This window comes from Glycomyces sp. L485 (assembly GCF_022548875.1).
Taxonomy (GTDB): Bacteria; Actinomycetota; Actinomycetes; order Mycobacteriales; family Micromonosporaceae; genus Glycomyces.
Map to the genome: position 1 here is coordinate 58,256 of NZ_JAKZEW010000007.1, position 56,357 is coordinate 114,612.

The window sequence follows — 56,357 nt, forward strand, 5'->3', positions numbered from 1 at the left end:
GCGTCGTCGAATTGGGCGATGGTGGCGCCGTTGTCGGCGTTCCACTCCCACACGTCCAGCACCATGTTCGAGTGCCGCGCCTGGATGCGGTAGTAGCCGCCGCCCGCGTCGATGAACCGGAACTGCTGGTTCGTCCCGCCGGTGTTGTTCCATTGGATGATCTCGGCGCCCGGCTCGGTCGAGCGGTCGAGGACGTCGAGGACGAGGCCGGAGTGCCGGGATTCGATGAAGTACCACGTTCCGGTCTCGACCGCTCGCGCCGAGCGGGTGGCGAGGAACCCCGTGCTCGCCGCCACGGGAACGGCCGCCGTCAGGCCGGCGACCTTCCAGAAGCGGCGCCTGGAGTACTTGCCGTTGAAGATGTTCTCCATATCGTAGCGATCCTTTCGGAGGAGGGGGAGACGTCAACACATTTAGACATCTCGATAGAAGGATGCTAGCGGTTGCATGAGAGTGCCTACAAGTCCCCGCCCTCAATCGTCTCAAGTAGGTGGGAAAGGGGCCGGCCATCGCTTGTCGGTCCCGATATGCGGTTGTGACTGGAGTGACTGGGCCGCGCCGGCGAACGGACGCGGACCGTGCCGCTGCCGCCGATGGCACCGGAGGCGGTGACCGAGGTCGGCGGACTCTGCGCCGCCCCGCCGGTCGCTGTCGCGCCGCTGCGGCGAGGAGGCGCCCGGCCGGAACCCCGGCCGGGCGCGCTGTCGTGGGGGAGTCGAAATCAAGTCACCTGGCTCCGGCTCCGCCGCTCACGATGGAGGCGACCTGCGAGGGCGTGTCGAGCCTGAATGAGTACGGCACTCCCGGGACCGACCCGCTGCTGACGGGCGCGGGGGAGTTGACCAGGTGGTTGTTCCGCGACACCACCCGGCCGGGTCCGGAGCTGCCCTGTCCGAGGTCGACGGTGCGGTTGCAGTTCTCGAAGTAGTTCCCTTCGACGAGGACCCCTGCGTCCATGGTCGTCGCCACGCAGTACGACCGGACGTTGCGGTAGTAGTTGTTGTAGACGTGGACGGGGTTGCCGAAGCGGACCCGCGGTGTTCGCTGGGTGGTGCCGTTGAAGTAGTTGTGGTGGTAGGAGACCCGCAGGTGTCCCCGGTCCTGGCCGCCGTTGTTGTCGGAGTGCCCGAGCAGCATGGTCTTGTTGGTGCCGTTGAACCGGTTCCAGGAGACGGTGATGAAGTCCGATCCCCGCTTGATGTCGCAGGCGCCGTCGTTGCCGGCCCCGAAGGTGTTGTGGTCGATCCAGATGTTGGTCGACTGCCGCTGGACGTTGATCGCGTCGTCGGAGTAGTCGCGGAAGGTCAGGTTCTGGACGATGACATTGCGCGTCTGGTCCAAGTTGAGCCCGCCTCTGGTGATGGTGGCGCCGGAGTTGCCGATGATCGTGGTGTTAGGCCCGACTTTGACCATGCCCGACAGGTTGATGGTGCCGCTGACCCGCACGATCTTGCGCGAGCTGCCGCTGACGGCCGAGGCGAAGGCCGAAGCCGACGAGACGGTCGTGGTGCCGCCGCCGGCGCCGCCGGTCGTGCCGCCGTTCTGAGTGGCCCAGCCGACGGGGCTGCCTTGCTGGGCATGGGCCTCCCGGGCGTCCCAGGCGAGACTCGAGGCGGCGAACGGTACGGCGGCCGCGAGGCCGGCGATGGCCCAGAATCGGCGCCTGGAGTGGTTGCCGTCGAAGACATGCTCCATGTCAAGGTCCTTTCATAAAGAGGACATTATAGTTAAATGTCTGGATATGTCTGGCAATATTAGCGGTTGCTTGATAACGCTTGCGGTTGCGAGTTCTCGGTAACATTTCGCCGAAAATTCCCACAAAACCACCAAAAATATGCAAACTTGCCGTCAATGTTGAGGGGTGTGTGACACTGTGGCTTTTCCCGTGCGCCTGTGCTAAGAATTCGCCATGGCACTTTTCGACCTACCGCTCGACGAACTCCGCGAGTACCGGCCCGACGTCCCTGAACCGGCCGGCTTCGACGAGTTCTGGAAGCAGACCCTCACCGAAACCGGCGCCCACGACCTCGACGTCCGGCTCGAAGCCGTCGAGACCGGCCTCACCACCGTCGACGTCTTCGACCTCGCCTTCGCCGGCTGGGGCGGCCACGCGATCAAGGGCTGGCTCCTGCTGCCCAAAGGCATCGAAGGCCCCCTGCCGTGCGTCGTGGAGTACATCGGATACTCCGGCGGCCGCTCATTCCCCTGGGCGCACACCACCTACCCCGCCGCCGGCTGGGCCCACCTGGTGATGGACACCCGCGGCCAGGGCTACGGCAACTGGCAGCCTGGCGACACCGGCGACCCTTACGGCACCACCGGCCCCACCAACCGCGGCTGGATGACACAGGGCCTCGAGTCCCCCGAGCACTACTACTACCGGCGCGTCTTCACCGACGCCTACCGCGCTGTCGACGTCGCCAAGGGCCACGAGGCCATCGACGCCGACAGGATCGTCATCGCCGGCGGCAGCCAGGGCGGCGGCATCACCCAGGCTGTCGGCGGTCTACGAGACGATGTGGCGGGCGCGATGATCGACGTGCCGTTCCTGACGCACTTCCGCCGCGCCGTCACCATCACCGACTCCTTCCCGTACCAGGAGATCGTCGAGTTCCTGTCCGGACAGCGCCTGCGTGAGGACCGCGTCTTCGAGACGCTCTCCTACTTCGACGGCGTCCACTTCGCCGCCCGGGGCACCGCTCCGGCTCTGTACTCGGTCGGCCTGATGGACGACATCTGCCCGCCGTCGACGGTCTTCGCCGCGTACAACCGCTGGCAGGGCGAGAAGCGGATCACCGTGTGGCCGTGGAACAAGCACGAAGGCGGCGGCATCCACCAGCGCGGCGAGCACCTCAAGTTCCTCGCCGAGCGCTGAGCGGTCAGGGCCGGACGTCAGCGGATCCCCAGGCGCTCCAACGCATGCTCATGCAGCAGGCCGTTGGTCGCGACCGCGGAGCCGCCGTCCGGCCCCGGCCGTCCCCTCAGATCGGTGAAGGTCCCCCCGGCCTCCTCGACGAGCAAGGCCAGCGGCGCCAGATCCCACAGCGCCACTTCGGGTTCGGCTGCGATGTCGACGCAGCCTTCGGCGAGCAGGCAGTACGAGTAGAAGTCGCCGAAGCCGCGCTCACGCCAGGCCTCGTGCAGCATCGCCAGCATGGCGCCCTCGCGGCCCGCCTTCGTCCACCCGGTGATCGAGGAGATGCTCACCGACGCGTCGGACAGCTTCGCGACCTTCGAGACGTGGATCCGCTTGCCCGCGCGCTGGCTGCGCCCGGCGTAGGCGCCCGCGCCCTTCATGGCCCACCAGCGCCGGTCGAGCGCCGGGGCGCTGACGACGCCGACGACGGGCTCGCCTCGGTCGAACAGCGCGATGAGCGTAGCCCAGATCGGCACGCCGCGAACGTAGTTGCGAGTGGCGTCGATCGGGTCGACGACCCATTTGCGGCCGGATGCGCCGGGGTTGTCGCCGAACTCCTCGCCGTAGACGCCGTCGCGGGGCCTGGCCCTGGCGAGAGTGGAGCGGATGACCTCCTCGATGGTGGTGTCCGCGTCGGAGACCTCGGTCATGTCCGGTTTGGTGGAAATCTGCAGGTCCGAGGCGCGGAACCGTTCTGAGCCGATCCGGGAGGCGCTGTCGGCGAGCATGTGCGCGAGGCCGAGATCGTCGTTATAGCTCGAGGTGGGCATGCGCCTCATATTACTCAGGTCTTACCGTCGGACTCCGCCAGCGAGGTGAGCATGCGGCGGAACGAGTCCAGTCGGCCGGCCATCGGATCGTCGGCGCCGATCGCGGCGTCGAGCGCGCAGTCGCCGATCTCGGGGGTGTGGGTGCAGCCCCTCGGGCAGTCGGCGGCGATCTCGGCGAGTTCGGGGAAGGCCTTGAGTATCGAGTCGGGCGTGACGTGGGCGAGGCCGAAGGAGCGCACGCCCGGTGTGTCGATGACCCAGCCTCCGCCGGGCAGTTCGAGGGCGACGGTGCTGGTCGAGGTATGGCTGCCCTTGCCGATCGACCGGACCTCGCCGACGGCCCGCCCGGCTCCCGGCACCAGGCGGTTGATCAGCGTGGACTTCCCGACCCCGGAGTGTCCGAAGAAGACGTTCTCCTGGTCGGCCAGGAGCTCCACGAGATGGTCGAGCGGCTCGTCCGGGCGCGTGGTGACCGTCGTCAGCTCCAGCTGCGAGTAGTAGTTCTCGACCTCCGCGACGAGTTCGGGGGCCAGGTCGGTCTTGGTCAGGCACAGCACGGGGGCGACGGCGGCGTCGTAGGCGGCCACGAGGCATCGGTCGACGAAGCCGTAGCGCAGCGGCGGGTCGACGAGGCTCGCGACGATGACCAGCCGGTCGACGTTGGCTACGACGACGCGCTCGGTGGCGCTGTCGTCGTCGGCGGAGCGGCGCAGCTGACCGTGCCTGGGTTCGATCCGCACGATCCTGGCGAGGGTGCCCTCGCGTCCCGACAAGTCGCCGACGAGCGCGGCTCGGTCGCCGACGACTATCGACTGCTTGCCCAGCTCACGGGCCTTCATCGCGGTGACGGCGTCGCCGTCGACCAGGCAGGTGTAGCGGCCGCGGTCGACGGCGGTGACGAAGCCGGAGCGGGCGTTCTCGTGCTTGGGGCGGATCTTGGTCCGGGGTCGGGAACGACGCGCGGGGCGGACACGCACGTCGTCTTCGTCGTACTCCCGGGCCGGCACTAGGCGCCCGCTCCCCCGGCGTTGCCGTGTCCGAGGATCGCCTGCTCCCAGACGCTCGCGAAGTCGGGCCAGGTCTTGGAGGTGCAGGCGACGTCGGAGACACTGAAATCGGGGGTGACCAGGCCGGTGATGGCACCCGCGTGGGCCATGCGGTGGTCGGCGTAGGTCTCCCAGGTCATCGGCCGGGTCGCCCGGGCGGTGACCTTGAGCCCGTCGTCGTATTCGACGACCTCGGCGCCGAGTTTGGTGAGCTCCCTGACGAGCGCGGCGATGCGGTCGGTCTCGTGGCCCCTGATGTGGGCGACGCCCCGGATCGAGGAGGTGCCCCTGGAGACGCCGAACAGCGCGGCCAGGGACGGGGTGAGCTCGGAGGCGTCCGCGAGGTCGAGGTCGACGCTCAACGTCGAGGGTGAGCCGACGACGGTGAGGCCGCCGCGGGTCCATTCGACGCGCGAGCCCATCTCGACGAGGATGTCGCGGATCTTGTCTCCGGCCTGGGTGGTCTCGGTCGGCCAGTCCTCGACGGTGAGGTGCCCGCCGACGACGACCGCCGCGCACAGGAACGGGGCGGCGTTCTGGAGGTCGGGCTCGATGACCCATTCGCGGCCGGACAGCTCGCCGGGGGCGACCTTCCAGCGGTTCCCCTCGGAGTCGTCGACTTCGGCGCCGGCCTGGCGGAGCATCTGGACGACCATGTCGAGGTAGGGGCGGCTCGGCACGGGGCGGTCGCCGATGTGGCGCAGGTCGAGGCCGTTCTCGAAGCGAGGAGCGGCCATGAGCAGGGCGCTTACCAGCTGGGAGGTCTTGGAGGCGTCGACGGCGAGCTCACCGCCCTTGACGCCGCCGGTGGCGCGGACGGTGAACGGCAGGGCCGCGCGGCCGCCGTCGTCGACCTCGACGCCGAGGTCCCGCAGGGCCTTGATGACGCCGTCGTTGGGCCGCTTGCGGGCGTGCGGGTCGCCGTCGAAGGCCACCGGGCCCGAGGCGAGCGCGGCGACGGGGGGCAGGAAGCGCATGACGGTGCCGGCGAGACCGCAGTCGACGTCGGTGCCGCCGTGCAGTGGAGCGGGATTGACCGTCCACAGGTCGTCGTCACTGGTGTCGATCTCGGCGCCCAGTGAGCGCAGGCCGTCGACCATGAGGAGCGTGTCGCGCGAATAGAGCGGTCGCCGGATGGTCGAGGGGGTGGTCGCGAGGCTCGCCAGGACGAGCGCGCGGGCGGTCATCGACTTCGAGCCGGGGACGCGGACGACGGCGTCGAGCTCGCGCTCGGCGTACGGCGGCGTCCAACGGCGTTGCTTCGGTGCGGCTGTTCCTGTCACGGGCCCATTCTAGTGTGCGGACGATGCGGGCCCCGATTGTCGGTGCCCGGCGATAGCGTGGGGTCATGTGTGGGAGGTACGCCAACAGCAAGTCCGGCGGCGACATGGCCGCCCTGTTCGAGGCCGACGATCTCATCGCCGGCGCGAAGCAAGGTCCTGGCTCGCGATCTTCGCCAGGATGGGCACCCAGCTACAACATCGCGCCCACGGTGTCGGCGCCGGTGGTGCGGCGATCGAAGAGCCGGGACGAGCGCGTGGTGGAGCTGGCGCGGTGGGGCCTGGTGCCGCCGTGGTCGCCCGATCCGTCGATCGGTACGCGGATGTTCAACGCCCGCATCGAGACCGTTGCCACCTCGAAGGCCTACAAGCGGCCTTTCTCCTCGCGGCGGGCGCTGATCCCGGCCGACGGCTGGTACGAGTGGCGCAAGCTCCCTGATGGCGGGAAGCAGCCGTACTATTTCACCCTTCCGGGCGGCGTCGTGTTCGCCGGACTGTGGGAGACCTGGAGTCGAGACGATACGAGCCTGCTGAGCTTCACGGTGCTCACCTGCCCGGCGGTGGGCGAGGCGATCGAGACGGTCCACGACCGGATGCCGTATGTCCTTCCGCCAGAGCGGTTCGCGGCCTGGCTGGGCGAGGAGGAGGCCGACGAGGGCGAGCTCCTCGCGGGACCGGTTCCCCAGCTGCCGCGGAACCTGGAGATCAGGAAGGTCGGACGCGCGGTGGGCCGCGCGGGCAACGACGGTCCCGAGTTGATTCGCCCGGTTGATGCCGAGGAGGGGCCTTCTACCCTCCCAGGAATGTGATGTCTATCATATTTGATCAACGGTATCTGTACCCTTGCGCGTCGCTCTTTCGTGTACAAGCCGCCGTCGACGGTGTCCATCAGTTCCCCCCGAGGGCTTCGAGGCCCCCGGAGGCGTCGGCGGCGGAAGGCAAAGGGAGGCAGATATGCGGCGGATCCGCCCCGACGAAGTAGCGCGAGCCCGGAGGGACCCCCGGCTGCTCGACGCCTACGAATACCGCAATGAGATCAAAGGCCACTACCGCATGAGCGGGGACGACTGGCTGCGCCGGGGCAACTGCGCCGACGCCGACCCCGAGGTCATGTTCCCCGAGCCCCGCGAGCCCGTCGACGACGCGCTCAGGCTCTGTGCCTCGTGTCCCGTGAGGACCCCGTGCCTGGTCCGGGCGCTCGAAGCGCGTGACCGGCACGGCATCTGGGGGGCCACGGCCCCGCGGGAGCGCCGAGCGATGATCGAGGCTTGGAAGGACATCAACCCCCTCGCGGTGGGAGCCTGACCGGAAGAAGAGGAACCGAGGAGACCGCCGCGGCGCACGCCCAGGAGTGCCGCGGCCTTCTCGTCGGCGTGATGCGGGAGGGTGAGCCTCCCCGGGCCGACGGCGGTGTCTGGTCCGCCGACCCGGGGCAGGCACTGGGAGTTCACGCGCCGATTTCTCGCCGCGATCAGGGCCCTGGCGGGCCCACTCACGATAACGATCGAGATCACCCAAAGTTATGTATTCAATACATTTTTGAGCAATCAGGCTATTTCCGAACGGTCACCGACTGTGGCGATCGCGACTGCCCAGTTCTCGCCCCGGCGGAATGAACCGCGGCCGCAGGGCGTTGTGCGATTCGAGTCTCCACCGATGGCGGAGCCCGCGGGCCATGAGTACGCACAGCGAGGAGAGCGCCGCATGATGATGACTGTTCGGCAAGCACGCGACGACGAGCGCGTGGCCGCTCTGCTTCGCGGGCCCGAGTGGAACCCCGACCTGGAGGGTGACCAGGCTCCAGATCGTGCCGCCGGCGTCACTGCCGACCCTCTTTCCTCCGACTCTTCTCAGATCGCTGCCGTAGGCTCGAAAGCGATGCTCGACGAGAGGGAGACGGTGACCGAGTCGGCGAACGAGACCGCGGCGGAACGGCGCACGCGCTTCGAACGGGACGCGATGCCACTGCTCGACCAGCTCTACGGCGCCGCGCTGCGCATGACGCGCAACCCCGCCGACGCCGAGGACCTGGTCCAGGAGACCTACCTCAAGGCCTACTCCAAGTTCCACCAGTTCCGCGAAGGCACGAACCTCAAGGCGTGGCTGTACCGGATCCTCACCAACACGTACATCAACTCCTACCGGAAGAAGAAGCGCCAGCCGCAGACCTCGCCCACCGACGAGATCACCGACTGGCAGCTCGCCGACGCCGAGTCGCACAGCCCCACCGGCCTGCGCTCCGCCGAGACCGAAGCCCTTGACCGGCTGCCCGACTCCGACGTCAAGGAGGCGCTCCAGAGCCTCGGCGAGGACTTCCGGCTGACGGTCTACCTGGCGGACGTCGAAGGCTTCTCCTACAAGGAGATCGCCGACATCATGGGCACCCCGATCGGAACGGTCATGTCGCGGCTCCACCGGGGCCGCCGGCAATTGCGTCAGAAACTGAGCGCATACGCCGCGGATCGCGGTCTGTCGACCGCACGGGAGGGACAACGGTGACGAGCCCAGAATCGGACAAGCCCGAACTCGATTGTCGCGAGGTGCTCGAAGAGGTCTACCTCTACATCGACGACGAGTGCTCCGAAGTCCGCCGCTCGGTGATCAGGGCGCACCTCGACGAGTGCTCGCCCTGCCTCGCCGAGTACGGCATCGAGCAGGAAGTCCGCGCTATGGTGCACCGGTGCTGCAGCCAGGAGAAGGCGCCCGACGAGGTGAAGGACCGCCTGCGCCGGAAGCTGAGCGCCATCGAGCAGGTCGGCGAGGTCTTCACCGAGATGGCCGAGCGCGAGCGCTGAGCCGCTCGGCCGGGACGGGCCCGGGCGAGCTCGACCCTCAGCCGCCGGCCTTCTCGGTTCGCTCCCGCTCGTTCGCCTCCAGTAGGCGGATCGAGATCGTCAGCGACGCCTCCCGCAGCTCCTGATCCGAATCGACGGTCCTCGGGAAGGTGATCCAGTTGCTGTACAGCGTCGTGATCGCGTCCCAGGCGCGCATGCGGTGGATCAGCTCATCGTTCTCATCTGCCAGCAGCGCGTGCAGTCTGAGCACGCGCTGGCGGAAGATAGAGCCCCGGTCCAGGCGAGTCAGTGCGGCCTGGTTGTACTGCTGGAACCTCAGGACCGGGACGTGGGCGCGGATGACCTCGGCGTAGCGGCGCAGCAGCTCCCGCCTGGTCTCGATGGTCTTGGGCTGGTCTTCGCCCCATTCGCAGATGCGGTCGACGTCGTCGGCGTACGAGTCGAAGAAGCTCGCCGCGATGTCTTCCTTGGTCTTGAAGTGGTAGTAGAGGGCGGCCTTCGTCACGCCGAGATGCTCGGCTATCTCCCGTAGTGAAGTGCGCTCGTAGCCGTGCTCGCTGAAGAGGGCGATCGCGGTCCGCTGAATGCGCTCACGCGTGCTCGGCTGATTGCTGTCGCGCGTCTCGCGCGGCGATTGCGTCATATGGGCAAGTCTCGTTCTTGTCCGGTTTCCACCACTGCGGTCGCGGGGCAGCTCGCAATCATGGCGCACTTTCGTCCTTGAATCGGCACTGCCCCGCAATTCGCTAGCTGTTCGGACGCTTTCCGTGGTTCGCGGCCTTCTTCTTGCGCGACTTGCGCTTGCGTGCGGCTTTTGCCATCGCTCCTCCTCGGTCGGTCGGGATGCAGGGATCCACCATACCGGCACGATCTCTGTCACTCCGAAGGCGTTGAGGGTAAACAGGGAGCTAGACACGGTCTTGGGCCGAGTGGGGGACGCCCGTGGACAGGCGTCGACCGGGGCTCATCATGAAAGTGCATTCAGATTTGTTCGGCAACCGCGCACAAGGAGCGTCACGTGAACGAGCCCCGGATCGGCGAAGCCGACGCCACCTCAGCCGACCAGCCCGGCAGGGGCATGGCCGCCGACATCGTCGAGCAGCCCGAAGTCATGTCAGGCCTGCTCGACCACGGCCGCGGCGACATCGCGGCCGTCGCCGCCCGCATCGCCGAATGTCGCCCTCGCTCCATCGTCTTCACCGCGCGCGGCACCTCCGACCACGCCGCTCTCTACGCCGCCTACCTCACCGAGATCCGGCTCGGTCTTCCCGCGAGTCTCGCCAGCCCCTCCGTGGTCACCGTCTACGACTCGCGCCCCGACTGGTCCGACTGCCTCGTCATCGCCGTCAGCCAGTCCGGCGGCTCGCCCGACCTCGCCCAGGTCATAGCCGCCGCCCGCGCCACCGGCGCGCTCACCCTGGCCGTCACCAACAATCCCTCCTCGCCCCTGGCCGACGAGGCCGAACTCCATCTCGACGTCCGCGCCGGGCAGGAGCGGGCCGTCGCCGCCACCAAGACCTACACCGCCGAGCTCCTCACGCTCCTGATGCTCATCGAGGGCATCCGCACCGGCACCGGCCGCATCGACACCACCGAGGCAGCCGCGCTCGCCGAGCTCCCCGAACTCGCCCGCGACGTCCTCGACGACTCGTTCGCCGGCGAGCTCGCCGGCCGCTACCGCTTCGCCGAGCGGTTCGTCACCACCGGCCGCGGCTACGCTTACCCGACCGCCCGCGAGACCGCGCTCAAACTCATGGAGACCTCTTATCTGCCCGCGCTCGCCTTCTCCGGCGCCGACCTCCTCCACGGCCCCCTCGCGATGACCGACCCCGGCGTTCCGGTGCTCGCCGTCGTCGGCTCCGGCCCCGGCGGCCATGCGATGTGGAACGTCCTTGCTCAACTCGGCCGTCAGCGGGCCGACGTCGTCGTGGTCGGAGCCGCGGACCTGCCCGGCCAGACCGCCCGGCTCAGGACCCCCGCGGTCGACGAGCGACTGGCGGCTATTCTGGACATTCTTCCCCTGCAGCAACTCGCGCTCCACCTGGCGCTCGAGCGGGGCGAGAACCCGGACGCGCCACGAGGTCTCAAGAAGATCACCGAGACCATGTGAGCGCGTCTCGTGCTGTCCGGAAGTTCTTGTTCATGTTCGGTTCACCCAGATGTTCCTCACTCTCGGTAGGCTTCGCACCATGCAGGCCCCGGCATCCTCGACCTCTACCACTGAGATCGTCTGGCATGACAGGCGCTACACGGCGCGACCGATCGCCGGTGGGGCCGCCTTCGAGCTCTACTCGGATTCCCACGAGAACGGGTTCCAGCCCAGCGGCCGGACCTTCCACCGCTATGTTCACGCCTCCGAAGTGTCCAGTGCCGGAGGCGAACTGCTGCGGGCGGGCGTGGCACCGGTCTCGGTCCCCATGATGCCGGGAGCCGACTTCCGGACCGTCCACCAGTACAGCCAGAACCCGCGCATCGAGGGCGCCGAGCGCGCCCTGGTGTCCGCGGTGCGCGCGACCGCGTTCGTCGCGGTCGGCACCCGCATGATCAAGCCGCTGAGCCGCAATCAGGTAGCGCGGCAGTTGACGACGCCGCCAATGGTGAGCGGCGTGTGCTTCCGCGAGTTCGACGTCGCGCACCTGCGCACGCCCTTGGACCGGGTGACACTGGCCGGCGACCCCGACAACCTCAACGACGTCGCGTTCGCGCTGCGCTGGCGGGTGATCTGCTCGTGCGACTACGTCAGTACCGAGGCCGCGAACTTCCCGGGCCTGGTGAGCATGCCCGGCCGCGAGCGGCGCGGCTCGATGATCCTCGGCACCGGCTTCCTGCCGAGCGGCAACCACCTCATCCCCGAGTTCACCACGGCGAACCTCGCCGACCTGCCGCTGACCGCCCGGGCCGAGATCCTCGCCTACACCCCGGGCGGCACCGAGATCTCGCTGTTCCAGTACCAGCCGCAGACGAACGTGTGGGACCGCGTGGCCGGGGCCCGGCACCGGGACCTGATCAGTCGCATCCCGGGCCTGGAGAAGGGCCGCGCCCTGTTCAGGGTCGACCCAGCGGCACACGCGGGCCTGGTCGGCGAGCACGAGGGGGAGCGGGTGCGCGTCACCGCCGACCCGGGGCACGGCTTCAGCGCATATGTGCGCGGCGCGGCCAGTCGCAGCCCGGTATCGAGGCCGAAGCGGTATTTCACGAAGGCCCGCTGGCGCGACATCGACGTGCTGGTGCTGGGCCGCAACGAGGACTTCGTCCGGCTGCGGCTGGAACGCCCGGACGTGGAGTCCGCGATGAGCGCCGGCGCGTCCTGCGTGGAGCGCGCGGTCTACGAGTGCTGGGCCCCGAGGTCCGAACTCGAAGAGCCGCACACGGTCACTGTGGACTACCCGCTCTCCGGCAGCGGCTCCTGCTGAACCCGACCGCCTCAGCCGCTGGTTCCTCTGGCCAGTCGCCACCTCCCTTCCATCAGTTCGACCCAGCCGGCCTCCCGGAGCCGTCTGAGCGTCTCGGTGGCCGCCTCGACCGGGACCCCGGCCGCGGCTGCGAGCCGGGCCTCCTCGACCACGTAGCCCCTCGGCAGGGCTTCGACGAGGCGCGCCTCGATCTCGGTGAGGCGGTCGAAGGGCCTGCGAGGCGAGGGCGGGGCCGACGCCATCGGACCGCCGATGCCGGTGATGTCCTCGATGACCTCCTCCGCTCGCGTCACGAGCCGCGCTTCACACGGCTCCCGCGCCAGCTGGTGCACGCCGACCGAATGGGACGAGGTCACCGGCCCGGGGGTGAACATGAGCACCCGCCCCAGCTCGGCCGCGTGGCGGGCGGTGTTCCTCGCCCCGGACCTGACTCCGGCCTCGATGACGACCGTCCCCGCCGACAGTGCCGCGATGACCCGGTTGCGGGTCAGGAACCGATGCCGCATAGGAGTGGCGCCGGGCGGCCACTCGCTCACGAGCAGGCCCTTTTGGACAACCAGGTCGAACATGGAGCGGTTCGCCTGCGGATACGGCTGTTCGACGCCTGAGGCGAGCACCGCGACGGTGGGTCCGCCGCGCGCCAGCGCGCCCAGATGGGCCGCCCGGTCGATCCCGAACGCGCCACCGGAGACGACCGTCCACCCGGCCTCGGTCAGGTCGGCGGCGAGGTCGTCGGCGACGTGTTGCCCGTATTCGCTGGCGGCCCGCGCGCCCACGATGGCCACCGACCGGCGGCACAGCGCCGCGAGATCGCCCCGGCCGCGGACCCACAGGCACCGGGGCGGGCGCAGGTGCGGATCGGTGGCGTCGCAGACCATGAGCAGGTCGCGCAGCTGTTCGGGCCAGTCGGGGTCGCCGGGCACCACGACCCGTGAGCCGCAGGACTCGGTGGCCGCGGCGATCGCTTCGCAGCGTTCACGCGCATCGGGCGTGCAGGCGACCGAGGCGCTGGTGATGCGCTCAAGCCGCTCGGGGACCTTGCCCGCCCAGATGCGTTCGACCGCCTCGAGCGGCCCGACGTCGTCGAGCAGGTCGTCGAGTTCGGCGTCCCCAGGTTCGACCATCGAGGACAGCAGCATGAGCGCATGCCGCGGATCGTCGGGAAGACTGTTCACAACTCCTCCTAAGTGATCGTGTACCCGAGCCGCAGCTCCGCGGCCGAGTCGATGTCGTCGGCGGTGGGGCGGGCGTGCTCACGCAGGTCGGCGATGGTCCAGGCGAGCTTGAGGATCCGGTCGTATCCTCGGGCGGTGATCCGCTCGCGCCTCAGCAGGCCGTCGGCGGCGCCGGTGGCAGTGGGAGGCAGCCGCCATCTGGGAGACCGCAGGGCCGGGCCGGGGACCTCGCAGTTGAGCTTCCAGGTCTCGCCGGCCTCGGCCCAGCGGTCGGCGGCTACCTGCCGGGCCGCCGCCACCCGCTTGGCCGCCGGTTCGGACGGTTCGGACTCGACCTGGTCGGACAAGATGGCGGACGCCGAGGGCGCCTCGACGTCGATCCGCAGGTCGATGCGGTCGCGAAGCGGCCTGGAGATCCTTCCGAAGTAGCGTTTGCGATCGCCGGGCGGACAGTGGCACTCGATCGGCCGGTTCGGCGCGCACGGGCAGGGGTTCGCCGCGAGGACCAGCAGCACCCGGGCCGGGTAGGCGACCGTGCTCTCCGCGCGGCGCACGAGGACCTGGCCGCTCTCGAGCGGCTGGCGCAGCGAGTCGAGCACCTCCCTTCGCCACTCCGGGGCCTCGTCTATGAACAGGACTCCTCGGTGGGCCAGGGCCAGCGATCCCGGGCCGGCATGCCGTCCGCCGCCGATGAGCGACTGAATCGTCATCGAGTGGTGCGGCGCTTCGAAGGGGGCGTGCCGGATCAGTTCGGCGCGGCCGCCCGCGAACCTGCCTCGAAGGGAATGGAGGGAGGTGACCTCGACGGCTTCGGCGTCGGTGAGCGGGGGCAGGATCGACGGGAGCCGTTCGGCCAGCATCGTCTTTCCGGACCCGGGCGGGCCGACCATGAACATGTGGTGGCCGCCGGCCGCGGCGATCTCCAGCGCTCTGCGGGCCCTCGGTTGACCGCGCAGGTCGGCCAGGTCCGGAAGGTGCGGCGAAGCCGCCGTTCCCGCCGTCTCGGTCGGCTTCGACGGCTCCAGCTCCGTCTGGCCGTGCAGCCAGGCCACCAGTTCGGACAGGTTGCGCGGCGCCAGGATCGTCATGTCTCCGACCAGCGCCGCCTCGCCGGCGTTCTCCGGTGAGACGATCGCGGTCTTCAGGCCCGCCCGGTGGGCGGCCAGCAGGGCCGGCAGGGCGCCCGGTACCGAGCGCAGGCTGCCGTCAAGCCCCAACTCGGCCAGGAGGACGGTGTCCGCCAGCCGCTGGTCGGGGAGCATCTCATCGGCGCACATGATCGTCACCGCCAGCGCCAGGTCGGCGGCGGACCCGGTGGTCGGCAGCGACGCCGGTCCGAAATTCACGGATACCGACTTCTCGGGGAAGAGCAGTGCCGAGTTGGCCATCGCCGAGCGGACGCGGGTCTGCGCCTGGTTCACGACGCTGTCGGGCAGGCCCGACATCCTCACGGCCTCATCGCCCTTCGACGTCGACTTGAAGACCGAGGCCTCAACGGTCACGACCACCCCGGTCGTCCCGATCATGCAGACCGTGCTGGTCCGGCTGTAACCCATGGCGAATCCCCCAACGGTGTTCGAGAACGATGCGGCTTCCATCGGCGACGGTCAGGCCCATCCGGTCGACCCGCCACGGCTGGCTCGACCGGCAGTGCTCCTTCAGCCAGGCCCGAGCCAGGCGATCCACGCGGCGGAGCTTCTCGCCGTCGACCGCCGCCAGCGGGCCGCCGTACCGCTCCGAGCGGCGGGTCTTCACCTCGCAGAACACGACGACGTCCCTTTGGCGGGCGATCAGGTCGATCTCGCCGAGCCGGTGCTTCCAGTTGCGCTCCAGCAGTTGCATCCGGTCCCGTCTCAGGTGCGCGGCGGCGAAGCGCTCGCCCAGGCGCCCCAGCTCGTGCGGGCCGGCCTCTTCGATACTCATGGCCCTCCCTCTGCCGGGCGGGGGAGTAGCCGCACCTGGCCCGCGCCGAAGAGCAGGAGCGGGTCCAGGTACATCGCGCCCCGCTTCAGCCCCAAATGGAGGCAGGGCTCGTTCGGGCAGGACGGGTGGCCCGTCGAGAGGTGGCCGATCACCTGGCCTGCCGCGACGGTCGCGCCTGGTTCGACGAGCGGGTCGAGCGGCTCGTAGGTGGTGCGCAAACCGTTCGCGTGGTCGATGCTGACGACGCCACGCCCCGCGAGGCCACCCGCGAACACGACCGTGCCGGCCGCGGCCGCGACCACCGGGTGGCCGGCCGAGGAGCCGAGGTCCACGCCCCGGTGGCCCGGCAGCCACGGCAGCGGAGGCGGGTCGAACTCCTTCGCCACGTCGACGGGCCCTGCGGGAGGGCGCCACTCGCCGTTCTCCCGGGCTTCGGCGAGCGTGGGCCACAGGATCGTCCCGGCCGCCATGACGGCGCCGATGATAACGGTCGTCACCATTGCTGCATGTAGTCGTCGCATAACGCAATGGTGGGCTGGATGTCCGGTCTCGGCAAGAAAAAGTTCCAAGCCTGTGGATAACCCGGTTCATCGCCATGTGGACAACTTGAGAGCTCGCATACTGAATGGGGCTTTCATCCGCTGTTCGGCTGATGGCACGGGAGCGGCGCATTGCACCAGTCACGGTGGTCCACCGGCCTCGCACCCGTGCTCAGCGCGCGCGTACACTGATCGGAGCGGTACAGCGCCGGTTCCATCGCGCGCAGTGCCGACTTCGCGCGCTCGCCGCGGTCGACCACACCAAGCCATTCGCTACGGGTGAGGTCTGGCCACCGCGATCTCCCAGGTCCGGGTCATTCCGGTTGCAAGATCGCCGAGGGTGAGCGCCAGGCGCGGGGCACTCGGACTTCGAGCACCGCCTCGCATGTAACCAGGGAGAGAAAGGAATACAACCGTGTCGGTTGTCACCATGAGGCAGCTGCTGGAAAGCGGCGTGCACTTCGGGCACCAGACCCGTCGCTGGAACCCGAAGATGAAGCGGTACATCCTCACCGACCGCAACGGCATCTACGTCATCGACCTGCGCCAGACGGTCGACTACGCCGAGAAGGCACACGACTTCGTCAAGAACGTCGTCGCCGAAGGCGGCGCGGTCCTCTTCGTCGGCACCAAGAAGCAGGCTCAGGAAGCCGTGGCCGAGCAGGCCGCGCGCGTCGGCATGCCCTTCGTCAACCACCGTTGGCTCGGCGGCATGCTCACCAACTTCCAGACCATCCAGAAGCGCCTGATGCGCCTCAAGGAACTCGAGATCATCGAGGCCAACGGTGCGGCCAACCGCACCAAGAAGGAAATGCTCCAGCTGATGCGGGAGAAGGACAAGCTCGACCGCACCCTCGGCGGCCTCCGCGACATGGAGAAGGTCCCGCAGGCGATCTGGATCGTCGACACCAAGAAAGAGCACATCGCCGTCGACGAGGCCCGCAAGCTCGGCGTCCCCGTCGTCGCGATCCTCGACACCAACTGCGACCCCGACGAGGTCGACTACCCGGTCCCCGGCAACGACGACGCGATCCGCTCGGTGTCCCTGCTGACCAAGATCATCGCCGACGGCGTGGCCGAGGGCCTCATGGCACGCTCCGGCGGCGCCGAGCCCGAGGCGGGCAAGGCCGAGGGCGAGCCCCTCGCCGAGTGGGAGAAGGAACTGCTCTCCTCGGAGAAGACCGCTGAGCCCGAGGCCGGCGAGGCCGAGCAGACCGAGAAGGTCGTCGAGCCCGCGGGCGAGACGGTCGTCGAAGAAGCCGACAAGAAGTAAGAAGGGGAGCAATGGCCAACTTCACGATGGCTGACGTCAAGAAGCTCCGGGAAGCCACCGGCTCCGGGATGATGGACGTCAAGAAGGCCCTTGAAGAGGCGGAAGGCGACTACGACGTCGCGCTTGAGGCGCTGCGCATCAAGGGAGCCAAGGACGTCGGCAAGCGCGCCGAGCGCACCACGGCCCAGGGCCTGGTCGCCCAGTCCGGCAACACGTTGCTGGAGCTGCTGTGCGAGACCGACTTCGTCGCCAAGAGCGGCTCCTTCATCGAGCTCGCCCAGACGCTCGTCGAGCTGGCCGACGAGGTCCGCCCGGCGGACACCGCGGCCTTCGGCGACGCCAAGTTCGGCGCCAAGACCGTCTCCGAGGTCGTGGCCGAGGAATCGGTCAAGCTCGGCGAGAAGATCGTCGTCGGCCGCATCGGATCGCTCGACGGCGAGGTCGCGGTCTACATGCACCGCAAGGCCGCCGACCTGCCTCCGGCCGTCGGCATCCTCGTGTCTCACACCGGTGACGCCGAGGCCGCCCGCCAGGTCGGCATGCAGGCCGCCGCTATGCGCCCGAGGTACCTCACCCGCGACGAGGTCCCGGCCGAGGTCGTCGAGGCCGAGAAGCGCGTCGCGCTGGAGCAGGCCAAGGAGGACGGCAAGCCCGAGCGAGCCTGGGACAAGATCGTCGAAGGCAAGGTCGGCGCGTACTACCGCGACTTCTGCCTGCTCGAGCAGAACTCGGTCATCGAGAACAAGAAGACCGTCAAGCAGGTCCTCAAGGAGGCCGGCACCGAGGTGACGGGCTTCATCCGCTTCGAGGTCGGTCAGGAGTAGTCTCCGGTCTAGTACCGCCGACTACACTGGCTCAAGCCGTATAGCGAATCAGGACGAGGCGGCGGCGCTGGCCGCCGCCTCGTTCCATGTCCGGAGCCGAGCGAACTTCAGGGGAACGTCATGAGTGAAGCCACCTTCCGCCGAGTCGTGCTGAAACTGTCCGGTGAAGCCTTCGGTGGCGGCGCCGTCGGGGTCGATCCCGACATCGTTCAGGGCGTCGCCCGCCAGATCGCCGCGGGCGTGGCCGCGGGCGTCCAGGTCGCCGTGGTCGTCGGCGGCGGCAACTTCTTCCGCGGCGCCGAGCTCCAGAAACGCGGCATGGACCGCGCCCGCGCCGACTACATGGGCATGCTCGGCACCGTCATGAACTGCCTCGCCCTCCAGGACTTCCTGGAGAAGGAGGGCGTCGACACCCGGGTCCAGACCGCGATCTCCATGGCCCAGGTCGCCGAGGCCTACATTCCCCTGCGCGCCATCCGCCACCTCGAAAAGGGCCGCGTCGTCATCTTCGGCGCCGGCGCGGGGCTCCCGTACTTCTCCACCGACACCGTCGCCGCCCAGCGCGCCCTCGAGATCGAGGCACAGGTGGTGCTGGTGAGCAAGAACGGCGTCGACGCGGTCTACACCGCCGACCCGCGCACCGACCCCGCCGCCGAGCGCCTGGACGACCTCACTTTCGACGAGGCGCTCAAGCGCGAACTCATGGTCGTCGACCAGACCGCGTTCAGCCTCTGCAAGGACAACGCCCTCCCCATGCTGGTCTTCGGCGCCGACGGCGAAGAGAACCTCCGCCGCGCCATCGTCGGCGACAAGCTCGGCACCCTCATCCACGCCGCTGACGACTAGGAGCGGGACGGTACGGTCAGAAGTGCTGTCAGGCTGCAAGAGAATGTGAGAAAGCCGTGATTGACGACACCCTCCTCGAAGCCGAGGAGAAGATGGAGCGGGCCATCGAGCACGCCAAAGAGGAATTCGGGGTCATCCGCACCGGCCGGGCCTCCTCCGCCATGTTCAACCGGATCACCGTCGACTACTACGGCGCTCCGACACCGCTGCCGCAGGTGGCCTCGATCGCCATCCCCGAGCCGCGAATGGTGCTGGTAAAACCGTTCGACGCCTCGCAGACCAAGCAGATCGAAGACGCCATCCGCAACTCAGACCTCGGCGTCAACCCCTCCAACGAGGGCACCCAGCTGCGGCTCAACCTGCCGCCGATGACCGAGGAACGCCGCCGCGAGATGGTCAAGGTCGCCCGGACCAAGGGTGAGGACGCCAAGATCGCCATCCGCAACATCCGTCGCCGCGCCAAGGACGAGATCGGCAAGTTCGTCAAGGACGGCGAGGCCTCCGAGGACGAGGGCCACTCCGCCGAGAAGGAGCTCGACGACCTCACCGGCCGCTTCACCGGCATGGTCGACGAGCTGATGAGCTCCAAAGAGTCCGAACTGCTCGAGATCTGATGAGCGCACTCCCCGACGGTCCCGGCGGCCGTCGCCCGCACCCGGTCGACGGGGACGGGCCAGATCCCGACACCGCCGATCCCGGCCCGGAGACTCCGGATGGCAGGCGCAAGCCCTCGGCCGGGCGCAACCTGCCCGTCGCCATCGGCGTCGGCCTCGGCCTGGCCGCGGCGGTGCTGGCGTCGCTGCTGATCCAGCCCATCGCGTTCCTGGGCTTCGCCGGCCTCGCCGTCGGCGTCGCCTGCTGGGAGACCGGCACCGCGATGCGCAGGGGCGGCAAGAACGTCCCGGTGATCCCGCTGGCCGTGGCCGGCGCGCTCATCGTGGTCCTGGCCTGGTTCGGCGGCGCCACGGGCCTGCTGCTCGGGACCGCCGTGGGAGTGGCCGCGCTGTTCGTGTGGCGGCTCAGCGAAGGCGCCACCGGCTACCGTGCCGACGTGCCGGCCGCGGCCCTGGTGCTCGTCCAGGTGCCGTTCCTGGCGGGCTTCGTGCTGCTCCTGGCCACCTCCGAGGAGGGCTCGGCGCGCTTCATCGAGACCGGTGCCGCGCAGGTGCTCATCATGCTGTTCACCGTGGTGCTGTCGGACACCGGCGGCTACACCGCCGGGGTCCTGTTCGGGCGACACCAGATGACGCCGCGGATCAGCCCCAAGAAGTCCTGGGAGGGACTCGGCGGCTCCGTCCTCGCCGCGGCGCTGGGCGGTTCGCTGACGCTCTGGTTCTTCTTCGGGGTGCCGATCGCGTTGGGCGTGGCGTTCGGCGTCTGCGTGGCGCTGGCCGCTACGTTGGGGGACCTGTCGGTCTCGTTGCTCAAGCGGGACCTCGGCATCAAGGACATGAGCAATCTCATCCCCGGACACGGAGGAGTGATGGACCGCTTGGACTCCATCCTCATGGTCGCACCGGTGGCCTATGTCTGGTTCAGATACCTCCTCGGGTGATGCGTCCTGATTGTTGTACACGATGAAGGAGGGCTCCGGGTGAAAACCGCGATCAGCGGTTGGCGGCTCCGCCGTCTCGCATGCGAGACTAGGTCGTGACATGTCTGTAGCACTCACGTTGACCGAGCCGCGCCCCCGCAAGGCCGCGCCGCGACACCTCGCCGACCTGGATCTGGCGGGGTGCCAGTCTGTTCTGTCCGAAATCGGACAGCCGCCTTTTCGCGCCAAGCAATTGCGCAACCAGTACTTCGGACGCCACGTCGGCGACGCGAACCTGATGACCGACCTGCCCGCCGCCGCGCGCGAGGCCATCGGCGAGGCCCTGCTGCCGCGCCTGCTGGATCCGGTCCGCCTCGACGACTGCGACAACGGCGAGACCGTCAAGGCCGTCTGGCGCCTGCACGACGGCGCACTGGTCGAGAGCGTCATCATGGCCTATCCCGACCGGATCACCGCTTGCGTGTCCTCGCAGGCCGGGTGCGGCATGGCCTGCCCGTTCTGCGCCACCGGCCAGGGCGGCCTGACCCGCAATCTGACCACTGCCGAGATCGTCGACCAGGTCGTCAACTGCGCGCGCATAGCCGCCGAGCGCGGTCTGGGGCGTCTGTCGAACATCGTGTTCATGGGCATGGGCGAGCCGCTGGCGAACTGGGCCCGGCTCAAGGCCGCGCTGCGGCTCATCACCGACCCGGTCCCCGACGGCCTCGGCATGTCGGCGAGGCACGTGACCGTCTCCACTGTGGGATTGGTCCCCGCGATCGGCAGACTCGCCGCCGAGGGACTGCCGGTGACGCTGGCGGTGTCGCTGCACGCCCCCGACGACGAACTGAGGGACGAGCTGGTCCCGATCAACACGCGCTGGAAGGTCGCCGAGGTGCTGGATGCGGCCTGGGAGTACGCTTCGGTGACGAAGCGTCGCGTTTCCATCGAGTACGCGATGATTCGCGATGTCAACGATCAGCCTTGGCGGGCAGACCTACTGGGTGAGCTACTAGCGGGTAAGTTGGTTCATGTGAACCTGATCCCGCTCAACCCCACGCCGGGGAGCCGCTGGGACGCGAGTCCCAAGGCGGTAGAGGCGGAATTCGTGCGACGGCTGCGTGCGGCGGGTGTGTCGACAACCGTCAGGGATACGCGTGGCCAAGAGATCGACGGCGCCTGCGGACAGCTGGCCGCTTCGGTCCGGGAGGCTGGCTCGCCCAGCACTGCCGGCGCGAAGCCCGGCGAGCTGTCCTCTACCGGTGCCGCGAGTTAGGCGGAGAAGGGCGGCTTGGTAGTGGCGAGTCATGGGGATCGATTCAGGCGCCGTGCGTTGAGCAGGGGGTACAAGGTCGACGAAGTGGACGCGTTCCTGGACCGCGTGGAGGCCACGCTCGCCGGTGAACCCGTCGGCAGCCCCGTGACGGCCGACGAGGTCGACGACGTCGTCTTCCGCGTCCGATTCGGCGGCTACGACGAATGGCAGGTAGACGTCTACCTCGACCGCGTGGCGCGCCAGCTCGCCGAGCTCGAGGAGCGGGGCGTGCTCGGCACTGCTCCGGCCCCCGACTACGGCAAACCCGACAGCACCGCCGCTGCCGCCGCGGTCCCACCACCCCAGCAGGCTCCCGGCCAGCGACGCAGCCCCGACCCTGATCCGACGCAGGCGATCCCGGCCAGGGACATCATGGCGGCCCACGAGGCCGCCCCGCCTCCTCCGCCTCCGGCCCGCGAGCCGGTGGGCCGCGCCGCCCGCGCGGCCGCGGCCCCTCCCGAACACGAAGGCTTCGGCGATCTGCGCGGCGACGACGGCGAGGGCTTCGGCTTCCTCGCCGCTCCTCCCGGTGACGACTACGAGGACCCGTTCGCGAAGCGAGGCGGAGCGGACGACGCGTACGGCGCGAATCCCCGCGGCGGCGCTCCCGAACCGGCGATGCCGCAGCAGGGAGGCGACTTCGGGGCCCCGCGCGACCCCGAGCCGGCCGCCGGGCGAGGCGGCGACTTCGGCCCGCAGCGACGCGACCCCGCACCGCCGCGCGCAGGCGGACAGATCCACGACGCGCCCCAAGCGGGCTCGTCCCCGCACGGCGCGACCGAGCAGCTGCCGCTCCAGTCCGATCCGCGCCGCGGCGCCTTCCCACCGCCCGACGGGCCCTCTGCCGGGGGCTACGGCCCGCCGCCGTCCAACGACGACACTCAGATCCAGCCCGCCGCGACGGGCGCGGCGCCTCCGGGCCGCCGCGCGGCCCCGGACCCGGCACCGGGCTTCGGCGCCGCCTACGACGACGAGACGAGCGACACCGGCCGCCGCGCCGCGGCGCCGCCGCTCGGCCCGTCCTCACAGCCGCCCATGCCCCCGACCCCGCAGGGCCCGCCCACCGGGCCGATCCAGCAGGGCGGACCGCGCCAGCCGATGTCGCAGGGCGTCCCGCCGGCGCCGCCGACCGCGCCGATCCAGCAGTCCCAGCAGATTCCGCCACAAGGCGAGGCGTACGGCGCGCGAGCGCGCGGCGCCTACGGGCGCGACGGATACGGCTCCGACGCCGGATACCAGCCTGAGCCCCAGGCACCGCAGCACGACGGCTTCGCACCCGAAGGGCACGGACCCGAGGACACCGGCTTCGGCCGCCGTGCCGCTCCGCCGAGCCCGCCTCCGGCCGCAGGAGGCTTCGGCGGGCCTCCCGGTCACGTCTCGGGTCCGCCCGCGGGGGACAACGGCGTGTACGGAGCGCCGGCCCAAAGCGACAACGGCGTGTACGGCGCGCCGCCCCAAGGCGGCTACGGCGCCCAGCCGCAGAATGACTACGGCGGGTACGGCGCCCAGCCCCAAAGTGACAACGGAGTCGCCTACGGCGCCGCGCCGCAGAACGACAACGGAGTCGCCTACGGTGGCGCCACCCCCCCGCCTCAGCCTCCGCGAGGCGCGGCCGCACCGCCGGACTTCGGCCGCCGCAACCCCTACGAGGGCCGCGGCGCGTTCGAGGCGCCCGGCCGCCACGGCCGCGAGGAGATGACCACCGAGATGCGGGCCTCGGACTCGCCGTTCACCTCTGACGACGTCCAGCGCCTCGAACAGCTGCGGCGGGCCTTCCAGCCCCGACGCTTCGGCTCTGGTTACGACCCGAGCCAGGTCGACCAGATGTTCGACGCGGTGTCGGCGGCGATGACCGGACGCAACGCGGTGCCGCTCTCCGACAGGGAGCTCGACACCAGCCAGTTCTCACTGGTGCAGGGCGGCTACTTCGAGGCCGAAGTGGACTCCGCGCTGCGCGAGGTCAGGGAGCTGTTCGCGCGCCGCGGCATGATGCACTAGAGGGCAACGCGAACGGGGCTGCGAATCGCAGCCCCGCAGCGGTGTCCTGCGACGGTCGTCAGCGCAGGCCGCGCTTGCGCATCACGGCGTCCACGGCGACGACGGCGACCAGAGCCGCGGCCGACAGCACGATGAAGACGTCCTCGACCCGGCCGACGTGGTTGCCGAACAGGAAGGTCAGCAGGATGGCCGCGCCGATCAGCAGGGCGGAGTACATGGCCTTGCGGCTGGTGGGCTTGCGCTGATCGGGCGCGAGAATCTGCTCTTCGGCTGCCATTTGGGTTCCTCCAACCAATCCGATATCGCTGACAGTCTCCCACGCCACATGGACCAACGTCCCTGACCCGCCTCGGCTGTGAGCTGTAAAGTTGAGGCACTGTCGACCAATTCCGGAAGGGTACCCGTGCGCATTACCGGCACTGGCCACGCCAGCATGTTCATCGAGACAGCCGCAGGTTCCATCCTCTGCGACCCATGGGTCAATCCCGCCTACTTCGCCTCCTGGTTCCCCTTTCCCGACAATTCCCAGCTCGACTGGGACACCCTCGGCCGCGCCGACTACCTCTACGTCTCGCACCTGCACCGCGACCACTTCGACGAGGAGAACCTCTCGAAGCACATCAGCAAGGACACGACCGTCCTGCTGCCGGAGTACCCCACCTCCGAGCTGGAGTCGGAGCTGCGCGAGCTGGGCTTCCACAAGTTCATCAAGACCGTCTCGGAGGAGATCGTCGAACTGCCCGGCGGAGTCAAGGTGATGATCCAGGCCTTGACCAGCCCCACCGACGGCCCGATCGGGGACTCGTCGCTATGGGTCGAGGACGCCGACGGCACGCGCCTGCTCAACCAGAACGACGCCCGCCCCACCGACCTGAGCGTCTTCCTCCAGCACGGCAAGATCCACGCGCACCTGCTCCAGTTCTCCGGCGCGATCTGGTTCCCCATGGTCTACGAACTCCCCGACAACGCCAAGCGCGCCTTCGGCAAGCAGAAGCGCGAGCGGGGCTTCGACCGATCGCTGCGCTACATCGACGACGTCGACGGCGACTGGGTCTTCCCGATCGCCGGCCCGCCCTGCTTCCTCGACGACGAGCTGTACCAGTTCAACGACGTCTTCGACGACGAGGGCAACATCTTCCCCGACCAGCTGTCCTACACCGACTGGCTCGAAGAGCAGGGCCGCAAGAACAACATCATCCTGCTGCCCGGCTCGGTGGCCGAGGTCGGAGCCGACGGCTCGGCGAACGTGACGCACCCCGTCCAGGACCTGCGCGGATGGTTCGCCGACAAGAAGCAGCACCTCGACGCCTACAAGGAGCGCCAGGCCGAGCGCATCGCCGCCGAGAAGGCCTCCTGGTCGCACCCCGAGATCGATGTGCTGGAGACGCTGCGGGAGCGGATCGAGCCGCTCATGGAATCGGCCGAGCACATCTCCACCGGCATCGGAGGCCCGGTCCGGTTCGACCTGACCGCGCCGGACTCCGACGAGGTCGTCGAGTCGATCGTCTTCGACTTCCTGGAGCGCAAGATCTACCCCGACGACGGGGCGAAGGTCCGCTACCGCTTCCGCACCGAGCGGCGCCTGATCGAGCACCTCCTGCACATCCGCGAAGTCGACTGGGTCAACTCGTTGTTCTTGTCATGCCGGTTCACCGCCGCGCGCATCGGCCAGTACAACGAGTACATCTACGCGTTCTTCAAGTGCCTGTCCGAGGAGCGCGTCCAATACGCCGAGGGCTGGTACGCCGAGCAGCGCCCCGACGACGAGGACATCACCATGCAGGGCTGGACGATCCAGCGCCGCTGCCCGCACCTCAAGGCCGACCTGTCGGTGTTCGGCAAGGTCGAGGAGGGCGTGCTCACCTGCCAGATGCACGGCTGGAAGTGGAACCTGAACTCCGGGAAGTGCATGACGAGCGTCGGGCACGACATTCGCAGCTCCAAGGCCGAGGACTAGGGTCGTCGAGCCCGGCACTCAGGGCTCGATGCCGAAGTCCTTCATCATCGACCGGATCTGCGCCTCGTAGAACTCGTCGATGTTGTCGTGCACCGGCATGGACCCGAAGGCCTCCATGGTGACGAGCCCGAACACCCGGACCCAACCGGACGTGAAGGCGTAGACCCAGCTGAGCGGCAGATCAGCGCCGATGATCATGGCCGCGCACTTCTCCTGGATCTCGCGGCGCAGCCCTTCGGACATCTCGGGCATCTCGACCTGTGAGAAGTCGAAGCCCTCGCCCTTGGTCTGCTTGTAGTAGGCGGCGAGCTCGTGTCCGCACTGCTGGGCGTGCTCCATCGACTTCCGGGTGACCGGATCGAGCTGTTCGAACGGCACGTCCGCATCGTTGCTGCACATCGCCAGCGCGTTCTGCTCATCGTCCTCGGGCGCGTTCAGCATGAGTTCGAATTCGCGTCGGTTGGACACGGCCCAGGACCGGAACGACCAGATCCAGGCCTTCATGCGTTCGAGGTGGTCGTCCGCGGGCCATGCGTCCATGGATTCGCGCGTGGCCTCGATGAGCTCGTCGTAGAAGTCGCAGCACAGTTCCTTCAGCAGCGAGTCCAGACTGTCGAAGTACCTGTACAGCGCGGCGGGCGACACGCCGACCTCCCTGGCGATCGCTCGCAGGGATATCCCGCTCGGCCCGTGCTTCAGGAGCTGGCCTCGTGCGCTGGCCTTGATCTCGCCGATCGTCTCTGCGCGCATCCGCTCGCGCCGGCTCGGGCTCCCCGTGGTGTTCGAACTCACAGCTCTCCTCTGGCGACAATGTCGTTAACGGTGTTGACTCAACAAGCGCCGTTAATTATAGTGAACACTGTTAGCTCAATATTCAATGCTCACTATCTTACCGCTGTTCGGACCCCCGACACCAGCGGTCAACGCCTCCCAATGAGGAGAAGCTCATGTATTCCCTGCTAGGCCGCACGGTCATCAAGGCTCGCTGGCTCATCGTCGTCGGCGTGGCGGCGGTCTTCGCCATCGGCTCGACCTGGGGTCTTGGCGTCTTCGACGAGTTCACCGACGGCGGCTTCGTCTCCGCCGACGCGCGGTCGGTCACCGACGCCGAAGCCATCGAAGAGGAGTTCGGCTCCACCGGCGCCGACGTCATCGTCCTGTACAGCGCGGACGACATGACGGTCGACGACCCCGACTTCCAGGCCGCGGTCACCGGTGCCGCCGCCGACATGGCCGCCCTCGACGAGGTGGACCGCGCTCAGACCTACTACGAGACCGGCGCCGAGACCTTCGTCGCGAACGACCGGCACTCGACCTTCGTCGCAGTCGCCCTCGGCGGCGGCACCTCCGACGAGGCACTTGCCAACACCTATGAGGCCGTCCGGGAGGAGCTGCGAGCGGCCGGCGACACCGACGGCTTCGACGTCGCCCTCGGCGGCGGCGCGGCGGTCTTCTACGACATCAACGAGCAGGTCCAAGAGGACCTTGAGATCGCCGAGATGATCTCGCTGCCGCTGCTGCTGGTCATCATGATCGTCGTCTTCGGCGCCCTGGTCGCCGCCTCGCTGCCCCTCCTCATCGGCGGCATGGCGATCCTCGGCGGCTTCGCCCTGACCCGCGTCATCACCGAGTTCACCGACGTCTCCATCTTCGCGGCCAACGTCATCACGATCATCGGCCTCGGCATGTCCATCGACTACGCACTGTTCGTGTTGCGGCGGTTCCGGGAGGAGCTGGCGAACGGCCGCGACAAGCGCGCGGCGGTCCTCGGCACCGTCGCGACCGCCGGGCGGACCGTCATGGTCTCGGGCCTCATCATCGTCCTGTCCATGGTCGGACTGCTGCTGGTCGACGTGCCGTTCCTGCACGGCATCGCCTACGGCGTCATGTCGGCGGTGGGCATCGCGATGCTCTCGGCGCTGGTGGTGCTCCCGGCGATCCTCTACCTGCTCGGCCACCGCGTCGACAAGGGCCGGGTTCCCTCTCGGCGGCGCTCGCGAGAGTCGCATCCGTCCGGCGGACGCGACAGCGTCGCGAAGTCCGACACGGGCTTCTGGCACGGCCTGGCCGCCGGCGTCATGCGCCGCCCGGTCCTGATCCTACTGCCGGTCCTCGCGTTCATGGCGCTGCTCGCCGGCCCGGTTCTGGGCGCCGAGTTCGGCGGCGTCGACGAGCGCGACATGCCCGCCGACGCCGAGTCCCGCGTGGTCACCGAGACGGTCGCCGCCGACTTCCCCGGCGGCGACGCCGAGACCTTCGAGGTCATGGTCTCCGGTGGGGGAGGATCGGCCCTGGCCGAGGCCATGCAGGCGCTTGAACGCCTCGACCACGTCGAAGGCGTCGTCCCGGTAGACGAGTCTGCCGACTCCACCCACCTGCGGGTCCACTACGACGTCGACCCGTTCAGCGCCGAGTCCCGCCACCTCATCGAACAAGTCCGGGACATCGAGGTGCCCGGCGCCGAGCTGTTCGTCACCGGCGGCGCCTCGGATCTGGTCGACATGTTCGACGCGATCGTGGAGGGCCTGCCAGCCATGGTCGGCTACATCGTCGCCGTCACGATGATCGTGCTGTTCCTGGCCTTCGGCTCGATCGTCCTGCCGGTCAAGGCGGTCCTGATGAACTTCGTGTCGCTGGCCGCCGCGATCGGCGTGGTGGTGTGGATCTTCCAGGAGGGCCACCTCTCGGACTTCCTCGGCTTCACCGCCACCGGCTATCTCAACCCGTCGAACCTGCTGCTCATGGCGGTGCTGCTGTTCGCGCTGTCGACCGACTACGAGGTCTTCCTCCTCTCTCGCGTCCGCGAGGAGTGGGACAACGGGGCCGACAACCGCACCGCGGTCCTGCGCGGGATGCAGAAGACCGGTTCGATCATCACCGCGGCGGCGCTGATCCTCATCGTCGTGGTCGGCGCCTTCGCCACCGGCGGCATCACCTTCATGAAGATGATCGGCCTGGGAATGGCCGTGGCGATCTTCCTCGACGCCACCGTCGTGCGCATGCTGCTGGTGCCGGCGACGATGCGTCTGCTGGGCACCGCCAACTGGTGGGTCCCCGGTCCCCTGGCCCGCCTGTACTCCAAGTACGGTCTCAAGGAGAGCGAAGAGGCGGCCGATCCGGCCGACCGGAAGGTCGCCGTCGAGGTCTGACCTCATCGGATTCCACGGCCCGTCTCAGTCGCCCTGAGACGGGCCGTTTCCTGTTGTCAGTGTTGCCAGAGTGACGACAGATGCATACAAGCGCTTGCCTTGCGGAAGGTGCCAAAGATATTGAAGAATTTAACTTGACCCATTGACAATTAAGCAAGCGGTTGCATAGCCTGGTGTGACTTGGAGCTAAGCCCCTCCGAAAGGCCTCAATACTCTATGACCGACAATGAAGTCGCCGTTGTGCCAACGAAAGCGCACAATTCCGACGACGCCAAGGCCCCTCCGCCCGAGCCGCCGACGTCGCGAGCCGGTCGCGGCTACCGCTCGTCCGCGCGCCGCCGCGAGCGCTGGGCCGCCCTGAGCTTCCTCGCGCCGTTCCTGATCGGACTGACCGTCGTAACGATCGGGCCGATGGTCGCCTCGCTGTACCTGTCGTTCACCGACTACAGCCTCATCGGCGACGCGAACTGGATCGGCCTCGAGAACTACCAGCGGATGCTCGAAGACCCGCGCCTGCTGACCTCCATCGGCGTCACCTTCCGGTACGTCTTCATCTCTGTGCCGCTCCAGCTCGCCATGGCCCTGGGCCTGGCGATGGTCCTCGACCGCGGCGTGCGCGGCCTGCCGATCTACCGCTCGATCTTCTACCTGCCCTCGCTCCTCGGCGGCTCGGTGGCCATCGCCATCATGTGGCGCCAGGTCTTCGGCACCGAGGGCCTGGTCAACCAGGTCCTCGCCATCTTCGGCGTCCAGGGCCAGGGTTGGATCTCCCACCCCGACTACGCCCTGGACACGCTGATCATCCTCAACGTGTGGACGTTCGGGTCCCCGATGGTCATCTTCCTGGCCGGACTCCGGCAGATCCCCGTCATGTACTACGAGGCGGCCAGAGTCGACGGCGCCGGACCGATCCGCCGGTTCCTCAACATCACCGTCCCGCTGCTGACCCCGATCATCTTCTTCAACCTCGTGCTCCAGATCATCAACGCGTTCCAGGCGTTCACCCAGGCGTTCATCGTCTCGGGGGGCAAGGGGGGACCGTCGGACTCGACGCTGTTCTACACGCTCTACCTCTACGAGCGGGGCTTCACCGCCTTCGACATGGGCTACGCCTCGGCCCTGGCCTGGCTCCTGCTCATGATCATCGGGTTGTTCACGGCCCTCAACTTCTTCATGTCGAAACTCTGGGTGTTCTATGGCGACTAAGACTCAGGCCCCCGTCCACCAGGTTCCGGTCGAACGCAGGCCGACCGCGCGCCGCCCCCGGGGCCGCTCGGAACTGGGCTCCCTGCGCCGCCTTCTGATCCACTTGGGACTCATCGCGTTCGCGATGATCATGATCTACCCGCTGCTTTGGATGCTATCGGCCTCGTTCAAACCGCTCGACGAGATCTTCTCCGACCCGAGCCTGATCCCCTCGACCCTCGAGTGGCGCAACTACGTCGACGGCTGGACCGCCCTGCCGCACCCGTTCCACCGGTACATCTTCAACTCGACGGTCATCGTGGCCGGCGCGATCATCGGCAACCTCGTCTCCTGCTCGATGGCCGCCTATGCCTTCGCGCGGCTGCAGTTCCCGCTGCGCGGCATGTTGTTCGCGATCATGCTGGCGACCATCATGCTGCCGATCCACGTGGTGATCATCCCGCAGTACATCCTGTTCAACAACTTCGGCTGGATCAACACCTTCTGGCCCTTGATCGTGCCGAAGCTGCTGGCCACGGACGCCTTCTTCATCTTCTTGATGGTGCAGTTCATCCGCGGCCTGCCCCGCGAGCTCGACGAAGCCGCCAAGATCGACGGATGCAGCCACTGGGGCGTGTTCCTGCGCGTCATCATGCCGCTGTGCACCCCCGCACTGGCCACCACCGCGATCTTCACGTTCATCTGGACGTGGAACGACTTCTACTCGCAGCTGATCTACATCCGCGACATCGACCTTCAGACCGTGCCACTGGCATTGCGCCTATTCCTCGACTCACAGGGCCAGACCTCCTGGGGAGCCCTCTTCGCGATGTCCATCGTGGCACTGGGCCCGATCTTCGGGTTCTTCCTCGCCGGCCAGCGGTACCTCGTCCGAGGCATCGCCACCACCGGCATCAAGTAACACGGCAACCAACCTCATCCTCTGAAAGGACGAGACGATGAAATCATCCAACCCCTCGGGCCTGAGCCGGCGAACGCTCGCAAAGGCCGGTCTGTTCGGAGCAACGGCCGCGCCGCTCCTGGCCGCCTGCGGCAACGACGGCGGCGGCGAAGGCGGGTCCGGGGAACTCACCTTCATGTGGTGGGGGTCCGACCCCCGCCACGAGTACACGCGCCAGATCATCGAGGCCTTCACAGCCGCCAACTCGGACGTCTCCATCGAGGAGTCGGTCGCCGACTGGTCCGGCTACTGGGACGCGCTGAACGTCTCGGTCTCCGGTGGGAACGCCCCCGACGTGATGCAGCACGAGGAGCGCTACCTGCGGGAGTACGCCGAGCGCAACACACTCCTGTCCCTCGACGACATCGGCATCGACATGAGCAACCTCGACCCGGCCGTGCTGGAGGGCGGCCGGCTCGACGGCACCACCTACGGCATCGGCACCGGCGTCAACGCCCTGTGCCTGCTGGTGAATCCGGCGCTCGTCGACGCCGCCGGACTCTCCATGCCCGACGACACCAGTTGGACCTGGGAAGACTTCATGACCTTCGTCAGCGACCTGTCGGCCGGCGGCGACGCGATCGGCAACTCGGGCCTGTCGTTCAACAACGAGGCGCTGTTCAACGTCTTCGCGCGCCAGCGGGGCGAGAGCCTCTACACCCCCGACGGCGCGCTCGGCTTCAGCGCCGAGACCATGAACGCCTGGTGGACCATGGTGTCCGATCTCCAGTCGTCCGGCGGCATCCCGGAGGCCACCGTCATCGTGGAGGCCGCCGCGGCGGGCCAGGACCAGGCTCCGCTGGCGACCGGCAACGGCGTCACCGAGTTCTACTGGTCCAACCAGGTCGCGGCGATCGAGGAGGTTCTCGGCGGCGAGCTGCAGCTCCTGCGAGTCCCAGGGGAGTCCGCCCAGTCGGGCATGTACCTCAAGCCCGCCATGTTCTGGGCGGTCTCTGCCGAGACCGGCGACCCCGAGGCGGCCGGCAAGCTGGTCGACTTCCTCCTCAACACCGAGGAGTCGATCGACCTCATGCTCACCGACCGCGGCCTGCCGGCCAACCTCGAACAGCGCGAGCGCATCCTGCCGACCCTGGACGCGGGCGACGCCAAGGGCGCGGACTTCATCGCGGCGATCACCCCCGACCTGGCCGAGGGCCCGCCCGTCCCGCCGATCGGGGCCGGCCAGATCGCCGACATCTCGCTGCGGGTCTATGAGCCGCTGCTGTTCGGCGACGCCGACCCCGAGCAGACCACCGAGCAGTTCATGACCGAGGCCGAAACCGCGATCGGCTAGAAAGCCCCAGTCGGCCCGCCGGGCGCGCACTCGCCCGGCGGGCCATTTCACGTCCCACCGGCTTGGCGGCCCCACCGCACGACACGTACCATTGCCGGGATGACCAGCCAGTTCGTGCTCACGCTCTCGTGCCCTGACCGTCTCGGCATCGTCTACGCCGTCTCGGGGTTCCTGACCCGCCGCAACGCCAACATCGAGGACTCGCAGCAGTTCTCCGAGCACGGTTCGGGACGCTTCTTCATGCGAGTCGAGTTCACTGCTGGGAGTGCGCGCAACGAGCTGGCAGTCGGCTTCACCGAGATCGCCCGCGAATTCGACATGGACTGGCAGCTGCACGACCGAAACGTCAAACCCCGGGTGCTCATCATGGCCTCCAAGCAGGGCCACTGCCTGAACGACCTGCTGTACCGCTTCCGCATCGGCGCGCTCCACGGCGAGGCCGCGGCCGTGGTCTCCAACCACCCCGACTGGGCCGACCTGGCGGCCTCCTCCTGCGTACCGTTCCAACACCTGCCGGTCGGTCCGGCAGGCAAGGCCGCCCAGGAGCACGCGCTGCTCGAGCTCATCGACCACGAGCGGATCGACGTGGTCGTCCTGGCCCGCTACATGCAGATCCTCTCCTCCGAGTTCTGCGCCAAGCTCCCGGGACGGATCATCAACATCCACCACTCGTTCCTGCCGAGCTTCAAAGGCGCCAAGCCCTACCACCAGGCCTACGAGCGCGGCGTCAAGCTCATAGGCGCGACCTGCCACTACGTGACCGCCGACCTCGACGAGGGCCCCATCATCGACCAGGAGGTCGCCCGCGTCGACCACACGATGAGCCCCGACGAGCTCGTCGCCGCAGGACGCGACCTCGAATCGACCTGCCTCGCCCGCGGCCTCGCCGCCCACCTCGATCAGCGTATACTCCTCAACGGCACCAAGACTGTGGTGTTCCGGTAGAGCACCGTGGCCCATACTGACCCCGTGACAGACCTTCGTGAGATCGTGCTGCTGGGCTCGACCGGCTCCGTCGGCACCCAGGCCATCGACATCGTCAAAGCCAACCCCGACCGCTTCCGCGTCGTCGCCATCGGAGCCCAGGGGTCGAACCCCGCCCTCCTCGCCGAGCAGGCGGTCGAGCTCGGCGTCGAGGCCGTCGCGGTCGCCGACGCCACCGCCGTCGAAGAGGTCCAACTACGCCTGTTCGCCGCCGCCACCGAACGCGGCTGGACCTCAGGCGACGCCAGGATCCCCAAGATCCTCGCCGGGCGCTCGGCCATGCGCGAGATCGCCACTTGGCCGGCCCACACGGTGGTCAACGCCATGAACGGCTCGATCGGCCTGGAACCGACCCTCGCCGCCCTCGAGGCCGGCCGCCGCCTCGCCCTCGCCAACAAGGAGTCCCTGGTCGCCGGCGGTGCGCTGGTGCGCGAGGCCGCCCGGCCCGGCCAGATAGTCCCGGTCGACTCCGAGCACTCCGCGCTCGCCCAGTGCCTGCGCTCGGGCGGCGCCGAACGGGTCGGCAGACTGGTCCTCACCGCCTCCGGCGGCCCTTTCCGAGGACGGACCCGCGACGAGCTCGCCGAGGTCACCGTGGAGGACGCGCTGAACCACCCCACCTGGGCCATGGGACCGGTCGTCACCATCAACTCCGCCACCATGGTGAACAAGGCCCTCGAGGTCATCGAGGCCCACGAGCTGTTCGACGTCCCCTACGGCCGCATCGACGTCGTCGTCCACCCCCAGTCCGTCGTCCACTCGATGGTCGAGTTCACCGACGGCTCCACCATCGCCCAGGCCTCCCCGCCCGACATGCGCCTGCCCATCGCCCACGCCCTCGCCTGGCCCGACCGGGTCCCCGGCGCCGCCCGCCCCGTCGACTGGACCAAGGCGAGCGACTGGCGCTTCGAGCCGCTCGAGGAGACCGCCTTCCCCGCCGTCTCCCTCGCCAAGGACGCCGGACGCGCCGGAGGCGTCCTGCCCGCGGTCTACAACGCCGCCAACGAAGAAGCGGTCGCCGCCTTTCGTGACGGCCGCCTGCCCTTCCTCGGCATCGTCGACACCGTCGCCGCCGTCTTGGAGATCGCGCCCGAGTTCGGCCGACCCGGCAGTGTCGCAGACGTACTCGAGGCGGAGAACTGGGCGCGCTCGAGTGCGCGCCAGCTAGTGTTGGACGCGTCGGAGCGATAGAAGGAGTCAAGAGTTGCTGGCCTACACCACCGGGATCGTCCTGTTTGCGCTCGCGATACTCATCTCCGTGAGCCTGCACGAGCTCGGCCACATGCTGACGGCCAAGGCGTTCGGCATGAAGGTCACCCGCTACTTCGTCGGCTTCGGCCCCACACTGTGGTCGACCCGCAAGGGCGAGACGGAATACGGCGTCAAAGGCATCCCGCTCGGCGGGTTCGTCAAGATCGTCGGAATGACCCCCCTCGAAGAGGAGGACGAGGAACTCACCGAGAAGGACAAGAAACGCGTCTTCTGGCGAAAGCCACTGTGGCAGCGCACCGTCGTGCTCGCCGCAGGATCGGTCACGCACTTCGTCCTCGCCTTCGCGGTCCTGTGGATCCTCGTCTCCTTCATCGGCGTCGCCAACCCCGCCTTCGCCGAGTCTTACGAGCGGTCTCAGGAGAGCGCCACCGTCGACGTCACCGACTGCATCCCGCCCGAGGACGCCGACCTCGACTTCACCTGCAGCGCCGCCGACCAGCCCGCCCCGGCCTTCGACGCCGGCATGCTGGACGGCGACGAGATCACCGCCGTCGCCGGCCGGGAGGTCACCGACTGGGGCTCCCTCATCGCCGTCGTCTCCGAGCTCGAACCCGGCGAGACGGTCGAGGTCACCGTCGCCCGCGACGGCACCGCCGAGACCTTCCAGGTCACCCCCTACGAGGCCGAGGTCGAGCTGGAGGACGGCACCACCGAGCAGGTCGCCCGCATAGGCGTCACCCCGTGGATCGACCCGGCCATCGACCCGGTCATGGTGGCCGGCCCGGTCCAGGGCGTCGGCGACACCGCCTCCTACACCGGCGACATGTTCCGCGAGACCTTCATCGCGCTCGGCAAGCTGCCCTCCAAGATCCCGCCGCTGTGGGACTCGATCATGGGGGCGGAGCGAGCCGAGGACACGCCCGTCAGCGTCGTCGGCGCCTCGCGTCTCGGCGGCGAGATGGTCCAGTACGACCAGTGGGCCATGTTCTTCATGCTCCTGGTGGTCCTGAACTACTTCATCGGGATCTTCAACCTGCTGCCGCTGCTGCCGATGGACGGCGGGCACATCGCCATCGCCTGGTACGAGAGGGTCCGCTCGTGGCTCGCCGCCAAGCGGGGCATGCCCGACCCGGGCCGAGTGGACTACTTGAAGCTCATGCCGCTGACTTACGCTGTGATCATCCTGCTCGGCGGCTTCATGCTGCTGACCATCACCGCCGACATCGTCAACCCGATCACCATCTTCAATTAGCCCGCTTCAGCAAGGTCGATCCCGTCACCTTCATTCATCAGCTCGCGTCAGTCAGGTGGAAACTAGGCATATGAGCGCAGTGAACCTCGGTATTCCCACGACCCGATCCGCCCCCGAGCCCCTGGCCGAACGCCGGGCGACCCGGCAGCTCAACGTGGGCGGCGTCCTCGTCGGCGGCGGCGCTCCGGTGAGCGTCCAGTCGATGACCACGACCAGGACCGCGGACATCGGCGCGACCCTTCAGCAGATCGCGGAGCTCACGGCCACCGGATGCCAGATCGTCCGTGTGGCATGTCCGACCCAGGACGACGCCGACGCGCTCGGCGTCATCGCCAAGAAGTCGCAGATCCCGGTCATCGCGGACATCCACTTCCAGCCGAAGTACGTGTTCGCCGCGATCGACGCCGGGTGCGCGGCGGTGCGCGTCAACCCGGGCAACATCAAGAAGTTCGACGACAAGGTCGGCGAGATCGCCAGGGCCGCGGCCGGCGCCGGCACCCCGATCCGCATCGGCGTCAACGCCGGGTCGCTCGACAAGCGGCTGCTCGCCAAGCACGGCAAGGCCACCCCCGAGGCGCTGGTCGAATCGGCGCTGTGGGAGGCCTCGCTGTTCGAGGAGCACGGCTTCCGCGACATCAAGATCTCGGTCAAGCACAACGACCCGGTCGTCATGGTCAAGGCCTACCGCCTGCTGTCCCAGCAGTGCGACTACCCGCTCCACCTCGGCGTCACCGAGGCCGGGCCGGCCTTCCAGGGCACCATCAAGTCCGCCGCCGCGTTCGGCGCGCTCCTGGCCGAGGGCATCGGCGACACCATCCGCGTCTCCCTGTCGGCCCCGCCGGTCGAGGAGGTCAAGGTCGGCAACCAGATCCTGGAGTCGCTGGGCCTCAAGGAGCGCGGCCTGGAGATCGTCTCGTGCCCCTCGTGCGGTCGCGCTCAGGTCGACGTCTACACCCTCGCCGAGCAGGTCACCGCCGGACTCGAGGGCCTGCCGGTCCCGCTGCGCGTCGCCGTCATGGGCTGCGTCGTCAACGGCCCGGGCGAAGCCCGCGAGGCCGACCTCGGCGTCGCCAGCGGCAACGGCAAGGGCCAGATCTTCGTCAAGGGCGAGGTCATCCGCACCGTGCCCGAGTCGCAGATCGTCGAGACCCTCATCGAGGAGGCCGTTCGCCTCGCCGAGGAGATGGGCGCCGATCTGCCCGACGAGCTCAAGGAGCTCGCCGGCCCGATCGTTCAGGTTCACTGATTGTCGGATCGGCGACATACGGGCGTCATCAGTAGTCATTAGGCTGGTACGCGTCCACAGGTCACGACACGCTATCGCATTCTGAACACCGACATTCCACCTGCCTACGGGGAAAATTCCATAAATGGGACTCGATGATTTCAGTGTGACGGACGAGTGTGACGCCCGATAATGAGTTCCGCGCCACTATGGCGCGGACCTTGTCGCCGCCACCCGCGAAGGAGGGGGAGCCACCACCATGGGGAAGATCGTCCGACAGATATCCGAAGACGTCACGAAGTACTACTGGTACCCCGGTGAGAAGACCGACTGGATTAGGGCAGCGCTCACATTGATCGGCGGCGGACTCCTGTTCGCCCTCGTATACGCGGTCACCAAGAACAGCCTCATCGCCGCCGTCGTCGCCGGCACGGCGGTGCAGGCCGTCGTGGGCGCCTACCTCGGACGCAGGGATGCCGCCGGGCTCTCCGAGTTCCACGATCCAACAGCCGAGCGCCGCGCCGCCGTCGCCGACGGCACCCGGGCCGCCTGGCGCGGCACCCTCCAAGGCCTCTTGTGCGCCGGCTCGGCGATGCTCGTGCTCAACATGCCCCACGAGGGCTTCCTGGCCGACTGGATCCTGCCGTTCGTGCCCTCGATCGTGGGCGCTTTGGCCCACTCGGGCGGCATGCTCTGGGAGCGGATGGCGCAGGAGGTCGACCCGGACGCGCCGGTCACGGCGCCCGAGCAGGGCGAGACCAAGCAGCTGGAGGCCGCCTAGCGCCGGTGAGAGCCGGTGCGGAGCGACTGCCGCCGTCGCCTGGGTTGGACAGGCGGGGCGCTCGACCGCGGGAGGTGTCGTACACCGAGGCCTCTGCGGTTTCGGAGGCCGCGGAACTGCCACGGGAGCCGCGCCCCGCACCGGCTCGGTAGGTGATGCTGCGACCGGTGTCCTAGGGGACGCCGGGACCTCTCAGGATCCTGCGAACCCAGCCGAAACGCAAGAGATTTTCGGACTCGAGGCGACGGTTTCGTGCGGCGACTCGGTAACGGTGTCGCAGACGTCTCAGGAGGCACGGCGGCCTGGGGCGATAGGCTTGAGCGATGAGCGTTCGTCCCGTTTTGCGTCCAGGCAGGCAGAGCCCCCGCCGTCCCGTCCCCGACTCCATCGAACGGCCGGAATACGTCGACAGGCCACTCCCGCAGCCGTTCCGGGGCTCCGAGGTCAAGGATGCCGAGACCATCGCGAAGATGCGGACCGCCGGGCGCCTCGCGGCGGACGCGCTCGTCGAGGTCGGCAAGGCCGTCGCCCCCGGAGTCACCACCGACGAGCTGGACAGGACCGTCCACGAATACCTCTGCGACCACGGCGCCTACCCGTCCACGCTCGGGTACAAGAGCTTCCCGAAGTCGTGCTGCACCTCGCTCAACGAGGTCATATGCCACGGGATCCCCGACTCGACGGTCGTCCGGGACGGTGACATCGTCAATATCGACATCACCGCCTACATCGGCGGCGTCCACGGCGACTGCAACGCCACGTTCCTGGCCGGGAACGTCTCCGAGGAGGCGCGGCAGCTCGTGGAGCGCACCTGGAAGGCCACCATGCGCGCCATCAAGGCCGTCAAACCGGGCCGCCGGCTCAACGTCGTCGGCAAGGTCATCGAGGCTTACGCCTCCCGCTTCGGCTACGGCGTGGTACGCCAGTTCACCGGGCACGGCATCGGAACCGCGTTCCACTCGGGACTGTACGTCCCGCACTACGACGACCCGAACCTCGACGTCGAGATCGAGACGGGCATGACCTTCACGATCGAACCGATGATCAACATCGGCACGGCCGAACCGGAGATGTGGGACGACGGCTGGACCGCAGTCACCCGGGACCGCAAGTGGTCCGCCCAGTTCGAGCACACCCTCCTGGTCACCGACGACGGCGCCGAGATCCTCACGACGCCATCGGGCGGCATCCCCGCCGCGGGGACCCCGGCGGGCGCATGACCGCTGGGAGCGCGCGCGTCGGTTCCCGGTTCCTGCGATGAATGAAGCGGCGCCGGTCACAGAGATGCCAAGTCTCCGAGGGCCGAACCGGCGCCGCCTCCTCCGTACTAGGTCAGCCGCCGCTCGCTCGGCAGATTCGAGCGCGTGAACAGCGCCGCCCCGCCCATCGCGATCGCCGGGACGGCCACGAGCGCGATCAGCAGATTCAGCCACGGCATCTCGAAGCTGTAGAGCTGGACGAGCGGATACATCCACTTGATGTTCTGGTTCAGCGCCGCCGCGATGCCGGCGAAGCTCGCCAGTCCGACCGCCGTGCCGAGCACGGCGCCCAGCATCGAGATCACCGCCGACTGCCACATCGACAGCCGCCGTCGCAGCCCCGGAGTCGCCCCGACCGCTCCGAGGGTGGTCAGGTCCCTGCGGGTCTCGGCGATGACCAGCCCCGTCGCCACCGCGGTCGCACCGAGCGCCACGATCCCGGTGATCCCGGCCGCGATCAGCGCGGTGTAGTACCCGAACCGGTTGTCACCGCTCGACTGGGAGACGAAGCCGGAGACACCCTCCTCGAGACCGGAGAGACCCGCTTCCAGCAGCGCCTCGTTGATGGCCTGGATGTCCTGTCGCGAGATCGGATCCGCGGCCGACACCAGGTACCGCTGCGGAGCCGGGTCCTCGACCGCGCCCATCACGGCCGTCGCCTCCGGAGCCATGACCACGTCGGCGGGCGCCATCCGCGGCGCGTCCGGAACCAACGCGCGGAAGGAGAACTCCTCGGCGTCGCGACCGTTCTCCTCCTCGGCATCTTCGGTGAAGGACTCCTTCATCTGCGAGAGCGTCACAGTTCCCTCGTCGGTCAACGCCAGCGGATCGCCGATGAGGACGCCGCCGTCCGAGAGGAACGACATCGCCTCGTCGAGATCGTCACCCCCCAATCCCGTGAATGCGGCGACGATGAACGGGTCGTCGGTGACGAGCGCCCCGTTGTTCAGCGAGCTCCCCATGTCGTTGGTGAACGTGCAGCGCTCGTCCTCGACCGCCGCGCGCTGGTCGGACTCGGTCAACTCCGTGTACCCCTCGGCCGCAGCGTCGTAGGGGCAGACGTTCGCCTCCGGCCGCACGATCCTGACCTCGCAGTAGGCCCCCGGGCCGCAGTCGCTGGCGGTCGAATACGCGTGCGCCTCGGGTTGGTCGAGTTCCCGCTCCAGCACCGAGATCACCGACTCGGTGCCGGTCTCGAGCTCCTTCGGACTGGGCCCGGTGTCGTTCTCGTCATTGGACCAGTAGTCGATGTCGAGCTCGACCATGCCCTCGGGCGTGGCGTACATGCTCGACTCGTCCCAGCGGTCGCCGTCGCTGATCGCGAACATGGTGATGGCGAGGCCGCCCGCCACGACCGCCATGATCGCGGCGACGGCCGGCGCGGCTGCGCTGCGGTTGCGCCCGGCCTCGCGCAGCGCCATGCGCGGCGCCAGCCCGAGTCTCCTGCCGAGTTTCGAGATGGCCGCGACCAGGCCGGGTGTGCAGCACACCAATCCGATCTGCAGGGCCGCCAAACCGACGACCATGCCGATCGTCGTGTTGGTGACGACCCCGGCGATCCCCGCCGCAGCTCCCAGGGCGATGAGCCCGAGGCCGATGAAGGTCCAACGCTTCTTCGCGCGAGGCTGGGCCCGGCGGCCCGCCAGCGCGGCGCACACGTTGACCTTCGACGCGGCGATGGCGGCGGCGAGCGCCGACATGAGTCCCGTGACGATCGCGAACACCGCGACCAGGATCTGCAACTCCGGCCAGATCTCGAAGCCCATGGACCGGTGGCCGTTCAGGCGCTCCAGGAGCGGCAGGGCGAACCATGTGCCCAAGATCCCGAGCGATATGCCGACGAGGGCGGCGATGATCCCGAACAGCAGCCCTCCCGCCAGCACGGTGGTGCGGATCTGCGCGGGATTCGCGCCCGCCGCGCTCATGAGCGCGAACTCGCGGGTCCGCTGCTTGACACTGATGGCGAAGGCCGGTCCGGCAAGGAGCACCACTTCTAGGACCACGAGCGTCACCAGCAGCGCGATGATCGCGACGACGTTGGCGTCCGCCCCCGAATCACCAGCCATATTGGACTGCGGGGACTCTGTGGGCGGATCGGCCGCCATCGCCCGCGACCACACGGCGATGCCGAGCTCGTTGAGCGCCAGGGCCTGCTCACCGGTGAAATCGCCGGGCACGTCCACCAGCCAGCTCGACGAGCCCTGGTCGCCTGCGAAATCGGGGCCGACGACGAGCCACGCTCTGAGGTTGCTCGGCCGTTCGACGATCGCGGTGATCTCGTACTCGACGTCGTTCTCGCCTTCGATCACCTTCAGGACGCCGCCTACGCCCACCCCCAGGTACCTCGCCGCCTCGATGCTGACCGCCACCTGGCCGGGGCCGGGCGCGTCGCCCTCGACCGTGAGCACGTTCCCGGTCTCGTAGAGCGGGTCGGTCAGGTCGTAACCGACGAACTGGGCGCCGGCAATGCCGTCGGGCGTCCTGACCTGTTCGGACCTGCCGATCATCTGCTCGGTGAACGGCACGAGGCGGCTGCCCTCGGGGAGCACCGCGAGGACGTCCTCCGCATCGACGGGGGGCTCGTCGCGGTCTCCTTCTCTCTCCTCCCAGTTGATGTTCAGCCAGGTGCCCGTCCAGGTCTCCTGTGTGATCGGGCCGGGGTGATAGGTCTCGATGTAGGCGTCGGCGTCGCCCGTGATCTGCTCGACCTGCTGTTCGGGGGTCAGATCGGTGGAGTCGATGGCCGTGACGGCCGCTGCCGTGCCCAGTAGCGGCAGGCACAGGAGGGTGATCGAGAGGATCGATCGGCCCTTGTGGCGCAGCGCTTCGCGCCGCGCGATCCTGAGGGCCAGCCTGAGGCTGCTCAGCATCAGGAGGCCTCCTCGAACAGCGACTCGGGCTGCTCCAGCGGTGCGGAGGTGTCCACGACGCGCCCGTCGCGCAGGAACACGACCCGGTCGGCCCAGCCGGCGTGGCGGGCGTCGTGGGTGACCAGCAGGCCGGCGGCGCCTTCGTCGCAGCGCTTGCGCAGGAGTTTGAGAACGTCTTCACCGGTGGCCGAGTCGAGCGCGCCGGTGGGTTCGTCCGCGAGGACCAGGCGCCGCTCGCCGATGAGCGCCCTGGCGATCGCGGTGCGCTGCGCCTGTCCCCCGGAGATCTCGTCGGGGAACCGGTCGGCGACCTTGGCGTCGAGGCCGACCTCTTCGAGCGCGGCCAGCGCGGCCTTGCGGGCCTTGGAGACGCCCATGCCGTCGAGCTCGAGGGGCAGGGCCGCGTTCTCGGCGGCGGTCAGGCTCGGGACCAGGTTGTAGTCCTGGAACACGTAGCCGACGTGGCGGCGGCGGAGCGCCGCCAGGCGCTTTCGGGAGAGCTTGGAGAGGGACGTGCCCTCTACGCTGACTTCGCCGCTGGTGGGCATGTCGAGGCCCCCCGCGAGGTTGAGCAGTGTGGACTTGCCGGAGCCGGAGGGGCCCATGATGGCCACCATCTCTCCGGATTCGATGGTCAGGTCGGCGTCGAGGAGGGCGTGGACGGCGTTGTGGCCGTCGCCGTGGACACGGCTCACGCCCCGCAATCGCAGGACGGTCATGGAGTCACCGCTTCTCTTCTAGGGTGTCGGAATCAGCCTGGGGCTCGAATTGGTCGAAAGGGGATGGCGCGGGCAACTCGGCTCGTGCCACGACGGCCTCGGTGTGGTCGAGCCAGCGGACCTCGGCCTCGGCGCGGAAGATCATCGACTCCAGCACGAGCTTCCAGGCGAGGTCGGCCGTCTGGTCGTCGGCCTTGAGCCGCGTGTACTCCTGCAGGGTCCGCAGCGTGGCGGCCCTCTGGCGCTGGATGACGTCGGTGACGTCGACGCCCGGCGTGGTGACGGCCAGGGCGAGTTTGATCGTCAGCTCGTCGCGCGGGCGGTCGGCGGCGCGGACCGGGGAGGCGAACCATCCGGCGAGGTGGCGCTTGCCGGCCTCGGTGATCCGGTAGGGGCGCTGGCCGGACTCGTTCTCGGGGAGCGCCTCGACCATCTCGTCGCGTTCGAGCCGGGAGAGCGTGGTGTAGACCTGGCCGATGTTGAGCGGCCAAGTGGCGCCGGTGGCACTCTCGAAGGCGGCGCGAAGCTGGTAGCCGTAGGCGGGCCCGCGTTCCAGCAGCGCCAGCAGGCTGTGTTTGACACTCATGTACAACCTCACATCACATGGGAAGATACCGAGTATCGCATATTCAGTATGTTGGAGTTCGACGGGCTGAGTGCTACTCGGGTCTTCCCGGCCACGGGTCCGCGAAGGACTCGCCCACTGCGACCCTCCATCGCGCCACGGCCTTGGAGGACTCCAGGAGCATGTTCAGGCAGATCTCGCGCTCGGAGTGGTCCTCGGAGGCGACGCCCGCGCGCCAGGCGGTGGTCAGGCGCATCTCGATGTCGAGCAGCAGAGCCTGGGCCGACTCGGCGTCCTCGATCGGGTCGATGTCGTACGAGGCCGGCGCCGGAGTCGACTCCAGGCCGTGGGCGCCGTAGAAGTCGAGCAGGGCGTCCCTGCGGTCGCGGTGCTCGGCTTCGAGCGCCTCGGCGAGGTCCCTGGCGGCGCCGCTCAAGTGGACGGCGGCGCTCCCGTAGGCGTAGATCGCGGCGTATTCCCCGGCCAGGCCGGTGTCGACTGCGGTCATGCGAGCACCGCCGCGTGCGCCTCGCGGCTGGCCGCTATCTCGCCGAGCAGCACCGCATAGGCGCTCGTGGTGGTCAGGCAGGACTCGCGCGCCTCGGCGCTGCCCTCGCTCTCCGCCTCGGCGAGGGCCGCGGCGTCGGTGACGGTCGGTCCGGCGTCGTCCTCTGGGATCGCATCGGGCAGCAGGAGCCGTTCGAGTGTCGCGATGTGGGCGAGGTGGTCGCCGGCGACGTCGGTGTAGCCGAGCGACTCGGCCGCCTGCGCGAGCGCCCGGGCCGTGCGAAGCGCAGCGGCGAGGTCGTCGTCGGATTCGATGATCTTGGCCGGAGTCTCGGTGCATCCTGCCGCTGCGAGAGCGGCTGCACCGACAAGGAGTCCGCGTCGGGTCGTGAACACCCACCCAGTTTCCCAGGCAGGCTTTCGTTTTTGTCGTCGGGCGGTTAATCTCGGCGAAATAGCCGCAGAAGGAGAGCCGATGGCATCGAAGCAGCAGGAGAAAGTGGAGGCGATCGTCGCCCCCGCCGTGGCGAAGGCCGGATTCGACCTGGAGGGTCTGACGGTCACCAAGGCCGGTCGGAGGCTGCTGGTGCGCATTCTCGTCGACGCCGACGGCGGGGTGAGCCTCGACGACATCGCGGTGGTCTCGAAGGCGGTCTCGAAGGCGCTGGACACGGCGGACGGCACTGGCGGACCGTTCGCGGATGCTGCCTATACCCTGGAAGTGTCCTCTCCAGGCGTGGACCGTCCGCTTACCGAGCCCCGGCACTGGCGGCGTAATATTGGGCGCTTGGTGGCCGTGCACATCGGGGAGGAGCCCGTGACGGGGCGAGTCGTGGCCGCCAGCGAGCGGGGGATTGAACTAGAAGTCGACGGCGAGAGCCGTTCGGCTACCTATGCCGAGCTGGGGTCCGGCAAGGTGCAGATCGAGCTCAAGTAGGCATCCGCGGATGCGGGGCTCGCACGCCTGAAGGCTCCGGTGAGGACAACTCAAGACTTTAAGGAGAACGGGTGCATATCGACCTGGCTGCGCTGCGGTCATTGGAACGCGAGCGCGACATCCCTTTCGAGACAATCCTCGGCGCGATCGAATCGGCGCTGCTGACCGCCTACAAGCACACCCCGGGCGCCGATGAGCGGGCACGTGTGGGCGTGGATCGGGCCTCTGGCGACGCCACCGTCCTCGTGCCAGTGTTGAACGAAGAGGGAGAAGTCGTCTCCGAGCGGGACGACACCCCCGAGGGCTTCGGTCGCATCGCGGCCCAGACCGCGAAGCAGGTCATCCTCCAGCGGCTGCGCGAGGCCGCCGACGAGGTGAACTACGGCGAGTACTCCGGCAAGGAAGGCGACATCGTCACCGGTGTCGTGCAGGCCCATGGGGAGCGCAACGAGCGCGGCATCATCACTGTGGACCTCGGCAAGATCGAGGCCACCCTGCCGCTCAACGAGCAGGTGCCGGGGGAGTCCTACGACCACGGCAAGCGGATCCGCGCGATCGTCATCCAGGTGAACCGTACGGCTCGCGGCCCGCAGGTGACGCTCTCACGCACCCACCCCGCATTGGTCAAGAAGCTGTTCGCCTTCGAGGTCCCGGAGATCGACGAGGGCGCAGTGGAGATCCCCGCCATCGCGCGTGAAGCCGGTCACCGATCCAAGATCGCGGTCCGCGCCACAACGAAGGACGTCAATGCGAAGGGCGCCTGCATCGGTCCGATGGGCTCGCGGGTCCGGGCGGTCATGAGCGAGCTGGGCGGCGAGAAGATCGACATCGTCGACTGGGACGCCGACCCCGCAAAGTTCGTCGCCAATGCCCTCTCACCTGCGAAGACATTGTCCGTCAGGGTGGTCGACGAGGCCACCCGCTCCACCGAGGTGGTCGTCCCCGACTACCAGTTGTCCCTGGCGATCGGCCGCGAAGGCCAGAACGCGCGGCTCGCCGCGCGTCTCACCGGCTGGCGCATCGACATCAAATCGGATGCGCACGTGGCCGGTGGGGCGAAGGAGGAGACCGGCCCAGCCGGTGGCGGTCGCTAGTCTTGGAGGTAGACTGAATATCGGATCGCAACGTAACGCACCGGTAGTCCGTACTTGTGTGGGTTGCCGGAGTCGTGCTGCGGCTTCCGAGCTGCTGCGCGTCGTTCACCGCTCTGAGGGTTCTGTCAACCACCTGGTACCAGACCCACAGCGCCGCCTCAGCGGCCGCGGAGCTCATGTGCATCACGATTTGAACTGCCTTGACCAGGCAGTTCGCAGGCGTGCGTTCACTCGGGCCCTCAGGATCGAGGGACCGGTGGACGATGCGGCGGTGCGAGCCCTTGTCGAGTCGGAGTCGGCCGAGAGACCGACTCCCGCACACGAAGCAGGTAGAGACCGAATGAAGACCACGCGATGAAGTTCCTCCGATGAACTGGTTGCAAGTGGAGAGATGAGGTCGGCGGGCGCTGCCCGTGCGACCTCGAAGTGAGGAGAGCAGTGGCAGGTAAGCCCCGCGTACATGAACTCGCCAAGGAACTGGGGACGACGAGCAAAGAAGTGCTCGCCAAACTCGGCGATATGGGCGAGTTCGTGAAGTCAGCGTCGAGCACGGTCGAAGCGCCAGTGGCGCGTCGACTGCGGCAGCAGTACGCCGGCGGATCGCAGAAGGGTGCTCCAGCAGCGCCGGAGGCCGAGAAGGCCGAACCGGCGCAGGAGACGGCGAAGGCGGCCCCCAAGCCGCGCCCGGCGGCGCCCAGCCCCGCCAAGATCGCCAAGGCCAAGACCGACGTCAAGGCCGCCAAGAAGGCGCCGCCCAAGAAGCGCGCGCCCGCCCCCAGCGCCCCGGGCCCCAAGCCCGCGGCGCCCAAGCCCGCGGTCCAGGAGGCCGCGTCGACCCCGGCCCCGCCGAAGGTCGACGAGCCCAGGCCCGCGAGCGCCCGAGACATCGAGGTCGCCGCCGAGCAGAAGCGCGCCGAGGAGCTGCTCAAACGGCAGCAGGAAGAGGCCGCGAAGCGCGCCGCCCAGCCGGCGGCGCCGAAGCCCGGCCCCAAGCCCGCTCCGCGCACCGCGCCCAAGCCCGGTGGAGCCAAGCCCAGCCCCAAGCCCGGCAACAACCCGTTCGGCATCACCCCCGGTGGAGCCGGATCCAAGCCGCGTCCCGCGCCCGAAGGCGGCGACCGCCCCGGCGGTCCCCGCCCGAGCCCGCGCATGATGCCTCCGCGCCCGAACCCCGGCATGATGCCCTCACGACCCGCCGGCGGCGGGCGTGAAGGCGGCGGCCGAGGCGGTCCGCGCGGCGGTGCCCGAAGCGGCGGACGTCCCGGCGGCGGAGGCCGTGGAGGCTCCGGTGGCGGCGGCAACTACCGCGGTACCTTCGGCGGCGGCGCCGGCGGTTCCGGCGGCGGCGCCGGCGGCTCAGGTCCTTCGACCGCTCCGGCCCCCTACCGGGGTGGCGGCGGTCGCGCCGGCGGCAAGGCCCGCGGCGGCGGAGCGGCCGGTGCGTTCGGCCGCGGCGGCCCCCGAGGCAAGAGCCGCAAGTCGCGTCGCCAGAGGCGCCAGGAGTTCGACAACCTGTCGGCTCCGAAGATGCAGTCGGGCGCGCCCCGAGGCGGCGGCGAGACCATTCGCCTTCCCCGCGGCGCGACGCTGGCGGACTTCGCCGACAAGATCGGCACCCTGCCGGGCACGCTCGTCCAAGAGCTGTTCGGCCTGGGCGAGATGGTCACGGCGACCCAGTCGGTGCCCGACGAGACGCTCGAACTGCTCGGCACGCACCTGGACTGGGACGTCAAGGTCGTCAGCCCCGAGGAAGAGGACAAGGAACTGCTCGCGCAGTTCGGCATCGACCTCGACGAGCCGGGCAAGACCGAGGCGCTCCCGCGTCCGCCGGTCGTGACCGTCATGGGCCACGTCGACCACGGTAAGACGAAGCTGCTGGACGCCATCCGGCACTCGAACGTGGTCGAAGGCGAAGCCGGCGGCATCACTCAGCACATCGGCGCCTACCAGGTCCACGTCGAGCACGACAGCGTCGACCGGGCGATCACCTTCATCGACACCCCGGGCCACGAGGCGTTCACCGCCATGCGTGCCCGAGGCGCGAACGTCACCGACATCGTGGTCCTCGTGGTCGCGGCCGACGACGGCGTCATGCCGCAGACGGTCGAGGCGCTCAACCACGCCAAGGCAGCCAACGCGCCGGTCGTGGTCGCGGTCAACAAGACCGACCTGCCCGACGCCAATCCCGACAAGGTCCGCCAGCAGCTGACCGAGTACGGGCTGGTCGCCGAGGAGTACGGCGGCGACACCATGTTCGTCAACGTGGCCGCCAAGCCGCGCATCGGCATCCCCGAACTGCTCGAAGCGGTCCTGCTCACCGCCGACGCCGCCCTCGAACTCGAGGCGACCGTCGACGGCAACGCGCAGGGCATCGCGATCGAGGCGCACCTCGACAAGGGCCGCGGCCCGGTCGCGAGCGTCCTGGTCCAGCGAGGCACGCTGCGCGTCGGCGACTCGATCGTCGCAGGCGGGGCCTACGGCCGTGTCCGCGCGATGCTCGACGCCGAGGGCAACAAGGTCGTCGAGGCGACCCCGTCGTACCCGGTCCAGGTCCAAGGCCTGGCATCGGTCCCGATGGCCGGGGACGTGTTCCTCGCCGCCGACGACGACCGCACGGTCCGCCAGATCGCCGAGCAGCGTCAGGCACGCCGCCGCGCGGCCCAGCAGGCGGCCCGCGTCTCGCGCACCACGCTCGAGAACCTCATGGACAAGATCGCCGAGGGCGAGCGCACCACACTCTCGCTCATCCTCAAGGGCGACGGCGCCGGTTCGGTCGAGGCCCTCGAAGAGGCCTTGGTCGCGCTGGAGATCCCCGAAGAGGTCCAACTGCGGGTCATCCACCGCGGCGTCGGTCCGGTCACCGAGAACGACGTCAACCTGGCAGCGGCATCGGACGACGAGTCGGCGACGATCATCGCCTTCAACGTCCGCGCCGAGGGCAGGGTCAAGGACATGGCCGAGCGCGAGAACGTCGACATCCGCTACTACACGGTCATCTACCAGGCGATCGAGGAGATCGAGACCGCGCTCAAGGGCATGCTCAAGCCCGAGTACGAAGAGGTGGAGCTCGGTTCGGCCGAGATCCGCGAGGTGTTCCGCTCCTCCAAGTTCGGCAACATCGCGGGCTGCCTCGTCACCAAGGGCTCGATCAAGCGCAACGCGAAGGTGCGCCTGGTGCGGGACGGCAGCGTCATCTCGGAGACGACGATCGACTCGCTGCGCCGGTTCAAGGACGACGCCACCGAGGTCCGCGAGGGCTACGAGTGCGGTATCACCTTGAAGAACTACAACAACATCGAAGAGGGCGACGTCATCGAAGCCTTCGAGATGCGTGAGAAGCCGCGCGACTAAGTGCGACTGCTCCAGACCGAAGCCGCGGCGCGGCTCGGCGAGGCCCGACGAGAGTCGGGTTTCAGCCGGGCCGCGCTGTCGGCCGTCTACGGCCCGGAAACCGCCGAGGCCGCCGACCGCGGGGACTATCGGGCCCTCCTCAAAGCATGCGGCGACGACCCGCTCAGTGTGTGGACGCGGCTGTTCACCGTCGGCACGGCCGTCGACGAGCGGGCGGCCGCCAGCGCGCTCGACCCGTTCGGACTCGACGAGGCCCTCGACTGCGGCCTGCTGATCCGCGACGCCGACGGCGTCGCCGCCGGATGGGGACTCGACTTCTCCGGCGAGCGAACCCTCTTCTCCGACCAGCGCCCCAACACCACCGGCGGACGATCCGCGGAGCACGTCCTCGGCATCGGCGGCGCCTCCGGACTTCTGCTCGACGCGACCGTCCGTTCCGAGACCGGCACCGCGCTCGACCTGGGCACCGGCTGCGGCGTCCAGGCCCTCGCACTCGCCGATCACGCCCGGACCGTGACGGCCACCGACCTGAGCGACCGCGCGCTGGCCTTCGCGCACCTCAACGCCGCGGTCAACGGCGTCGACCTCGAACTGCTCCAAGGCGACCTGCTCGAACCGGTCGCCGGGCGCCGCTTCGACCTGGTCGTCGCCAATCCGCCGTTCGTCATAGCGACGCCCGGCGGAGGCTGGACCTACCGCGACGGCGGCCGCGAGGCCGACGGCGTCGCCGCCGAACTCGCCGCCGCCTCCGCGGGTCTGCTCGAAGACGGCGGCACGATGCAGTTCCTCGCCAACTGGCTGCACCTGCGGGGCACGCCGTGGGGCGAGCGCGTCGCCTCCTGGCTGCCCGAGGACGGGGCCAGGGCCTGGGTGGTCGAACGCGAGGTCCTCGACCCGCTCGACTACGTCCGGACCTGGCAGCGCGACTCAGGTGAGAGCGGTGACGCCGAGCAGGCGGCCGCGTGGCTGGACTGGTTCGACGCCGCGGGCGTCGAGGGCGTCGGCTTCGGCATGGTCAACATCCGCCGGACCGACGGGCCGAGCGAGATCGTGTGCGAAGAGGCCAGGCACGCCGTGGACACGCCCTGGTCGGATCGGGTCGCCGACTGGTTCGCCGTCCGCGGGGACGACCTCGAACCCGGGACGGTGTGGGAGTCGAGGCTCCGCCTCGTCGACGGCGTGGCCCTCCAGCAGGCCGCCGAACTCGGCGGCGACGGCTGGGAGGTCGACCGGCAGTGGCTCCAGCAGCGGCACGGAATGCGCTATGCCGAGGAGGTCGATCCGCTGCTCGTGGCGTTCCTCGGGGCCTGCGACGGCAGCGCGACGGTCCGCCTCCAGGTCCAGTTGCTGGCCGAGACCTACGGAGGCGAGACCGCCATGCTGTACGCGCAGCTCTACCCGGTGATCCGCCGCCTCATCGAACGCGGCTTCCTGGCCTCGTCTTAGTCTTCTGCGGCGGGTAGGCGTACTCGTCGTGCTTCGCCGTCGTCGTCCCCATGCGCACCAGCGCCGAGACCAGTCCGGTGGCGGCGGCGACGCCTTCGATGACCGGCACGCCGATTCGCGATTCGATCGTGCGGCACAGACCGGCCATGCCGGCGCAGCCGAGCACGATCGCGTCGGCCCCCTCCCGCTCGACGGCCTTCCTCGCCTCGGTCTCGATCGCGGCGATGGACTCCTCGTCCGGGTCTTCGAGTGCGAGCACGGGCAGGTCGGCAGCACGCAGTGCGACGCAGGCGCGCTCGAACCCGTAGCGGCACACGAGGTCCTCGGCCCGGCCGAGCGTGCGCGGCAGTGTGGTGACGACGCCGAAGTGCCTGCCGACGAGGGTCGCCGCGTGCATCGCGGCTTCGGCGATGCCGACGACCGGCACACTCGCGACCTCGCGGGCCGCGTCCAGCCCCGGATCGCCGAAGCACGCGACGACGAAGCCGTCGATCCCGTCCCCGCCGGTCTCGGCGCGCTCGATCTCGTCGACGACCGCGCGGGCGGCGAGGATCTCCTCCGCATGGGATTCGATGCTCGCCGCCCCCTCGCTCGGACACACCGCCGAGATGGCGACATCCGGGGCGGCCGCCCGCAGGGCGGCCGCTCGGATCTGCACGGTCATCGGCACCGAGGTGTTCGGATTGATGAATCGGAGGCGCATTCGAGGATTCAGCCGTCTTCTCGCGCCGTGGTCGCAGCGACCGGCTGTTCGGCGTCGCCGTCCGGTGCGTCGGCGGTGGTGCCGTCGGAGACCCCGTCGGCCACCTCCTCCAGGCTCGGAATCCGCGGGTTCAGCCGCTCCAGGATCGTGAACACCGCGAAGCCGAGGCCGCAGCCGATGAACCAGGTGAAGTTGCCGATCCACGTCATGTCGAAGCCGCCGAGGTCGGCCACGAGCCGGGGGATCGTGGCGAGCAGGATCGTCGGCACCCCGGCGATGAGCATCGCCGCGATCGCGTTCGGGTTGTAGCCCTTCACGTACCAGTACGGGCCGGCGGGGTCCTTCGTGTACATGGCGTCGGTGAGGATCCGCTGGCGGGCCACCACGTAGTACCCGGCGATCAAGATGCCGAAGAGCGGCCCGATGAGCGCCGAGAGGATGCCAAGGGTGTAGTGGATCGCCAGGTCGTTGCCGTACCAGTTCCACGGGGTGAGGATCACCGAGCCGACCGCGGCGATCATGCCGCCCGCCCGCCAGCTGATGCGGTGCGGTGCGACGTTGGAGAAGTCGAAGGCGGGCGAGATGAAGTTGGCGACGATGTTGATGCCGACGGTCGCGGTCACGAAGGTGAGGCCGCCGAGGACGATCGCGAAACCGGAGTCGATGCGCTCCACGGTGTGGATCGGATCGGTGATGAGCTCGCCGAAGACCGGCATGGTCGCCGAGGCGGTGATGACCGTCAGCAGCGAGAAGAACAGGAAGTTGACCGGCAGGCCCCAGAAGTTCCCCTTCTTGACGGCCGCGAAGCTCTTGCCGTACCGGGCGAAGTCACCGAAGTTCAGCATCGGGCCGGAGAAGTAGGACACGACGATGCCGATCGCCGAGGCCATGACCCCGAGCGATCCCCAGAATCCGAGGTTCGAGTCCCCGCTGGAGATGCTGAACGCGATGTTCCCGATGCCGGCCCTCGAGACCAGGTATACCGCCAGCACGATCATGACCACGTAGACGGCCGGGCCCGCCCAGTCGATGAACCGCCTGATCGCCTCCATGCCGTTCCAGAACACGGCGCCTTGGGCGACCCACAGGATCGCGTAGGAGAGCCAGCCGAGCGCAGAGAGGCCGAGGAAGGAGTAGTCGGTCTGCATCGGCTCTGCCCAGCCGAAGAACTTCAGGAAGATGATGTTGAGGGATTCTGCGGCCAGGAACGTCTGGACGCCGTACCAGGCGATCGCGATGACACCGCGGATGATCGCCGGGTAGTTCGCTCCCTTGATGCCGAAGACGAACCGGTTGACGACCGGATAGGGGACGCCGGTCTTCTGGCTCGGCTTGGCGACGAGGTTGGTGAAGACCTGCACGATGACGATGCCGACGATGAGGGAGACGAGCACCTGCCAGGACTGGATGCCGAGCGCGAAGAGGCTGCCGGCGGTGACGTAGCCGCCCACCGAGTGCACATCGGACATCCAGAAGGCGAAGATATTATAGGAGTTCCAGCGCTGTTTGCGCAGCGGGGCGAGGTCTTCGTTCGCCAGCGTCGGGTCGTAGCCCGGCTTCATGTTGCCGTCGCCGACGGGCATGCCTGCCGCTTCGACGATGTCGTGGGCTTGTGTCACGGTCGTTCCTCCCGAGGGATTCACCGCATTGGCAGCGGCGTCGAGTGAGTTCTCGTGAAGGTATAGCTTTACAAACTGGGCCTGGTTTCTTCGCAGTAACGGCATCGTGAAGTGATGGCTGAACCCGTGCGGTGTTCTGAAACATGGGCTTCTAGACTTGCTGCATGGTCTCGGTACAGCAGCCAGCCTCCAGATCGGTCCAGGGAGCAGTCGGGCCGCGCATCCGCGAACTGCGCAAGCGGCGCGGACTCACCGTGCGGGAACTCGGAAAGCTGCTCGGGATCTCGGGCAGTGCGGTCTCGCAGATCGAGCGCGAGGTCCTGCGCCCGTCCGTCTCGCGCCTCATCGAGATCGCGAACGCGCTCGAGACGCCGTTGGCGGCGATCTTCGACGACGAGGGCGAGCCGAGCCCCGAGGGCGGGAGCCTCGATCAGTTGTCAAGCGGGGGCTTCACTCTCATGCGCGGCGTCCAGTCGCGTCCGGTCACGCTCGCCGGCGGCGTGCGGTTCCGCAGGCTCTCACCGGGATCGGTGGCAGGACTGGACTTCTTCGAGTCGATCTACCCGCCGGGCGCGACCGCCGCGCTCGACGACGAGCTGTTCCGCCACGAAGGCTATGAGACCGGCACGGTGATCGAGGGCGAGCTGACGATCGAGTTCGAACGCGAGCGCGTGGTCCTGGCCAAGGGCGATTCGATCGGCTACCCCTGCGAGACCCCGCACCGCATCGTCAACCACTCGGAATCGCCGTCCGTGGCGGTCTGGCTCATTCTGCACCCCTGAGTCAGGAGCGGAGGTGGGCCAGGACGGCCTTGACTCGGCGGTGGTGGTCGCCGTCCTCGCTGCGCAGCTCCAGCTTGGTGAAGATGTTGCGGATGTGCTTCTCCACCGCGCCGTCTGAGATGAACAGCTTCTTGCCGATCGCGCGGTTGGAACGGCCCTCGGCCATGAGCTCCAGCACCTCGCGCTCGCGCGGGGTCAGGGACGCCACCGGATCGTCGCTTCTCCTGCGCACCATCAGCTGCGAGACCACCTCGGGATCGAACACCGTCCCGCCCGCCGCTACGCGACGCAGCGAGTCCATGAAGTCGTCGACGTCGATGACCCGGTCCTTGAGCAGGTAGCCGACCGCTCCGCGCGCGTCGGCCAGCAGGTCTTCGGCGTAGGACACCTCGACGTACTGCGAGAGGATGAGTATCGGCGAACCGGGAACGTGCGACCTGGCCTTGGTCGCGGCTCGCAGCCCCTCGTCGGTGAAGGACGGCGGCATCCGCACGTCCACCACCGACACGTCCGGCCGGTGCTCGATGACGGCCTCCACGAGGGCGTCGCCGTCGCCGACCGTGGCGACGACGTCGCATTCGAACTCCTCCAGGAGCTTCACGATCCCCGAACGGATCAAGACCGCGTCGTCGGCCACCACTACGCGCACGGCACCTCCGCAACGATCACCGTCGGGCCGCCCTCGGGGGAGTCGATGGTCCACTCGCCCTCGGCGGCTCTGATGCGGTCGGTCAGGCCCGAGAGCCCGTGTCCCTTCGAGACGTGCGCACCCCCGGTGCCGTTGTCGCCGACCGAGACGACCAGCCTATCGCCCCAGTCGTCGACAGCCACCGACGCCTGCGTCGCCTGCGCGTGCTTCGAGATGTTCGTCAGCGCCTCGGCCACGACGAAGTAGACGGTGCTCTCCACAGTGGACCGATAGCGGCCCGTCACCGACGTTTCGAGGTCGACCGGGACCGTCGAGCGGGCGGTGAGTGCGGCCAGCGCCGCCTCCAGGCCGCGGTCGGTCAGGATCGGCGGCGCGATGCCGCGCGAGAGTGCCCGCAGTTCGTCGATGGTGTCGCGGGTCTGCGCGATCGCCTCCTCCAGGGTCTGCTGGGCCGCTTCGGGATTGGCCCGCATCTGGCGTTTGACGCGGGCCAGTTCCATGCCGAGGCTCACCAGTCGCTGCTGGGGTCCGTCGTGGATGTCGCGTTCGATGCGCCGCAGCGCGTCGGCCTCGGCCGAGGTGGCGGCGTCGCGGGACTCGGCGAGCGCGTCGATGCGCTCGTGCAGACTGCTCAGCGACGTGAGTATGCCCTTGCCGATCCAGGCCTGAGCCAGGGCGCAGCCGCGGACGACCGGCGGTATGAGCGCGGTCAGGATGAGCCCCCCGATGACCACGAGCATCGAGGCTGCGAGGTAGGAGTCGCCCCAGCCGAGCCACCTGGTGGCGTACTGGAGTCCGTGGTGTTCGCCGGCCGCCATCCAGATGATCCACGCGTACACCGGGTACAGCAGCGACATGATCGCGACCGACCACCACGTGACCGTGACGGCGAACGCCGCGGCTGCGACGGGGAAGACCGTGAAGGCCCACAGCAGGTTCAGCCACGACTGGCCGTCGGTGAGCGTGGTGAGGAAGCGCCGCAGCACCGAGCTGCCGGCCTTCGCCTTCTTGTAGCGGGGCTTCGGGATCTCCCGGCGGATGACGAACGGGATCTGCGCGCGCCCGGCGGCGGCGATCCCGCGCATCGTCAGCAGCGTGGCGGCCATGATCGGCACGCCGATCCAGATCACTGCGGTGCCGATTCCGAGGGCGAAACCGACGACGCTGATGATGAAGGCGGGCAAGGCGATCGGGAATGACGAAAGATTGTAGGCGGTGTCTGTCCCCAATTGCCGGAGTGTTCTTCGCATGCGTCAAATCTAGAGAGGGGCGACAGGACCTCGCGAGCCTGCTTGCGGGAATGCCGAAGGTAGGGCCAACCCCACCGTCAACGCACCGGGGCGCCCGGTGCCCGCGTCGCGATCGCGCTGATCGAGTTGAGCAGGCTCGTGATGCAGACGCCGATGACCAGGTTGATCGCGGCCGTGGCGATCTGCGACTCGAGGTCGGCGACGACGGTGAACGGGATCAGGACCGCGACGAGGGTCGCCAGGATCATGATCCAGTTGAAGAAGCTCATCGGCCGGGGCATGAGCAGCAGCATCAGGTGCAGCAGACCGGTGGCGAGGATGGCGACCGCGAAGGCGCCGAACGCGTAGGTGGTGGTCGAGGCGTCGCCGTAGGCGCCGGCCTCGTCGGGGGACAGTATGTGGACGCCCAAGACCCCGCGCACCAGGAGGATCCCGACGAGCGCGGCCAGCGCCGCGACCACGGCCGTGCCGAAGCCTCCGGACCACAGCTTGGCGCCCGCGACCGTGGCCTGCGGGTCCTCGCTCGGCGGCGGAACGGCGGGGTAGTGTCGTGTCGGCTCGCTGAACTGCTGCTGCCAGCCGCCCTGTGGTGTCGACATAGCTCCTCCTCCTCTGGCCTTCCTCCGATGGTGTCAGGCATACGTGATTGACATCGCGAAATAGACGATTTCGGGCAGCTGAAAAGATCTTGGGGTTCTGGTTCGAGCCGCGTAATCTAGAGCGGTGTTCACCGGATGTGTTGAATTCGATCTCCTCCTCCCGGAAGACTCCCGCTCGCTCAAGGCCAAGCGCTCCTATGTGCGCCCGATCGTGGCCGCCCTGCGGAGGTTCGACGTGGCGGTGGCCGAGGTCGGGGACCAGGAGCTGCACGGCCGTTCCGCGATCGGAATAGCCGCGGTGGCGGGGGATAACCTCCACGTGCAGGAAATTCTCAACTCGTGCGAGCGGCATGTGGCCG

At 68.6% G+C, this 56,357-nt stretch carries 54 protein-coding genes (1 of these 54 cut by a window edge); 32 read left to right on the plus strand and 22 right to left on the minus strand.

The genetic code is table 11. The features are described from left to right. Window positions 1-371 (minus strand): RICIN domain-containing protein (locus L0U85_RS06195; RefSeq protein ID WP_241376887.1); only part of this gene is annotated, 371 nt, incomplete at its 3' end. A 355-nt stretch (window positions 372-726) separates the two neighbouring features. Beyond that, a complete protein-coding gene (locus L0U85_RS06200; protein WP_241376888.1) occupies window positions 727-1,695 on the minus strand; it encodes a hypothetical protein in 969 nt (322 codons plus the stop codon). Between the two features lie 214 nt (window positions 1,696-1,909). On the opposite strand from L0U85_RS06200, the gene L0U85_RS06205 reads away from it, so the two are divergent. Next, a complete protein-coding gene (locus tag L0U85_RS06205) occupies window positions 1,910-2,875 on the plus strand; it encodes an acetylxylan esterase (RefSeq protein ID WP_241376889.1) in 966 nt (321 codons plus the stop codon). Window positions 2,876-2,892: 17 nt separating this feature from the next. Here the strand turns inward: L0U85_RS06205 and hisN are convergent, their stop codons facing one another. From hisN to aroA, 3 genes are read right to left on the minus strand one after another with little or no spacing between them, the layout of a single operon-like run. Then, window positions 2,893-3,687 (minus strand): histidinol-phosphatase, encoded by a 795-nt coding sequence (gene hisN, locus L0U85_RS06210; RefSeq protein WP_241376890.1) that lies wholly within the window; start codon window positions 3,685-3,687, stop codon window positions 2,893-2,895. A gap of 14 nt (window positions 3,688-3,701) precedes the next feature. Continuing rightward, complete coding sequence (gene rsgA, locus L0U85_RS06215) at window positions 3,702-4,694, minus strand: ribosome small subunit-dependent GTPase A (RefSeq protein ID WP_241376891.1); 993 nt, start codon at window positions 4,692-4,694, stop codon at window positions 3,702-3,704. Beyond that, window positions 4,694-6,016: a 3-phosphoshikimate 1-carboxyvinyltransferase gene (gene aroA, locus L0U85_RS06220; protein ID WP_241376892.1), complete on the minus strand. Its 1,323-nt coding sequence runs from the start codon at window positions 6,014-6,016 to the stop codon at window positions 4,694-4,696. Before aroA ends, rsgA begins: the two co-directional genes overlap by 1 nt. A 65-nt stretch (window positions 6,017-6,081) precedes the next feature. Here aroA and L0U85_RS06225 point away from each other — a divergent pair, with 65 nt between their 5' ends. The 4 genes from L0U85_RS06225 (at window position 6,082) to rsrA (ending at window position 8,808) form a co-directional block, all read left to right on the plus strand. After that, entirely contained in the window at window positions 6,082-6,822 is a 741-nt protein-coding gene (locus L0U85_RS06225) for an SOS response-associated peptidase (RefSeq protein WP_277605448.1), read from the plus strand. 145 nt (window positions 6,823-6,967) lie between these two features. Beyond that, a complete protein-coding gene (locus tag L0U85_RS06230; protein ID WP_241376894.1) occupies window positions 6,968-7,318 on the plus strand; it encodes a WhiB family transcriptional regulator in 351 nt (116 codons plus the stop codon). Between the two features lie 402 nt (window positions 7,319-7,720). Then, window positions 7,721-8,512 (plus strand): sigma-70 family RNA polymerase sigma factor, encoded by a 792-nt coding sequence (locus L0U85_RS06235; RefSeq protein WP_347177370.1) that lies wholly within the window; start codon window positions 7,721-7,723, stop codon window positions 8,510-8,512. Next, window positions 8,509-8,808: a mycothiol system anti-sigma-R factor gene (gene rsrA, locus L0U85_RS06240; RefSeq protein WP_241376896.1), complete on the plus strand. Its 300-nt coding sequence runs from the start codon at window positions 8,509-8,511 to the stop codon at window positions 8,806-8,808. Before L0U85_RS06235 ends, rsrA begins: the two co-directional genes overlap by 4 nt. A gap of 37 nt (window positions 8,809-8,845) precedes the next feature. Here the strand turns inward: rsrA and L0U85_RS20515 are convergent, their stop codons facing one another. Continuing rightward, window positions 8,846-9,451, minus strand: coding sequence for a TetR/AcrR family transcriptional regulator (locus L0U85_RS20515; protein WP_277605449.1), 606 nt, complete (start codon window positions 9,449-9,451; stop codon window positions 8,846-8,848). A gap of 435 nt (window positions 9,452-9,886) precedes the next feature. Between L0U85_RS20515 and L0U85_RS06250 the strand changes: the two genes are divergently transcribed. Both L0U85_RS06250 and L0U85_RS06255 read left to right on the plus strand, forming a co-directional pair. Beyond that, the gene (locus L0U85_RS06250; protein ID WP_277605460.1) at window positions 9,887-10,918 is read left to right on the plus strand and encodes an SIS domain-containing protein; all 1,032 of its coding nucleotides are present in this window, start codon (window positions 9,887-9,889) and stop codon (window positions 10,916-10,918) included. A 79-nt stretch (window positions 10,919-10,997) separates the two neighbouring features. Continuing rightward, window positions 10,998-12,221 (plus strand): hypothetical protein, encoded by a 1,224-nt coding sequence (locus L0U85_RS06255; RefSeq protein WP_241376898.1) that lies wholly within the window; start codon window positions 10,998-11,000, stop codon window positions 12,219-12,221. 11 nt (window positions 12,222-12,232) lie between these two features. Here L0U85_RS06255 and dprA read toward each other — a convergent pair whose 3' ends face one another. From dprA to L0U85_RS06275, 4 genes are read right to left on the minus strand one after another with little or no spacing between them, the layout of a single operon-like run. Next, entirely contained in the window at window positions 12,233-13,396 is a 1,164-nt protein-coding gene (gene dprA, locus L0U85_RS06260) for a DNA-processing protein DprA (protein WP_241376899.1), read from the minus strand. An 8-nt stretch (window positions 13,397-13,404) separates the two neighbouring features. Then, the gene (locus L0U85_RS06265) at window positions 13,405-14,922 is read right to left on the minus strand and encodes a YifB family Mg chelatase-like AAA ATPase (RefSeq protein WP_241376951.1); all 1,518 of its coding nucleotides are present in this window, start codon (window positions 14,920-14,922) and stop codon (window positions 13,405-13,407) included. After that, complete coding sequence (locus L0U85_RS06270) at window positions 14,888-15,319, minus strand: YraN family protein (protein WP_241376900.1); 432 nt, start codon at window positions 15,317-15,319, stop codon at window positions 14,888-14,890. The genes L0U85_RS06265 and L0U85_RS06270 overlap by 35 nt, the downstream gene beginning before the upstream one ends. Then, the gene (locus L0U85_RS06275; RefSeq protein ID WP_241376901.1) at window positions 15,316-15,819 is read right to left on the minus strand and encodes a M23 family metallopeptidase; all 504 of its coding nucleotides are present in this window, start codon (window positions 15,817-15,819) and stop codon (window positions 15,316-15,318) included. The genes L0U85_RS06270 and L0U85_RS06275 overlap by 4 nt, the downstream gene beginning before the upstream one ends. Before the next feature lie 454 nt (window positions 15,820-16,273). Between L0U85_RS06275 and rpsB the strand changes: the two genes are divergently transcribed. From rpsB to L0U85_RS06310, 7 genes are all read left to right on the plus strand, one after another. Continuing rightward, window positions 16,274-17,131, plus strand: a complete 858-nt coding sequence (rpsB, locus tag L0U85_RS06280) for a 30S ribosomal protein S2 (protein WP_241376902.1) — start codon at window positions 16,274-16,276, stop codon at window positions 17,129-17,131. An 11-nt stretch (window positions 17,132-17,142) separates the two neighbouring features. Then, window positions 17,143-17,955, plus strand: a complete 813-nt coding sequence (gene tsf, locus L0U85_RS06285) for a translation elongation factor Ts (RefSeq protein ID WP_241376903.1) — start codon at window positions 17,143-17,145, stop codon at window positions 17,953-17,955. A gap of 120 nt (window positions 17,956-18,075) precedes the next feature. Next, the gene (gene pyrH / locus L0U85_RS06290) at window positions 18,076-18,801 is read left to right on the plus strand and encodes a UMP kinase (protein WP_241376904.1); all 726 of its coding nucleotides are present in this window, start codon (window positions 18,076-18,078) and stop codon (window positions 18,799-18,801) included. A gap of 56 nt (window positions 18,802-18,857) precedes the next feature. After that, window positions 18,858-19,415 (plus strand): ribosome recycling factor, encoded by a 558-nt coding sequence (gene frr, locus L0U85_RS06295; protein WP_241376905.1) that lies wholly within the window; start codon window positions 18,858-18,860, stop codon window positions 19,413-19,415. Beyond that, window positions 19,415-20,356, plus strand: coding sequence for a phosphatidate cytidylyltransferase (locus L0U85_RS06300; protein WP_241376906.1), 942 nt, complete (start codon window positions 19,415-19,417; stop codon window positions 20,354-20,356). The genes frr and L0U85_RS06300 overlap by 1 nt, the downstream gene beginning before the upstream one ends. A 100-nt stretch (window positions 20,357-20,456) precedes the next feature. Further along, on the plus strand, window positions 20,457-21,611 hold the full coding sequence (rlmN, locus tag L0U85_RS06305) for a 23S rRNA (adenine(2503)-C(2))-methyltransferase RlmN (protein WP_241376907.1): 1,155 nt from the start codon (window positions 20,457-20,459) through the stop codon (window positions 21,609-21,611). A 21-nt stretch (window positions 21,612-21,632) separates the two neighbouring features. Continuing rightward, window positions 21,633-23,648, plus strand: coding sequence for a DivIVA domain-containing protein (locus L0U85_RS06310; RefSeq protein WP_347177365.1), 2,016 nt, complete (start codon window positions 21,633-21,635; stop codon window positions 23,646-23,648). A 58-nt stretch (window positions 23,649-23,706) separates the two neighbouring features. On the opposite strand, the gene L0U85_RS06315 is transcribed toward L0U85_RS06310, so the two are convergent. Continuing rightward, complete coding sequence (locus L0U85_RS06315; protein WP_241376909.1) at window positions 23,707-23,925, minus strand: DUF2631 domain-containing protein; 219 nt, start codon at window positions 23,923-23,925, stop codon at window positions 23,707-23,709. Window positions 23,926-24,051: 126 nt separating this feature from the next. Between L0U85_RS06315 and L0U85_RS06320 the strand changes: the two genes are divergently transcribed. After that, entirely contained in the window at window positions 24,052-25,605 is a 1,554-nt protein-coding gene (locus L0U85_RS06320) for a Rieske 2Fe-2S domain-containing protein (protein WP_347177366.1), read from the plus strand. 18 nt (window positions 25,606-25,623) lie between these two features. On the opposite strand, the gene L0U85_RS06325 is transcribed toward L0U85_RS06320, so the two are convergent. After that, complete coding sequence (locus L0U85_RS06325) at window positions 25,624-26,397, minus strand: TetR/AcrR family transcriptional regulator (protein ID WP_241376911.1); 774 nt, start codon at window positions 26,395-26,397, stop codon at window positions 25,624-25,626. A gap of 155 nt (window positions 26,398-26,552) precedes the next feature. Between L0U85_RS06325 and L0U85_RS06330 the strand changes: the two genes are divergently transcribed. The 10 genes from L0U85_RS06330 (at window position 26,553) to map (ending at window position 38,868) form a co-directional block, all read left to right on the plus strand. After that, window positions 26,553-28,754: an MMPL family transporter gene (locus tag L0U85_RS06330; protein ID WP_241376912.1), complete on the plus strand. Its 2,202-nt coding sequence runs from the start codon at window positions 26,553-26,555 to the stop codon at window positions 28,752-28,754. 411 nt (window positions 28,755-29,165) lie between these two features. Continuing rightward, window positions 29,166-29,960 carry a sugar ABC transporter permease gene (locus L0U85_RS20520; protein ID WP_347177371.1) on the plus strand — a complete coding sequence of 265 codons (795 nt, stop codon included), beginning with the start codon at window positions 29,166-29,168 and terminating at the stop codon, window positions 29,958-29,960. Next, complete coding sequence (locus L0U85_RS06340) at window positions 29,950-30,861, plus strand: carbohydrate ABC transporter permease (RefSeq protein WP_241376914.1); 912 nt, start codon at window positions 29,950-29,952, stop codon at window positions 30,859-30,861. The genes L0U85_RS20520 and L0U85_RS06340 overlap by 11 nt, the downstream gene beginning before the upstream one ends. 37 nt (window positions 30,862-30,898) lie before the next feature. Beyond that, complete coding sequence (locus L0U85_RS06345; RefSeq protein WP_241376915.1) at window positions 30,899-32,194, plus strand: ABC transporter substrate-binding protein; 1,296 nt, start codon at window positions 30,899-30,901, stop codon at window positions 32,192-32,194. A 99-nt stretch (window positions 32,195-32,293) separates the two neighbouring features. Beyond that, complete coding sequence (purU, locus tag L0U85_RS06350) at window positions 32,294-33,139, plus strand: formyltetrahydrofolate deformylase (RefSeq protein ID WP_241376916.1); 846 nt, start codon at window positions 32,294-32,296, stop codon at window positions 33,137-33,139. Between the two features lie 45 nt (window positions 33,140-33,184). Then, complete coding sequence (gene dxr / locus L0U85_RS06355) at window positions 33,185-34,369, plus strand: 1-deoxy-D-xylulose-5-phosphate reductoisomerase (protein WP_347177372.1); 1,185 nt, start codon at window positions 33,185-33,187, stop codon at window positions 34,367-34,369. 16 nt (window positions 34,370-34,385) lie between these two features. Continuing rightward, entirely contained in the window at window positions 34,386-35,642 is a 1,257-nt protein-coding gene (locus L0U85_RS06360; RefSeq protein ID WP_347177373.1) for a site-2 protease family protein, read from the plus strand. Between the two features lie 70 nt (window positions 35,643-35,712). Beyond that, entirely contained in the window at window positions 35,713-36,888 is a 1,176-nt protein-coding gene (ispG, locus tag L0U85_RS06365) for a flavodoxin-dependent (E)-4-hydroxy-3-methylbut-2-enyl-diphosphate synthase (RefSeq protein ID WP_241376919.1), read from the plus strand. Between the two features lie 238 nt (window positions 36,889-37,126). Beyond that, window positions 37,127-37,648 carry a hypothetical protein gene (locus tag L0U85_RS06370; RefSeq protein WP_241376920.1) on the plus strand — a complete coding sequence of 174 codons (522 nt, stop codon included), beginning with the start codon at window positions 37,127-37,129 and terminating at the stop codon, window positions 37,646-37,648. A gap of 323 nt (window positions 37,649-37,971) precedes the next feature. Then, entirely contained in the window at window positions 37,972-38,868 is an 897-nt protein-coding gene (gene map / locus L0U85_RS06375) for a type I methionyl aminopeptidase (RefSeq protein WP_241376921.1), read from the plus strand. A gap of 107 nt (window positions 38,869-38,975) precedes the next feature. On the opposite strand, the gene L0U85_RS06380 is transcribed toward map, so the two are convergent. The 5 genes from L0U85_RS06380 to L0U85_RS06400 all read right to left on the minus strand — a co-directional run bounded on the left by L0U85_RS06380 (window position 38,976) and on the right by L0U85_RS06400 (window position 43,964). Continuing rightward, window positions 38,976-41,777 carry an ABC transporter permease gene (locus L0U85_RS06380; RefSeq protein ID WP_241376922.1) on the minus strand — a complete coding sequence of 934 codons (2,802 nt, stop codon included), beginning with the start codon at window positions 41,775-41,777 and terminating at the stop codon, window positions 38,976-38,978. Further along, window positions 41,777-42,496, minus strand: coding sequence for an ABC transporter ATP-binding protein (locus L0U85_RS06385; RefSeq protein WP_241376923.1), 720 nt, complete (start codon window positions 42,494-42,496; stop codon window positions 41,777-41,779). Before L0U85_RS06385 ends, L0U85_RS06380 begins: the two co-directional genes overlap by 1 nt. A 4-nt stretch (window positions 42,497-42,500) precedes the next feature. Beyond that, window positions 42,501-43,082 carry a PadR family transcriptional regulator gene (locus L0U85_RS06390; RefSeq protein WP_241376924.1) on the minus strand — a complete coding sequence of 194 codons (582 nt, stop codon included), beginning with the start codon at window positions 43,080-43,082 and terminating at the stop codon, window positions 42,501-42,503. A 73-nt stretch (window positions 43,083-43,155) separates the two neighbouring features. Then, entirely contained in the window at window positions 43,156-43,569 is a 414-nt protein-coding gene (locus tag L0U85_RS06395) for a ferritin-like domain-containing protein (RefSeq protein WP_241376925.1), read from the minus strand. After that, window positions 43,566-43,964, minus strand: coding sequence for a hypothetical protein (locus L0U85_RS06400; RefSeq protein WP_241376926.1), 399 nt, complete (start codon window positions 43,962-43,964; stop codon window positions 43,566-43,568). The genes L0U85_RS06395 and L0U85_RS06400 overlap by 4 nt, the downstream gene beginning before the upstream one ends. A gap of 79 nt (window positions 43,965-44,043) precedes the next feature. Between L0U85_RS06400 and rimP the strand changes: the two genes are divergently transcribed. From rimP to L0U85_RS06425, 5 genes are all read left to right on the plus strand, one after another. Continuing rightward, window positions 44,044-44,505 (plus strand): ribosome maturation factor RimP, encoded by a 462-nt coding sequence (rimP, locus tag L0U85_RS06405; protein ID WP_241376927.1) that lies wholly within the window; start codon window positions 44,044-44,046, stop codon window positions 44,503-44,505. A 71-nt stretch (window positions 44,506-44,576) separates the two neighbouring features. Beyond that, on the plus strand, window positions 44,577-45,599 hold the full coding sequence (gene nusA, locus L0U85_RS06410; RefSeq protein ID WP_241376928.1) for a transcription termination factor NusA: 1,023 nt from the start codon (window positions 44,577-44,579) through the stop codon (window positions 45,597-45,599). Window positions 45,600-45,618: 19 nt separating this feature from the next. Beyond that, window positions 45,619-45,957 carry a YlxR family protein gene (locus L0U85_RS21145; protein ID WP_347177374.1) on the plus strand — a complete coding sequence of 113 codons (339 nt, stop codon included), beginning with the start codon at window positions 45,619-45,621 and terminating at the stop codon, window positions 45,955-45,957. 80 nt (window positions 45,958-46,037) lie between these two features. After that, the gene (gene infB / locus L0U85_RS21150) at window positions 46,038-48,950 is read left to right on the plus strand and encodes a translation initiation factor IF-2 (RefSeq protein WP_347177367.1); all 2,913 of its coding nucleotides are present in this window, start codon (window positions 46,038-46,040) and stop codon (window positions 48,948-48,950) included. Further along, a complete protein-coding gene (locus L0U85_RS06425; RefSeq protein WP_241376929.1) occupies window positions 48,951-50,396 on the plus strand; it encodes a class I SAM-dependent methyltransferase in 1,446 nt (481 codons plus the stop codon). On the opposite strand, the gene L0U85_RS06430 is transcribed toward L0U85_RS06425, so the two are convergent. Next, window positions 50,365-51,099 carry an aspartate/glutamate racemase family protein gene (locus L0U85_RS06430; RefSeq protein WP_241376930.1) on the minus strand — a complete coding sequence of 245 codons (735 nt, stop codon included), beginning with the start codon at window positions 51,097-51,099 and terminating at the stop codon, window positions 50,365-50,367. The two genes, L0U85_RS06425 and L0U85_RS06430, sit on opposite strands and share 32 nt — an antisense overlap. An 8-nt stretch (window positions 51,100-51,107) precedes the next feature. Beyond that, the gene (locus L0U85_RS06435; protein WP_347177375.1) at window positions 51,108-52,682 is read right to left on the minus strand and encodes an NCS1 family nucleobase:cation symporter-1; all 1,575 of its coding nucleotides are present in this window, start codon (window positions 52,680-52,682) and stop codon (window positions 51,108-51,110) included. Window positions 52,683-52,882: 200 nt separating this feature from the next. Here L0U85_RS06435 and L0U85_RS06440 point away from each other — a divergent pair, with 200 nt between their 5' ends. Continuing rightward, window positions 52,883-53,500, plus strand: coding sequence for a cupin domain-containing protein (locus L0U85_RS06440; protein WP_241376932.1), 618 nt, complete (start codon window positions 52,883-52,885; stop codon window positions 53,498-53,500). A gap of 1 nt (window position 53,501) precedes the next feature. On the opposite strand, the gene L0U85_RS06445 is transcribed toward L0U85_RS06440, so the two are convergent. The 3 genes from L0U85_RS06445 to L0U85_RS06455 all read right to left on the minus strand — a co-directional run bounded on the left by L0U85_RS06445 (window position 53,502) and on the right by L0U85_RS06455 (window position 55,998). Next, window positions 53,502-54,149, minus strand: coding sequence for a response regulator transcription factor (locus tag L0U85_RS06445; protein WP_241376933.1), 648 nt, complete (start codon window positions 54,147-54,149; stop codon window positions 53,502-53,504). After that, on the minus strand, window positions 54,140-55,378 hold the full coding sequence (locus L0U85_RS06450; RefSeq protein WP_241376934.1) for a sensor histidine kinase: 1,239 nt from the start codon (window positions 55,376-55,378) through the stop codon (window positions 54,140-54,142). The genes L0U85_RS06445 and L0U85_RS06450 overlap by 10 nt, the downstream gene beginning before the upstream one ends. A 98-nt stretch (window positions 55,379-55,476) precedes the next feature. Continuing rightward, the gene (locus L0U85_RS06455; RefSeq protein WP_241376935.1) at window positions 55,477-55,998 is read right to left on the minus strand and encodes a DUF6069 family protein; all 522 of its coding nucleotides are present in this window, start codon (window positions 55,996-55,998) and stop codon (window positions 55,477-55,479) included. Window positions 55,999-56,122: 124 nt separating this feature from the next. Here L0U85_RS06455 and L0U85_RS06460 point away from each other — a divergent pair, with 124 nt between their 5' ends. Continuing rightward, on the plus strand, window positions 56,123-56,357 hold the 5' portion of the coding sequence (locus tag L0U85_RS06460; RefSeq protein ID WP_241376936.1) for a DUF503 domain-containing protein. Its footprint extends 62 nt past the window's final position; 235 of the gene's 297 nt are visible here — the first part of the coding sequence; the start codon lies at window positions 56,123-56,125; its stop codon lies beyond the right edge, outside the window.

What these genes read in the sequence shown, in the direction of transcription:
- L0U85_RS06200 (WP_241376888.1), bottom strand. Translation starts at nt 1,695, where the DNA reads ATGGAGCATGTCTTCGACGGCAACCACTCCAGGCGCCGATTCTGGGCC.
- L0U85_RS06205 (WP_241376889.1), top strand. Translation starts at nt 1,910, where the DNA reads ATGGCACTTTTCGACCTACCGCTCGACGAACTCCGCGAGTACCGGCCC.
- hisN (WP_241376890.1), bottom strand. Translation starts at nt 3,687, where the DNA reads ATGCCCACCTCGAGCTATAACGACGATCTCGGCCTCGCGCACATGCTC.
- L0U85_RS06225 (WP_277605448.1), top strand. Translation starts at nt 6,082, where the DNA reads ATGTGTGGGAGGTACGCCAACAGCAAGTCCGGCGGCGACATGGCCGCC.
- L0U85_RS06230 (WP_241376894.1), top strand. Translation starts at nt 6,968, where the DNA reads ATGCGGCGGATCCGCCCCGACGAAGTAGCGCGAGCCCGGAGGGACCCC.
- L0U85_RS06235 (WP_347177370.1), top strand. Translation starts at nt 7,721, where the DNA reads ATGATGACTGTTCGGCAAGCACGCGACGACGAGCGCGTGGCCGCTCTG.
- L0U85_RS20515 (WP_277605449.1), bottom strand. Translation starts at nt 9,451, where the DNA reads ATGACGCAATCGCCGCGCGAGACGCGCGACAGCAATCAGCCGAGCACG.
- L0U85_RS06250 (WP_277605460.1), top strand. Translation starts at nt 9,887, where the DNA reads ATGGCCGCCGACATCGTCGAGCAGCCCGAAGTCATGTCAGGCCTGCTC.
- L0U85_RS06255 (WP_241376898.1), top strand. Translation starts at nt 10,998, where the DNA reads ATGCAGGCCCCGGCATCCTCGACCTCTACCACTGAGATCGTCTGGCAT.
- L0U85_RS06265 (WP_241376951.1), bottom strand. Translation starts at nt 14,922, where the DNA reads ATGATCGGGACGACCGGGGTGGTCGTGACCGTTGAGGCCTCGGTCTTC.
- L0U85_RS06270 (WP_241376900.1), bottom strand. Translation starts at nt 15,319, where the DNA reads ATGAGTATCGAAGAGGCCGGCCCGCACGAGCTGGGGCGCCTGGGCGAG.
- L0U85_RS06275 (WP_241376901.1), bottom strand. Translation starts at nt 15,819, where the DNA reads ATGGTGACGACCGTTATCATCGGCGCCGTCATGGCGGCCGGGACGATC.
- tsf (WP_241376903.1), top strand. Translation starts at nt 17,143, where the DNA reads ATGGCCAACTTCACGATGGCTGACGTCAAGAAGCTCCGGGAAGCCACC.
- pyrH (WP_241376904.1), top strand. Translation starts at nt 18,076, where the DNA reads ATGAGTGAAGCCACCTTCCGCCGAGTCGTGCTGAAACTGTCCGGTGAA.
- L0U85_RS06300 (WP_241376906.1), top strand. Translation starts at nt 19,415, where the DNA reads ATGAGCGCACTCCCCGACGGTCCCGGCGGCCGTCGCCCGCACCCGGTC.
- rlmN (WP_241376907.1), top strand. Translation starts at nt 20,457, where the DNA reads ATGTCTGTAGCACTCACGTTGACCGAGCCGCGCCCCCGCAAGGCCGCG.
- L0U85_RS06315 (WP_241376909.1), bottom strand. Translation starts at nt 23,925, where the DNA reads ATGGCAGCCGAAGAGCAGATTCTCGCGCCCGATCAGCGCAAGCCCACC.
- L0U85_RS06330 (WP_241376912.1), top strand. Translation starts at nt 26,553, where the DNA reads ATGTATTCCCTGCTAGGCCGCACGGTCATCAAGGCTCGCTGGCTCATC.
- L0U85_RS20520 (WP_347177371.1), top strand. Translation starts at nt 29,166, where the DNA reads ATGGTCGCCTCGCTGTACCTGTCGTTCACCGACTACAGCCTCATCGGC.
- L0U85_RS06340 (WP_241376914.1), top strand. Translation starts at nt 29,950, where the DNA reads ATGGCGACTAAGACTCAGGCCCCCGTCCACCAGGTTCCGGTCGAACGC.
- L0U85_RS06345 (WP_241376915.1), top strand. Translation starts at nt 30,899, where the DNA reads ATGAAATCATCCAACCCCTCGGGCCTGAGCCGGCGAACGCTCGCAAAG.
- purU (WP_241376916.1), top strand. Translation starts at nt 32,294, where the DNA reads ATGACCAGCCAGTTCGTGCTCACGCTCTCGTGCCCTGACCGTCTCGGC.
- ispG (WP_241376919.1), top strand. Translation starts at nt 35,713, where the DNA reads ATGAGCGCAGTGAACCTCGGTATTCCCACGACCCGATCCGCCCCCGAG.
- L0U85_RS06370 (WP_241376920.1), top strand. Translation starts at nt 37,127, where the DNA reads ATGGGGAAGATCGTCCGACAGATATCCGAAGACGTCACGAAGTACTAC.
- map (WP_241376921.1), top strand. Translation starts at nt 37,972, where the DNA reads ATGAGCGTTCGTCCCGTTTTGCGTCCAGGCAGGCAGAGCCCCCGCCGT.
- L0U85_RS06380 (WP_241376922.1), bottom strand. Translation starts at nt 41,777, where the DNA reads ATGCTGAGCAGCCTCAGGCTGGCCCTCAGGATCGCGCGGCGCGAAGCG.
- L0U85_RS06385 (WP_241376923.1), bottom strand. Translation starts at nt 42,496, where the DNA reads ATGACCGTCCTGCGATTGCGGGGCGTGAGCCGTGTCCACGGCGACGGC.
- L0U85_RS06390 (WP_241376924.1), bottom strand. Translation starts at nt 43,082, where the DNA reads ATGAGTGTCAAACACAGCCTGCTGGCGCTGCTGGAACGCGGGCCCGCC.
- L0U85_RS06395 (WP_241376925.1), bottom strand. Translation starts at nt 43,569, where the DNA reads ATGACCGCAGTCGACACCGGCCTGGCCGGGGAATACGCCGCGATCTAC.
- rimP (WP_241376927.1), top strand. Translation starts at nt 44,044, where the DNA reads ATGGCATCGAAGCAGCAGGAGAAAGTGGAGGCGATCGTCGCCCCCGCC.
- L0U85_RS06430 (WP_241376930.1), bottom strand. Translation starts at nt 51,099, where the DNA reads ATGCGCCTCCGATTCATCAATCCGAACACCTCGGTGCCGATGACCGTG.
- L0U85_RS06435 (WP_347177375.1), bottom strand. Translation starts at nt 52,682, where the DNA reads ATGCCCGTCGGCGACGGCAACATGAAGCCGGGCTACGACCCGACGCTG.
- L0U85_RS06440 (WP_241376932.1), top strand. Translation starts at nt 52,883, where the DNA reads ATGGTCTCGGTACAGCAGCCAGCCTCCAGATCGGTCCAGGGAGCAGTC.
- L0U85_RS06455 (WP_241376935.1), bottom strand. Translation starts at nt 55,998, where the DNA reads ATGTCGACACCACAGGGCGGCTGGCAGCAGCAGTTCAGCGAGCCGACA.